Annotated in this window: 44 protein-coding genes and 1 pseudogene (2 of these 45 running past the window's edge); 32 read left to right on the forward strand and 13 right to left on the reverse strand. The window is 61.5% G+C overall.

Features of this window, described 5'->3' with window-relative positions; translation table 11 throughout:
* From FIV39_RS05560 to FIV39_RS33855, 3 genes and pseudogenes are all read right to left on the reverse strand, one after another.
* Positions 1-1,336, reverse strand: partial view of a potassium/proton antiporter gene (locus tag FIV39_RS05560; RefSeq protein WP_146371485.1) — the 5' portion only. Its footprint begins 407 nt before the window's first position; only the first 1,336 of its 1,743 coding nucleotides appear in the window; it begins with the start codon at positions 1,334-1,336; its stop codon lies beyond the left edge, outside the window.
* 233 nt (positions 1,337-1,569) lie between these two features.
* Positions 1,570-2,442: a methyl-accepting chemotaxis protein gene (locus tag FIV39_RS33850; protein ID WP_371914633.1), complete on the reverse strand. Its 873-nt coding sequence runs from the start codon at positions 2,440-2,442 to the stop codon at positions 1,570-1,572.
* A 30-nt stretch (positions 2,443-2,472) separates the two neighbouring features.
* A pseudogene (locus tag FIV39_RS33855) lies at positions 2,473-3,225 on the reverse strand (MCP four helix bundle domain-containing protein); the annotation flags it as partial.
* Positions 3,226-3,472: 247 nt separating this feature from the next.
* On the opposite strand from FIV39_RS33855, the gene FIV39_RS05570 reads away from it, so the two are divergent.
* Positions 3,473-3,703, forward strand: coding sequence for a hypothetical protein (locus FIV39_RS05570; protein WP_090400929.1), 231 nt, complete (start codon positions 3,473-3,475; stop codon positions 3,701-3,703).
* Entirely contained in the window at positions 3,700-3,990 is a 291-nt protein-coding gene (locus FIV39_RS05575; RefSeq protein WP_017526490.1) for a cell division protein ZapA, read from the forward strand. The genes FIV39_RS05570 and FIV39_RS05575 overlap by 4 nt, the downstream gene beginning before the upstream one ends.
* Here FIV39_RS05575 and FIV39_RS05580 read toward each other — a convergent pair.
* Both FIV39_RS05580 and putA read right to left on the reverse strand, forming a co-directional pair.
* Entirely contained in the window at positions 3,987-5,789 is a 1,803-nt protein-coding gene (locus FIV39_RS05580) for an acyl-CoA dehydrogenase (protein WP_090400928.1), read from the reverse strand. The genes FIV39_RS05575 and FIV39_RS05580 overlap by 4 nt on opposite strands.
* A gap of 215 nt (positions 5,790-6,004) precedes the next feature.
* On the reverse strand, positions 6,005-9,958 hold the full coding sequence (gene putA / locus FIV39_RS05585) for a trifunctional transcriptional regulator/proline dehydrogenase/L-glutamate gamma-semialdehyde dehydrogenase (RefSeq protein ID WP_090400927.1): 3,954 nt from the start codon (positions 9,956-9,958) through the stop codon (positions 6,005-6,007).
* 461 nt (positions 9,959-10,419) lie between these two features.
* Here putA and putP point away from each other — a divergent pair, with 461 nt between their 5' ends.
* The 3 genes from putP (at position 10,420) to FIV39_RS05600 (ending at position 14,864) form a co-directional block, all read left to right on the forward strand.
* On the forward strand, positions 10,420-11,904 hold the full coding sequence (gene putP, locus FIV39_RS05590; RefSeq protein WP_090400926.1) for a sodium/proline symporter PutP: 1,485 nt from the start codon (positions 10,420-10,422) through the stop codon (positions 11,902-11,904).
* Between the two features lie 203 nt (positions 11,905-12,107).
* Entirely contained in the window at positions 12,108-14,123 is a 2,016-nt protein-coding gene (locus FIV39_RS05595) for a type VI secretion system Vgr family protein (RefSeq protein WP_090400925.1), read from the forward strand.
* Between the two features lie 15 nt (positions 14,124-14,138).
* A complete protein-coding gene (locus FIV39_RS05600) occupies positions 14,139-14,864 on the forward strand; it encodes a DUF4123 domain-containing protein (RefSeq protein ID WP_090400924.1) in 726 nt (241 codons plus the stop codon).
* Here FIV39_RS05600 and FIV39_RS05605 read toward each other — a convergent pair.
* Positions 14,850-16,127 carry an O-acetylhomoserine aminocarboxypropyltransferase/cysteine synthase family protein gene (locus FIV39_RS05605; protein WP_090400923.1) on the reverse strand — a complete coding sequence of 426 codons (1,278 nt, stop codon included), beginning with the start codon at positions 16,125-16,127 and terminating at the stop codon, positions 14,850-14,852. The two genes, FIV39_RS05600 and FIV39_RS05605, sit on opposite strands and share 15 nt — an antisense overlap.
* A gap of 175 nt (positions 16,128-16,302) precedes the next feature.
* On the opposite strand from FIV39_RS05605, the gene FIV39_RS05610 reads away from it, so the two are divergent.
* The gene (locus FIV39_RS05610) at positions 16,303-17,139 is read left to right on the forward strand and encodes a 23S rRNA (adenine(2030)-N(6))-methyltransferase RlmJ (RefSeq protein ID WP_090400922.1); all 837 of its coding nucleotides are present in this window, start codon (positions 16,303-16,305) and stop codon (positions 17,137-17,139) included.
* 90 nt (positions 17,140-17,229) lie between these two features.
* Here FIV39_RS05610 and msrA read toward each other — a convergent pair whose 3' ends face one another.
* The 4 genes from msrA to aceE all read right to left on the reverse strand — a co-directional run bounded on the left by msrA (position 17,230) and on the right by aceE (position 25,252).
* Positions 17,230-17,877 carry a peptide-methionine (S)-S-oxide reductase MsrA gene (msrA, locus tag FIV39_RS05615; RefSeq protein WP_090400921.1) on the reverse strand — a complete coding sequence of 216 codons (648 nt, stop codon included), beginning with the start codon at positions 17,875-17,877 and terminating at the stop codon, positions 17,230-17,232.
* Between the two features lie 72 nt (positions 17,878-17,949).
* A complete protein-coding gene (locus tag FIV39_RS05620) occupies positions 17,950-20,643 on the reverse strand; it encodes a putative bifunctional diguanylate cyclase/phosphodiesterase (protein ID WP_090400920.1) in 2,694 nt (897 codons plus the stop codon).
* Positions 20,644-20,948: 305 nt separating this feature from the next.
* A complete protein-coding gene (gene aceF / locus FIV39_RS05625; protein WP_090400919.1) occupies positions 20,949-22,595 on the reverse strand; it encodes a dihydrolipoyllysine-residue acetyltransferase in 1,647 nt (548 codons plus the stop codon).
* Positions 22,596-22,606: 11 nt separating this feature from the next.
* Complete coding sequence (gene aceE / locus FIV39_RS05630) at positions 22,607-25,252, reverse strand: pyruvate dehydrogenase (acetyl-transferring), homodimeric type (RefSeq protein WP_090400918.1); 2,646 nt, start codon at positions 25,250-25,252, stop codon at positions 22,607-22,609.
* Positions 25,253-25,635: 383 nt separating this feature from the next.
* On the opposite strand from aceE, the gene glnE reads away from it, so the two are divergent.
* From glnE to FIV39_RS05690, 12 genes are all read left to right on the forward strand, one after another.
* Entirely contained in the window at positions 25,636-28,575 is a 2,940-nt protein-coding gene (gene glnE, locus FIV39_RS05635) for a bifunctional [glutamate--ammonia ligase]-adenylyl-L-tyrosine phosphorylase/[glutamate--ammonia-ligase] adenylyltransferase (protein ID WP_090400917.1), read from the forward strand.
* Between the two features lie 54 nt (positions 28,576-28,629).
* On the forward strand, positions 28,630-29,664 hold the full coding sequence (gene waaF, locus FIV39_RS05640) for a lipopolysaccharide heptosyltransferase II (protein WP_090400916.1): 1,035 nt from the start codon (positions 28,630-28,632) through the stop codon (positions 29,662-29,664).
* Between the two features lies 1 nt (position 29,665).
* A complete protein-coding gene (gene waaC / locus FIV39_RS05645; protein WP_090400915.1) occupies positions 29,666-30,727 on the forward strand; it encodes a lipopolysaccharide heptosyltransferase I in 1,062 nt (353 codons plus the stop codon).
* Positions 30,727-31,851 (forward strand): glycosyltransferase family 4 protein, encoded by a 1,125-nt coding sequence (locus FIV39_RS05650; RefSeq protein ID WP_090400914.1) that lies wholly within the window; start codon positions 30,727-30,729, stop codon positions 31,849-31,851. The genes waaC and FIV39_RS05650 overlap by 1 nt, the downstream gene beginning before the upstream one ends.
* A complete protein-coding gene (gene rfaP / locus FIV39_RS05655) occupies positions 31,848-32,654 on the forward strand; it encodes a lipopolysaccharide core heptose(I) kinase RfaP (RefSeq protein ID WP_090400913.1) in 807 nt (268 codons plus the stop codon). The genes FIV39_RS05650 and rfaP overlap by 4 nt, the downstream gene beginning before the upstream one ends.
* Positions 32,654-33,388: a lipopolysaccharide kinase InaA family protein gene (locus FIV39_RS05660; protein ID WP_090400912.1), complete on the forward strand. Its 735-nt coding sequence runs from the start codon at positions 32,654-32,656 to the stop codon at positions 33,386-33,388. The genes rfaP and FIV39_RS05660 overlap by 1 nt, the downstream gene beginning before the upstream one ends.
* Complete coding sequence (locus tag FIV39_RS05665; RefSeq protein WP_090400911.1) at positions 33,385-34,137, forward strand: lipopolysaccharide kinase InaA family protein; 753 nt, start codon at positions 33,385-33,387, stop codon at positions 34,135-34,137. The genes FIV39_RS05660 and FIV39_RS05665 overlap by 4 nt, the downstream gene beginning before the upstream one ends.
* On the forward strand, positions 34,137-35,579 hold the full coding sequence (locus tag FIV39_RS05670) for a lipopolysaccharide kinase InaA family protein (RefSeq protein ID WP_090400910.1): 1,443 nt from the start codon (positions 34,137-34,139) through the stop codon (positions 35,577-35,579). Before FIV39_RS05665 ends, FIV39_RS05670 begins: the two co-directional genes overlap by 1 nt.
* 190 nt (positions 35,580-35,769) lie before the next feature.
* Complete coding sequence (locus FIV39_RS05675) at positions 35,770-36,756, forward strand: sugar ABC transporter substrate-binding protein (RefSeq protein ID WP_090400909.1); 987 nt, start codon at positions 35,770-35,772, stop codon at positions 36,754-36,756.
* Positions 36,756-38,279: a sugar ABC transporter ATP-binding protein gene (locus tag FIV39_RS05680; RefSeq protein WP_090400908.1), complete on the forward strand. Its 1,524-nt coding sequence runs from the start codon at positions 36,756-36,758 to the stop codon at positions 38,277-38,279. The genes FIV39_RS05675 and FIV39_RS05680 overlap by 1 nt, the downstream gene beginning before the upstream one ends.
* Positions 38,272-39,222 (forward strand): ABC transporter permease, encoded by a 951-nt coding sequence (locus tag FIV39_RS05685; RefSeq protein WP_090400907.1) that lies wholly within the window; start codon positions 38,272-38,274, stop codon positions 39,220-39,222. Before FIV39_RS05680 ends, FIV39_RS05685 begins: the two co-directional genes overlap by 8 nt.
* Positions 39,219-40,145 (forward strand): ABC transporter permease, encoded by a 927-nt coding sequence (locus tag FIV39_RS05690; RefSeq protein WP_090400906.1) that lies wholly within the window; start codon positions 39,219-39,221, stop codon positions 40,143-40,145. The genes FIV39_RS05685 and FIV39_RS05690 overlap by 4 nt, the downstream gene beginning before the upstream one ends.
* A 6-nt stretch (positions 40,146-40,151) precedes the next feature.
* Here the strand turns inward: FIV39_RS05690 and FIV39_RS33265 are convergent, their stop codons facing one another.
* Both FIV39_RS33265 and FIV39_RS33270 read right to left on the reverse strand, forming a co-directional pair.
* Entirely contained in the window at positions 40,152-40,988 is an 837-nt protein-coding gene (locus tag FIV39_RS33265) for a hypothetical protein (protein WP_261384504.1), read from the reverse strand.
* 55 nt (positions 40,989-41,043) lie between these two features.
* Entirely contained in the window at positions 41,044-41,538 is a 495-nt protein-coding gene (locus FIV39_RS33270) for a hypothetical protein (protein WP_261384505.1), read from the reverse strand.
* Between the two features lie 256 nt (positions 41,539-41,794).
* On the opposite strand from FIV39_RS33270, the gene FIV39_RS05700 reads away from it, so the two are divergent.
* The 8 genes from FIV39_RS05700 (at position 41,795) to FIV39_RS05735 (ending at position 50,346) form a co-directional block, all read left to right on the forward strand.
* A complete protein-coding gene (locus tag FIV39_RS05700) occupies positions 41,795-42,130 on the forward strand; it encodes a YceK/YidQ family lipoprotein (protein WP_090400904.1) in 336 nt (111 codons plus the stop codon).
* 132 nt (positions 42,131-42,262) lie between these two features.
* The gene (locus tag FIV39_RS05705; RefSeq protein ID WP_146371487.1) at positions 42,263-44,020 is read left to right on the forward strand and encodes a carbamoyltransferase family protein; all 1,758 of its coding nucleotides are present in this window, start codon (positions 42,263-42,265) and stop codon (positions 44,018-44,020) included.
* A complete protein-coding gene (locus FIV39_RS05710) occupies positions 44,004-45,134 on the forward strand; it encodes a glycosyltransferase (RefSeq protein ID WP_090400903.1) in 1,131 nt (376 codons plus the stop codon). Before FIV39_RS05705 ends, FIV39_RS05710 begins: the two co-directional genes overlap by 17 nt.
* On the forward strand, positions 45,134-46,030 hold the full coding sequence (locus FIV39_RS05715) for an antimicrobial resistance protein Mig-14 (protein WP_090400902.1): 897 nt from the start codon (positions 45,134-45,136) through the stop codon (positions 46,028-46,030). The genes FIV39_RS05710 and FIV39_RS05715 overlap by 1 nt, the downstream gene beginning before the upstream one ends.
* Positions 46,027-47,424, forward strand: a complete 1,398-nt coding sequence (locus tag FIV39_RS05720; RefSeq protein ID WP_090400901.1) for a PIG-L deacetylase family protein — start codon at positions 46,027-46,029, stop codon at positions 47,422-47,424. The genes FIV39_RS05715 and FIV39_RS05720 overlap by 4 nt, the downstream gene beginning before the upstream one ends.
* A gap of 11 nt (positions 47,425-47,435) precedes the next feature.
* A complete protein-coding gene (locus tag FIV39_RS05725; protein WP_090400900.1) occupies positions 47,436-48,392 on the forward strand; it encodes a glycosyltransferase family protein in 957 nt (318 codons plus the stop codon).
* A 51-nt stretch (positions 48,393-48,443) separates the two neighbouring features.
* The gene (locus FIV39_RS05730) at positions 48,444-49,208 is read left to right on the forward strand and encodes a hypothetical protein (protein WP_090400899.1); all 765 of its coding nucleotides are present in this window, start codon (positions 48,444-48,446) and stop codon (positions 49,206-49,208) included.
* Positions 49,209-49,248: 40 nt separating this feature from the next.
* A complete protein-coding gene (locus FIV39_RS05735; protein WP_090400898.1) occupies positions 49,249-50,346 on the forward strand; it encodes a glycosyltransferase in 1,098 nt (365 codons plus the stop codon).
* On the opposite strand, the gene FIV39_RS05740 is transcribed toward FIV39_RS05735, so the two are convergent.
* A complete protein-coding gene (locus tag FIV39_RS05740) occupies positions 50,335-50,901 on the reverse strand; it encodes a BUD32 family EKC/KEOPS complex subunit (protein WP_186731505.1) in 567 nt (188 codons plus the stop codon). The genes FIV39_RS05735 and FIV39_RS05740 overlap by 12 nt on opposite strands.
* Positions 50,902-51,049: 148 nt before the next feature.
* Here FIV39_RS05740 and FIV39_RS05745 point away from each other — a divergent pair, with 148 nt between their 5' ends.
* The 6 genes from FIV39_RS05745 to FIV39_RS05770 all read left to right on the forward strand — a co-directional run.
* Complete coding sequence (locus tag FIV39_RS05745; RefSeq protein WP_090400896.1) at positions 51,050-52,228, forward strand: O-antigen ligase family protein; 1,179 nt, start codon at positions 51,050-51,052, stop codon at positions 52,226-52,228.
* Positions 52,229-52,237: 9 nt separating this feature from the next.
* A complete protein-coding gene (msbA, locus tag FIV39_RS05750; protein WP_090400895.1) occupies positions 52,238-54,046 on the forward strand; it encodes a lipid A export permease/ATP-binding protein MsbA in 1,809 nt (602 codons plus the stop codon).
* A gap of 153 nt (positions 54,047-54,199) precedes the next feature.
* On the forward strand, positions 54,200-54,904 hold the full coding sequence (locus tag FIV39_RS05755; protein ID WP_090400894.1) for a sulfotransferase family 2 domain-containing protein: 705 nt from the start codon (positions 54,200-54,202) through the stop codon (positions 54,902-54,904).
* Positions 54,897-55,505, forward strand: a complete 609-nt coding sequence (gene cysC, locus FIV39_RS05760) for an adenylyl-sulfate kinase (RefSeq protein ID WP_090400893.1) — start codon at positions 54,897-54,899, stop codon at positions 55,503-55,505. Before FIV39_RS05755 ends, cysC begins: the two co-directional genes overlap by 8 nt.
* A 103-nt stretch (positions 55,506-55,608) precedes the next feature.
* The gene (gene hldE / locus FIV39_RS05765; protein ID WP_090400892.1) at positions 55,609-57,033 is read left to right on the forward strand and encodes a bifunctional D-glycero-beta-D-manno-heptose-7-phosphate kinase/D-glycero-beta-D-manno-heptose 1-phosphate adenylyltransferase HldE; all 1,425 of its coding nucleotides are present in this window, start codon (positions 55,609-55,611) and stop codon (positions 57,031-57,033) included.
* Positions 57,026-57,671: the 5' portion of an NAD-dependent epimerase/dehydratase family protein gene (locus FIV39_RS05770; RefSeq protein WP_090400891.1), read on the forward strand. Its footprint extends 290 nt past the window's final position; only the first 646 of its 936 coding nucleotides appear in the window; it begins with the start codon at positions 57,026-57,028; its stop codon lies beyond the right edge, outside the window. Before hldE ends, FIV39_RS05770 begins: the two co-directional genes overlap by 8 nt.

Raw genomic sequence — 57,671 nt, forward strand, 5'->3', positions numbered from 1 at the left:
ACAGGGCAGCGATGCGCGTGCCTTCGGGCATTTTCAGCTCACGCAGGGCCGCGCCGATGCACCATTTTTCTGCGCCGAGGCGGTAGACGAACAGCTCCCACTCGCTGGTGACGTGCACTTCCAGGGCCGCGCGGGAGATCGGCGCCGGGTCCGGCGGAACGGTCACTTTCAGCAGCTTGGCCACCCACGGCAGGCTTGTGCCCTGCACCAGCAGCGACACCAGCACGATAAAGAACGCCAGGTTGAAGTACAGCTGAGCATGGGGCAGGCCCGCCATCAGCGGGAACACCGCCAGGATGATGGGGACCGCGCCACGCAGGCCGACCCAGGCGATAAAGGCCTTTTCGCGGCCATGGAACGCCTTGAACGGCAGCAAGCCGACCATCACCGACAGCGGCCGCGCAAACAGGATCATCCACAGCGCCAGGCCCAGGGCCGGCAGGGCAATCGGCAGCAAGTCATGGGGCGTGACCAGCAGGCCCAGCACCAGGAACATACCGATCTGGGCCAGCCAGGCCATACCGTCGAGCATATGCAAAATGCCATGACGGCTACGCACCGGGCGATTGCCGATCACCAGGCCGCACAGGTACATGGCGAGGAAGCCGCTGCCATGCAGGGCGTTGGTCAGGGCGAACACGAACAGGCCGCCGGCGATCACCAGGATCGGGTACAGGCCGGTGGCCAGGTTGATGCGGTTGACCATCTGCAGCATCAACCAGCCGCCGCCGAGACCGACGATGCCACCGATGCCGAACTCGCGCACCAGGTGGGTCAGCAGGCTCCAGTGCAGGCCGGTCTGGCCGCTGGCGAGCATGTCGATCAGGGTGACGGTGAGGAACACCGCCATCGGGTCGTTGCTGCCGGATTCGATTTCCAGGCTGGCGGTGACCCGCTCGTTCAGGCCCTTGCCGCCCAGCAGCGAGAACACCGCTGCGGCGTCGGTGGAGCCGACAATCGCGCCGATCAGCAAGCCTTGAATAATATTGAGGTCAAACAACCAGGCCGCCGCCATGCCCGTAAGGCCGGTGGTAATCAACACCCCCACCGTGGCCAGGGACAACGCCGGCCACAGTGCGACGCGGAAACTCGCCACCCGCGTGCGCAAACCGCCGTCAAGCAGGATCACTGCCAGCGCGAGGTTGCCCACCAGGTAGGCGGTCGGGTAGTTATCGAAGATGATGCCGCCGCCATCGACGCCGGCGACCATGCCCACGGCCAGGATGATCACCAGGATCGGGATACCCAGGCGCGAGGAAAGAGAACTCACCAGAATGCTCGCACTCACCAGCAACGCGCCGATCAAGAACAGGCTGTTGATGGTCGTCGCATTCAAAGGCAGTACTCCATGAGCAAATAAGACGGGGCGCAAACTGACCATGCAGTCTGCGTGCCAGGGATTCTAACCTGTTGAATTGCTGTGCTGTCAAAAAGCTTTTAACGCCGGGCGCAGATCTGAATGTGGGAGGGGGCTTGCCCCCGATGGCGGTATTTCAGTCAGCTTATCTGTAACTGACCCACCGCTATCGGGGGCAAGCCCCCTCCCACATTTCAAGCCAGTGCAGGCAGTTAGAGGCGGAAGCGGCCAACCATCCCATTCAAATCCACCGCCAGGCGCGACAACTCACTGCTCGCCGCACTGGTCTGGCTGGCGCCGGTAGCCGACTGCACCGACAGATCACGAATGTTCACCAGGTTGCGATCCACTTCCCGCGCCACCTGCGCCTGTTCTTCCGCCGCGCTGGCGATCACCAGGTTGCGCTCGTTGATCTCGACAATCGCCGTGTTGATGGTATCCAGCGACATCCCTGCGCCTTTGGCGATGTTCAGCGTCGATTCCGCGCGCTCGGTGCTGTTACGCATCGAATCCACCGCGTGCTCGGTGCCGGCCTGGATACTGCCGATCATCCGCTCGATCTCGCTGGTGGACTGCTGGGTACGATGGGCCAATGCCCGCACTTCATCGGCAACCACCGCAAACCCGCGACCGGCTTCACCGGCGCGTGCCGCTTCAATCGCCGCGTTCAGGGCCAGCAGGTTGGTCTGGTCGGCCAGGCCGCGAATCACGTCCAGCACTTTGCCAATATCGCGCGATTCATTCGCCAGCTCGCCAATCAGCGTGGCGGTGGCCTGCACGTCGCCGCTCATGCGCTCGATGGCGCTGACGGTTTCCTGTACCAGGTCACGGCCGTCGCCGGCAGAGGTGGTGGCGTTGCGTGAGGCTTCGGAGGTGCTGACCGCGTTGCGCGCGACTTCTTCGACGGCGCTGGTCATCTCGTTGACGGCGGTGGCCGCTTGTTCGATTTCGTTGTTTTGCCGGGTCAGGCCGCGGGCGCTTTCGTCGGTGACGGCGTTCAACTCCTCGGCGGCGGAGGCCAGTTGAGTGGCGGAGCCGGCGATGCGTTGCAGGGTGTCGCGCAGCTTGTCCTGCATCTTGGCCATGGCCGCCAACAGGCGTCCGGCTTCGTCGTTGCCGTCGATCCTGATCGGCCGCGTCAGGTTGCCTTCGGCGACTTCTTCCGCCGCTTCGAGCGCTTGGGAAATCGGCAGGGTGATGCTGCGGGTCAGCAGCCAGGCGAACAACATCGTCAGCGCGGTGGCGATTACCAGCAAGCCAATCACCCAGTCAAAGGCCATGTTGTACTGGTCTTCGGCCTGTTGATTGGTGGCCAGGGCGGCCTTGTTGTTGTAGTCCAGCAGGCGGTTGAGCACCACGTTGACCTGCTCGGAGTTGTTCAACAGTTCTGTGTTGAGAAGGGTGCGCAGCTCATCGATCTGGTTGGCGCGCGACAGGCTCTTCATACGCGCTTCAATCTGCTGGTACTGGGTAAGCAGGCGCATGTATTCGTCGTAGATCGAGCGTTCTTCGCCGCTGTCGATCAGTTTTTCGTAAATGCCCTGGGCTGCGCGGATCTGCTGGTTGCGCAGTTCGAAGGCTTCGAGGGTCTTTTGCTGTACGTCTGGCTCGCGGTTGGTCAGCAAGCGGTACGACAGCACGCGCAGGCGCAGGGTCAGCTGGGTGAACTCATCGAGGGCGCGAATGCTTGGCACGCTGGACAGGGTAATGTCTTGGGTGGCGCCACGGATCTTGCTCATCTGGTTCAGGGCGAACACGCCTAGAAACAACATCAGCGCGCCAATAAGCGCGAAGCCGAGGAAAGCCCTCGGAGCGATATTCATATTACGAAGTGACATGCTTGAATCCTGGGGCGGAGCGCGATCCATGCGGTCATAAGACGGGGTGTGCCTCTCTATCGGTCGTACGACTAAAGTCTAGAGGGGGCTGTGCGTTTTTGTCGCATCTGACGAGGGGTTGCGCGGATTCAGGAACCAGATGAGGGAAATGCAGTCACTAAGGCTCGAAAGTGCGGCCCGGCCCTTAAAAATCGGGCTGCGCGCCGGGGATAACCCTGGCATCCGAGGTGAATTTTCTTTATCGTCACCGCCCTTTGAAAAAGCCCGAGAAATCAAAATGTTAGAAGCATCCCTCAGCCAACTGGAACAACTGGTCAGTGACCTGGTACAGCAGAATCAAGACCTGTTGGGCGCCAATGAGTCCCTCAAGGCCGAACTGGCCACCGCCAAGGATGAGAACGACAGCCTGCAATTGAACCTGATGGAACAGGAAGAAAAGCACGCCGCCACCGCCGCGCGTATCCAGGCGTTGGTTGAGCGTGTGAGCCCAGGGCCTGTCAGCGCATGAATGAAGGGATAAAGGTCGTTTCGATTCTCGGAGAGGATTACTCGATCAAGGCGCCAGCCGGGGAAGACAAGACCCTGATGCACGCCGTGACCATGCTCAAGGCCTCCCTGGCCACCACCAAGAAAAAGTACCCGACCCTGATCGGTGACAAATTACTGGTGCTGGCGGCGCTGAACCTGTGCGCCGAGCAGATCGAAATGCAGCAGGCCCACCAACAGGAACTCGACCGTTACCAAGAGCAAGTCAGCGCCACGGTCGAGGTGATTTCCAAGGCGATCCAGCCTTAGAACCACTCATCCTGCATCCCCAGGCACGTATCATCCCGTGCCTCCAGAATCGCCAGTTCATGATGGCAGCCCGGTACTTCCCAGGTCAGGAAGTAACGGGCGGCCTGGAGCTTGCCTTTATAAAAGGCGGCATCGGCCACATTGCCCTTGGCCAGCCCTTCCTCGGCGCGAATCGCCTGTTCCAGCCAGCGCCAGCCGATCACCGTATGCCCGAACACCTTCAGGTACAGCGCCGAGTTCGCCAGGCTGCTGTTGACCTTGCCCTGGGCGAGATCCGTCAGCAGGCCAATGGTCACGCTTTGCAGGCGGGTGACCAAGTGTTCCAGCGGTTCTCTTAGTGCCGTCAGGCCTGGATATTCCTGTGCCCGCGCACCCGTGTCGGCGATCAGCCGAATCAGTTGCTTGAGGCCAGCACCGCCGTTCTGCGCCAGCTTGCGCCCCAGCAAGTCCAGGGACTGGATGCCATGGGTGCCTTCGTGGATCGGGTTCAGGCGGTTGTCACGGTAGTACTGCTCCACCGGGTATTCGCGGGTGTAGCCGTGGCCGCCGAGAATCTGGATCGCCAGTTCGTTGGCCTTGAGGCAAAACTCCGACGGCCAGGATTTGACGATGGGCGTGAGCAGGTCCAGCAGTTCGTGGGCCTGTTTGCGCTCGGTCTCGGTTTCCAGCGTCGTGGTGTCATCGAACAGGCGCGCAGCGTACAGGCCCAGGTCGAAGGCGCCTTCCACATAGGCTTTCTGGGTCAGCAGCATGCGCTTGATGTCGGCGTGCTGGATGATCGAGACCGGCGCGGTGCTTGGGTCTTTGCTGTCGGGCAGGCGGCCTTGCGGGCGTTCGCGAGCGTATTCCAGGGAATACAGGTAGCCGGCGTAGCCGAGCATCACCGCACCCATGCCGACCCCGATGCGCGCCTCGTTCATCATCTGGAACATGCAGCTCAGGCCCTGGTGCGGCTTGCCCACCAGATAGCCGACGCAGTTACCGTTATCGCCGAAATTCAGCGCCGTGGACGTGGTGCCACGCCAGCCCATCTTGTGAAACAGCCCGGCCAGCAGCACATCGTTGCGCGCACCCAGGCTGCCGTCATCGTTGACCAGGAATTTGGGCACGATAAACAGCGAAATACCCTTCACCCCGGCCGGTGCGTCCGGCAGCTTGGCCAGCACCATGTGCACGATGTTTTCCGACAGTGGGTGGTCGCCGCCGGAAATGAAGATCTTGTTGCCCTTGAGCCGATAACTGCCGTCAGCTGCAGGCTCGGCGCGTGTACGAATATCCGACAGGGATGAGCCGGCATGGGGCTCGGTCAGCGCCATGGTGCCGAAGAAGCGACCTTCGATCATCGGTTGCAGAAAGCGCTGTTTTTGCTCCTCGGTGCCGAAGCTTTCGATCAGGTTGGCGGCGCCCATGGTCAGGAACGGGTAGGACGTCGAGGCCGCGTTGGCGGATTGGAAGTGAGCGAAGCAGGCCTGGGACAGCAAGGTCGGCAGTTGCATGCCACCGGCTTCGAAGCTGCGGGCGGCGTTGAGGAAACCGGCTTCCAGGAACGCATCCACGGCCGGTTTCACTTCCGGAATCAGGATGGCTGCGCCGTTTTCGTAGCGCGGTTCGTTTTCGTCGTTCTTGCGGTTGTGTGGCGCGAAGTACTTCTCGGCAATGTTGCGGGCCGTGCTGATGGCCGCATCGAAGGTTTCGCGATTGTGCTCGGCAAACCGCTCGCGCTGGGTCAGGCCCTCGGCATCGAGGACTTCGTACAGCTCGAAAGCCAGATTGCGGGAACTGAGCAGCGTCTCGGACATGGCGGCTTACCTTTGGGGGAATTGGCCTGAGTCTAAGTGTGCGAATAAAGACTGGATAGCAAGATTGATCTGGGTGATGAAGAGGCAGAACGCGGGGAGGGGAATTGAAATGCGATCAAATGTGGGAGGGGGCTTGCCCGCGATAGCGGTGTGTCAGTCACCCGAGACAGTGACGGATCTACCGCTATCGGGAGCAAGCCCCCTCCCACAGTCAGTTAGCCGATGGTCATCAGGCTGGCGTTACCGCCGGCTGCAGCGGTGTTAACGCTCAACGCACGCTCGATCACCAGGCGCTCCAGCGCAATGGTGGTCTCGCCTTGCGACAAACCATGCACCCCGACAATCGCCCCGCCACGCTGCGCCACTTGCTGGCACACCGCACGCAGTTGGTCGGAATCACCGTGATGCAGGACCGCGTCAAACACCACCTCATCCTTGGTCCAATCGGCCACGCGCTTGATCTTCGCCTGAATCTCCTTCGGCAAGCGTGGGAATACGGCCTTGGTCAGGTCGGTTTCCGGCCATACCGCCGAACCGCCGACTGCCAATACCGCCGCCAGTTGAGTCAACAGATCGCCTTCCACTTCCGCCAGGCACAGGACGTGCTCGCGAGGCAGGATGGCGTAGCTGTTGCGCTCGCCGGTCGGGCCAGCCAACTGACGGGTGATACCGCTTTGCGATTGCGCGGCGAACTGGCTGCACAGAGCACTCAGCTCGCTGAACTTATTACTGTCGGCCCAGGTTTTCAGGGCGGTCAGCGGTTGGCTCATGGCATCGCGCAGACGTACATCCGGTGCCGCCAGTTTGTCGCCACGTACGAAGGATTGCTCGATCGCATCAGTAGGACGGGTCGACAGCAAGCGGTACAGGTACAGCGGACCACCGGCTTTCGGGCCTGTGCCCGACAGGCCCTCGCCGCCGAACGGCTGCACGCCGACCACGGCACCGACAATGTTGCGGTTGACGTAGACGTTACCGGCATTGACGTTGTCGATCACCTTGGCGATGGTCTCGTCGATGCGGGTGTGCACGCCCAGGGTCAGGCCGTAGCCGGAGGCGTTGATCTGGCCGATGAGCTGGTCGATCTCTTTGCGCTTGTAGCGCACCACGTGCAGTACCGGGCCGAAGATTTCGCGTTGCAGTTCGTCGAAGCTTTCCAGTTCGATCAGGGTGGGCATCACGAAGGTGCCACGCTTGATTTCTTCACCGTCGGCAATCGCCACCTGGTACACATTGCGGCCTTTGTCGCGCATGGCCTGGATGTGTTTCTCGATGCCGGCCTTGGCTTCGGCGTCGATCACCGGGCCGATGTCCACCGACAGGCGTTCCGGGTTGCCCAGTCGGCATTCAGCCATGGCGCCCTTGAGCATTTCGATCACACGGTCTGCAGAATCTTCCTGCAGGCACAGGACGCGCAGGGCCGAGCAACGTTGACCGGCGCTGTCGAAGGCCGAGGACACCACGTCAATGACCACTTGCTCGGTGAGAGCCGAGGAATCGACGATCATCGCGTTCTGGCCACCGGTTTCGGCGATCAGCGGGATCGGACGGCCCTGGGCATCCAGGCGGCCGGCGACATTGCGTTGCAGCAAGCGCGCGACTTCGGTGGAGCCGGTGAACATCACGCCCTTGACGCGATCATCACCCACCAGGCGGGCACCGACGCTTTCACCCTGGCCCGGCAGCAATTGCAGCACGCCTTCCGGAATACCGGCTTCGAGCAGGATGCGCACGGCTTGTGCGGCCACCAGCGGGGTTTGTTCGGCAGGTTTGGCCAAGACCGGGTTACCGGCGGCCAGTGCGGCAGCCACTTGCCCACTGAAAATCGCCAGCGGGAAGTTCCACGGGCTGATGCACACCACTGGGCCCAATGGGCGGTGGGCGTCATTGGTGAAGTCGTTGCGGGCCTGCACTGCGTAGTAGCGCAGGAAGTCCACGGCCTCACGCACTTCGGCGATGGCGTTGGCGAAGGTCTTGCCGGCTTCGCGAGCCAGCAGGCCCATCAGTGGCTGGATCTCGCCTTCCATCAGGTCGGCGGCACGTTCCAGAATCGCGGCGCGTTCGGCGGGCGGGGTGGCCTGCCAGATCGGGCCGGCGCTGATGGCACACTGGATCGCGTTGTCGACGTCTTCGACGGTGGCTTCTTGCACGTGACCGACCACATCACGCAGGTCGGACGGGTTCAATACCGGTGCCGCCGCTTGATCGCTGGCGGCGCAACCGAGCATCGGCGCGGCCTTCCAGTTGTTGTGCGCGGTGGCCAGCAGGGCGCAGGACAGCGATGCCAGGCGGTGTTCGTTGGCCAAGTCGATACCGGCCGAGTTGGCGCGGTCGCTGCCGTACAGGTCACGCGGCAGCGGGATACGCGGGTGTGGCAGGCCGAAGCCGCCTTCCAGCGTAGCCATCTGCTCGATGCTGGCCACTGGATCGGCCACCAGCTCCTGGATCGAAATGGACTGGTCGGCGATGCGGTTGACGAACGAAGTGTTGGCGCCGTTTTCCAGCAGGCGACGTACCAGGTAGGCCAGCAGTGTTTCGTGAGTGCCGACCGGTGCGTACACGCGGCACGGACGGTTCAGCTTGCCTTCGGAAACTTTGCCTACTACTTGCTCGTACAGCGGCTCACCCATGCCATGCAGGCATTGGAACTCGTACTGGCCGGGGTAATAGTTCTGACCGGCGATATGGTAAATGGCGGACAGGGTGTGGGCGTTGTGCGTAGCGAATTGCGGGTAGATGACTTCCGGTACCGACAGCAGCTTGCGTGCACAGGCAATGTAGGAAACGTCGGTATACACCTTGCGGGTATACACCGGGTAGCCTTCCAGGCCTTCGACCTGGGCGCGCTTGATTTCGCTGTCCCAGTACGCGCCTTTTACCAGGCGGATCATCAGGCGATGGCGGCTGCGGCGTGCCAGGTCGATGACGTAGTCGATCACATACGGGCAACGCTTCTGGTAAGCCTGGATCACGAAGCCAATGCCGTTCCAACCGGTCAATTGCGGTTCGAAGCACAGGCGTTCGAGCAGGTCCAGCGACAGCTCCAGGCGGTCGGCTTCCTCGGCGTCGATGTTCAGGCCGATGTCGTATTGCTTGGCCAACAGGGTCAGGGACAGCAGGCGCGGGTACAGCTCATCCATCACACGTTCGTACTGCGCACGGCTGTAACGCGGGTGCAGTGCCGACAGCTTGATGGAGATGCCCGGGCCTTCATAAATCCCACGGCCGTGGGAGGCTTTGCCGATGGAGTGAATGGCTTGTTCGTACGAGGCCAGGTACTTCTGCGCGTCGTGTTCGGTGAGTGCGGCTTCACCGAGCATGTCGTAGGAATAGCGGAAACCCTTGGCTTCGAATTTGCTCGCATTGGCCAGGGCTTCGGCGATGGTTTCGCCGGTCACGAACTGCTCACCCATCAGGCGCATGGCCATGTCGACGCCCTTGCGGATCATCGGCTCGCCGCTTTTACCGATGATGCGGCTCAGGGACGAGGTGAGGCCGGCTTCGTTATGGGTGGCGACCAGTTTGCCGGTCAGCAGCAGGCCCCAGGTGGCGGCGTTGACGAACAGCGACGGGCTGTTACCCAGGTGCGGATGCCAGTTGCCGGTGCTGATCTTGTCGCGGATCAGCGCGTCGCGGGTGCCTTTGTCCGGGATGCGCAGCAGCGCTTCGGCCAGGCACATCAGGGCCACGCCTTCCTGGGACGACAGGGAGAATTCTTGCAGCAGGCCCTGGACAATACCGGCGCGGCCGCCGGCACTCTTCTGATTGCGCAGTTTTTCGGCAATCGAAGCGGCGAGCTTGTTGGTGGCTTCGGCCATTTGCACCGGCAGGCGGGCCTGCTCGATCAGCATCGGCACCACTTCCGGCTCGGGGCGACGGTAAGCGGCGGTGATCGACGCGCGCAGTACGGATTGCGGCAGGATGCTCTCGGCGAACTCAAGGAAGCACTGGTGGGCGTGGTCGGTCTGGACTTCGCCTGCGTCTTCAGCGTCCTTGCTGCTCAAGCCATTGAGCTCGGTCAGGGTTGCACCACCCTCGAGTTTCTCCAGGTAATTGAAAATCGCCTGCTTGATCAGCCAGTGCGGCGTGCGATCAATGGAGGTCGCGGCCGCCTTGAGGCGTTCGCGGGTCGGGTCGTCGAGTTTGACCCCAAGGGTGGTCGTAGCCATTTTCTTATCCTCATGGGTGCCACTACCGAGTGGCATCAGCTGGCGGCAAGATTAGCTTTGCTCAGGGAGAGGTGCAACCGGGTGCAACCCATTTTATGCATGATTTTTTCGACGCTTGATCGGAAAAAAATTGGCCTTCGACAGAATCCGCTTCGGCTTGGTGCATTTGCTTCTGAGATCGGCTGTTCTTGCTCCGAAAAGGAGCAAAAACCCGGTATTTTCTGTGTTTTACACCTAGGTGCAACTTATTCCCCAGAAACTGGTTGCACCTTATTTGCTTTGTTGAATAGCATTCGCGCCCAAGGTGCAACCGACTTTAGGGTTTGGTTCATCGGCTGGCGGCTTTCCTGGGGAAACGTCAGTCATAAATGCGCGGCACGCAGCTACGTTTACTCACTGACCAGTGGGTGGCCGTCTGACAGACCGCCGCTACATAAAAACAAAGCCAGGGCGTCACTCATATGAGCGTTAGTAATCCAACCCTGATCACGTTCGTGATCTACATCGCAGCAATGGTATTGATCGGCCTGATGGCTTATCGCTCCACCAACAACCTTTCCGATTACATCCTGGGCGGTCGCAGCCTCGGTAGCGTGGTGACGGCCTTGTCCGCCGGTGCTTCCGACATGAGCGGCTGGTTGTTGATGGGCTTGCCGGGCGCAATCTACATGTCCGGCCTGTCGGAAAGCTGGATCGCCATCGGCCTGATCGTCGGTGCCTACCTCAACTGGCTGTTCGTGGCCGGTCGCCTGCGGGTACAGACCGAGCACAACGGCGACGCCCTGACCCTGCCGGACTATTTCTCCAGCCGTTTCGAAGATAAAAGCGGCCTGCTGCGGATCATCTCGGCGGTAGTGATCCTGGTGTTCTTCACCATCTACTGCGCTTCCGGCATCGTCGCCGGTGCCCGCCTGTTCGAAAGCACCTTCGGCATGTCCTACGAGACCGCGCTGTGGGCGGGTGCTGCAGCGACCATTGCCTACACCTTTATTGGTGGTTTCCTGGCGGTCAGTTGGACCGATACCGTGCAAGCCACGTTGATGATCTTCGCGTTGATCCTTACGCCGATCATCGTCCTGCTGGCGACCGGTGGTGTGGACACCACCTTCCTGGCGATTGAAGCCAAGGACCCGACCAACTTCGACATGCTGAAAAACACCACCTTCATTGGTGTTATCTCGTTGATGGGCTGGGGCCTGGGCTACTTCGGCCAACCGCACATCCTCGCGCGCTTCATGGCGGCGGATTCGGTGAAGTCGATCGCCAAGGCGCGTCGCATCTCCATGACCTGGATGATCCTCTGCCTGGCCGGTACCGTGGCGGTGGGCTTCTTCGGCATCGCTTACTTCTCGGCACATCCTGAAGTGGCAGGCCCGGTAACGGAAAACCCTGAGCGCGTGTTCATCGAACTGGCAAAAATCCTGTTCAACCCATGGATTGCCGGTGTCCTGCTGTCGGCCATTCTGGCGGCCGTGATGAGTACCTTGAGCTGCCAACTGCTGGTGTGCTCCAGCGCCCTGACCGAAGACTTCTACAAAGCGTTCCTGCGCAAGAATGCTTCCCAGCTTGAACTGGTCTGGATCGGCCGCGCCATGGTGCTGCTGGTGGCCTTGATCGCCATCGCCATGGCTGCCAACCCGAACAACCGCGTCCTGGGTCTGGTGAGCTACGCCTGGGCCGGTTTCGGCGCTGCGTTCGGCCCTGTGGTGCTGATCTCGGTGATCTGGAAAAACATGACCCGCAACGGCGCACTGGCCGGCATCCTGGTCGGCGCGATCACCGTGATCGTGTGGAAGCACTTCGAACTGCTGGGCCTGTACGAAATCATCCCAGGCTTCATCTTCGCCAGCCTGGCGATCTACTTCGTGAGCAAGCTGGGCGCACCGACCGCCGGTATGGTCGAGCGCTTTGATGCGGCGGAAAAAGACTACAACCTCAACAAGTGATTCGCCGGGCGCTGAGCGCTCGATGAATTAAAAGAAGGCCCGCGTCCTACGGATGGCGGGCCTTTTTTTGCGTGCGATTTGAGCTGGATTGAGTAGGACTCCTACGCACGAGCGTAGGGTTTTACTGATTTGTTTGGGCTGTGCTCAGCAGGGAGAAGCGGTGGTGCAGAATCTTCCGCCCACTCCTCGCAGAGAAACATCGGATGTTCGCTCCTGCCAATCAAAGTGCTTTTACCCTCACCCTTGACGGTGCGCCGAGTGAACTCAAGGTGTTCGAGTTCCAGGGCAGCGAAGCCATCAGCCAACCGTATCGCTTTGATCTTGAACTGGTCAGCGAACAGCCTGACCTGGATCTGGAAAACCTGCTGCATCGCCAGGTGTACCTGGGTTTCGACGACCATGGTCATGGCGTCCACGGCCTGGTTTATCGGGTGGCGCAGGGCGACTCCGGGCGGCGCCTGACGCGTTATCAACTCAGTCTTGTGCCGCAGCTTGCGTATTTGCAGCACAGCAGTCACCAGCGGATCTTCCAGCACAAGACGGTGCCGCAGATCATTGCGCAGGTGCTGGCGGAGCAGCGGGTCCATGCCGACCAATTCGAATTTCACCTCAGTGGTGCTTATCCTGAGCGCGAGTATTGCGTGCAGTTTGGCGAGAGCGACCTGGCCTTCATTCAGCGGCTGTGTGCCGAGCAGGGCATTCACTATCACTTCCAGCACTCGCCCGAGAGCCACCTGCTGGTATTTGGCGACGACCAGACGGTTTTCGCCCAATCCGATCAACCTACGCCCTACATGCCGGGCTCCGGGATGGTGGCGGATACGCCGGCCATCAAGCGGTTTGCGGTGCGGTTGGAAACCCGCACCACAGCAGTCAGCCTGCGTGACTACGACTTTCTTAAGCCGAGCCTGGTGCTGGAGAGTGGCGCAGTCGGCGAACAGCTTCCACGGTTTGAAGAGCAGGCCTACCCCGGTTATTTTTCCGATCGCCCCTACGGCAAGTACCTCGCGCAACGTGGCTTGGAACGGCACCGTAGCGACTATCGAATAGCCAGCGGTAACGGCGATGACCTCGCATTGACCAGCGGCCGGTTCCTCACATTGACCGGGCACCCGCGGGACGAATGGAATGACTTGTGGCTGGTGACGCAAGTCACCCACGAAGGCAGGCAACCCCAGGTTTTGGAGGAGGCCGTAACCGAGGTTGCCGGTGGAGATTTTCTTCAGGGTTATCGCAATGAATTTGTGGCGGCTCCGTGGGATGTGATCTTCCGCCCGCCCTCGCCTGAGCAGTCGCGGCCGACCTTGTCGGGTTATCAAAACGCCGTGGTCACCGGCCCCGTCGACAGTGAAATCCATTGCGACGAATACGGCCGGGTCAAGGTGCAACTGGCCTGGGATCGCGTTGGCGAGCATAACGATCATTCCAGTTGCTGGCTGCGGGTGGCCAGCGGTTGGGCCCATGACCGTTATGGTTCGGTACTTATCCCGCGAGTGGGCATGGAGGTGCTGGTGGGGTTCGTCAATGGGGATATGGACATGCCGTTGGTGATGGGCTGCCTGCCCAACGCGGCGACGCCGGTTCCCCTCGACCTGCCGGCAGACAAAACCCGTAGCATCTTCCGTAGCCAAAGCAGCCCCGGTGGGGGTGGCTACAACGAACTGCGCATCGAAGACCGCAAGGGCGCCGAGGAAATCTACCTGCGCGCCCAGCGGGATTGGACCCAACATGTGCTGCATGACCAGCAGGTGCAGATCGACAATCAACGCCGCATCCGGGTGGGCGGTGAATCGCACCATGAACTGCACGGCGAAGAGCAGCGCATCACCCATGGCAATCGTTTGACGGAACTCAAGCAGGACGATCATCTGGTGGTCGGTGGTTCGCAGCAGATGCGTGCCGGGCGGACCATCCAGATTGGCGCCGGGCAGAAGGTCGTCATAGATGCGGGCGCGAGCGTGACAATTCAGGCCGCTGGGCAGTCGATTACGCTCTCGGCAGGCGGGATTTTCAGCAGCGCGCCGATTCAGCTGGGAGGCGCCTCTGCTCCGGCGGCTTCGCCATTGATGCCTGGGGTGAAGGCGGCATTGCTGGCGGTTATTCCCGCACCCCTAAGCCGTATACAGGTCGCCAGCCTGAAACGAAACGCGCCGTTTTGCGAAGAGTGCCAACGCTGCAGTGCCGGGCAGTGCGGTGTCTCCCCGCCCATTCAACCTTAAAAGGAATTTATCCTGATGTCTCAACCCTTGACCCCCGATGACTGGCTTGCACAATGCCCTCTACTCCCCAACGAGCGGCTCTACGTGGTGCTGAGCAGCGCCAGTGACGCGAAACCGCTGGCTGCCTGGCAAGCCTCGGCAACCGGCATGCTGCCTCAAGCAATCTGGGCAGGCACGGCCTATGCCGAGTGGGGTGAGGTGATGCCCCACGCAGGCATCGTCGAACCCGACAGTGCCTTCCTCGATTGGATTGCAACCACTGAAGCGACGGATTGGGGTTGGCTGGCGGTTTCGTCCAGTCCGTTGGAAGTGGTAGTGGCTCATCTGCAAAGCCTGACCAAGATACTGCTTCCGGATGAGCGGAGCGTATTCCTGCGCTTCTGGGACGGCGCTCAATTCCTGCCGATTGTGCAGAAACTGGGCGATGAAATCGGCGCGGTGTTGCCGGTGTTCCAGCGGTATCTGATCAATGGCCAGTCGCTGGGCGTTGCGACGGCGTCGGTAACGGCGGCCAAAGCCAGTCCCTGGTGGCGAGTGCCTGAATCGTTATTGGAACACCTGGCCGCGCAGTCGCCACAGACCCTGATCGACAACCTGCTGCAGTGGCTTGAAGAGCAGCGCCCCGACCTGTATGCCGCTTTCACGCCAGCGACCTTGCAGCACAAGGTCGCCTACTTCGTGCGCAGTGCGGACATCAGCGCTGAAGCGCTGGCTGATTACCTGGGCTCAGAGTTGAGTTGAGGCCAGTGCCTGTTGCAGGTCGTCGACCAGGTCTTCAATTGCTTCGATGCCCACCGACAGGCGAATCATCTCCGGCTTCACGCCGGCCTTGGCCTGTTCCTGCTCGTTCATTTGTCGGTGAGTGGTGGAGGCCGGGTGGCAGGCCAGGGACTTGGCGTCGCCGATGTTGACCAGGCGCTTGAAGATTTGCAGCGCGTCGTAGAAGCGTACACCGGCTTCATAACCGCCCTTCAAACCGAAGGACAGGATCGCCGACGGTTTGCCCTGCATGTATTTCTGCGCCAATGCGTGGTGCGGGTGGTCCGGCAGGCCGGCGTAGCTCACCCATTCAACCTCGGCATGGCCTTGCAGGAATTGCGCGATTTTCAGGGCGTTTTCGGTGTGACGCTCCATGCGCAAGGCCAGCGTCTCCAGGCCTTGCAGCAGCAAGAAGGCATTCATCGGTGCCAATGCTGCGCCAGTGTTGCGCAGCGGCACGGTACGGGCACGAGCGATGAAGGCGGCGGGGCCGAATTTTTCGGTATAGATCACGCCGTGATAGGCCGGCTCGGGCTGGTTGAGACCGGGGAATTTATCTGCGTATTTCGTCCACGGGAACGTGCCGCTGTCGACAATTACACCGCCCAGGGAGTTGCCATGGCCGCCGACGTATTTGGTCACCGAGTGCACTACGATGTCGGCGCCGAACTGGATCGGCTTGCACAGGATCGGCGTGGCCACGGTGTTGTCCACCATCAGCGGCACGCCACGGGCATGGGCGACGTTAGCCAGGGCTTCGATGTCGATGATATTACCCGCCGGGTTGCCGATGCTTTCGCAGTACACCAGCTTGGTGTCGTCGTCGATCAGTTCGGCAATGGCTGCGGCGGAGTCGTCCCGGGCGAAACGCACGTCCACGCCAAAGCTCGGCAGCAGGTGGGCGAACAGCGTGTAGGTGCCGCCGTAGAGCTGCGGGGTGGTGACGATATTGTCGCCCGCACGGGTCAGCGTCTGGATTGCATAGTGGATCGCCGCGCTGCCGGCCGAGACGGCCAGCGCCGCAATACCGCCTTCAAGGGCCGCGATACGCTGCTCCAGCACATCGTTGGTGGGGTTCATGATACGCGTGTAGATATTGCCGGGCACGTCCAGGTTGAACAGGTCGGCGCCGTGCTGGGCGTTATCGAATTCGAAGGCGACGTTCTGGTAGATCGGCACCGCTACGGCCTTGGTGGTGGGGTCCGACTTGAAACCGTGGTGCAGCGCGATGGTGGCGTCTTTCATGATTGTTATTGACCTCCATGGAGTAGTGGATCGCCACAATAAATCCGCCTCGCCGTCGGCATTTAGATTTTTTTCAACCGGCTGCCTGCCTTTGCGACATAAGCACCGCCCGGCATGCGGCCCTGCACCTTTGCGCCCGTAGAAGGTAAACTTCGCCCCCTGCGCAGGAGCAACCATGAATTATCGTCACGCCTTTCACGCCGGCAACCACGCCGATGTCTTCAAACACCTGACCTTGACTCGCCTCATCGCCCTGATGTCGCGCAAGGAGCAGCCGTTCGCCTACCTCGACACTCACGCCGGGATTGGTCTGTACGACCTGCAAGGTGATCAGGCCAATCGCACGGGTGAGTACCTGGAAGGTATCGCGCGCTTGTGGGGCGCCGACGATCTACCGCCGCTGAGCGCCGATTACATGCGTGTGCTGCATGAGATGAACCCGGATGGCCAGTTGCGCTACTACCCAGGCTCGCCGGAGCTTGCGCGCCGCCTGACGCGCCCCCAGGACCGCGTGTTGCTCAATGAAAAGCATCCGGAAGACGGCGTACTGCTCAAGGACAACATGAAGGGCGATCGTCGGGTCAAGGTTCATTTGGGTGAAGGCTGGCATGTGCCGCGCGCGCTGTTACCGGTGCCGGAAAAACGTGCGCTGATGCTGATTGATCCGCCGTTTGAAAAGCTCGACGAAATGCAGCGCTGCGCCGCCTCCCTCAAGGAAGCCGTCAGCCGTATGCGCCAGACTGTCGCGGCGATCTGGTACCCGGTGAAGGACCAACGCATGCTGCGCCGCTTCTACCAGGACCTGGCCGGCACCGGTGCGCCGAAGTTGCTGCGGGTGGAGTTGCTGGTGCATCCGCTGGACACGCCCAACACCCTGACCGGCTCGGGCCTGGCGATTGCCAACCCGCCGTGGGGCCTGGAAGAGGAATTGCGTGAGCTGCTGCCGTGGCTGTCCAGGAAACTTGGCCAGACCCAGGGTGGGTGGCAGATGGATTGGCTCATAGCTGAGTAGTTGTAAGTTGCAAGCTTCAAGCCTCAAGCTGCAAGTGAGAGCAGAAAACACCACTTGCAGCTTGCAGCTTGAAACTTGCAGCTCCGATCTTCAGATCGGGCAAGTCACGCCGGTGCCGCCGATCCCGCAGTAGCCCTGCGGGTTCTTCGCCAGGTACTGCTGGTGATACGCCTCGGCGAAGTACACCGTCGGCGCTTCTTCGATTTCCGTGGTGATGGTGCCCAGGCTGGCTTTGGACAGTTCGGCTTGATAGGCCTCGGCACTGGCCTGCGCCGCCGCCAATTGCTCAGGCGTGGTCGCATAGATCACCGAGCGGTACTGGGTGCCGATGTCGTTGCCCTGGCGCATGCCTTGGGTCGGGTTGTGCAGTTCCCAGAACATCTTCAGCAGGTCTTCGTATTTCACCTTGGCCTGGTCATACACCACCAGCACCACTTCGCTGTGGCCGGTCAGGCCCGAGCAGACTTCTTCATAAGTCGGGTTCGGCGTGAAACCGCCGGCGTAGCCGACCACGGTGCTGACCACGCCATCGCGCTGCCAGAACTTGCGCTCGGCGCCCCAGAAACAACCCAGGCCGAAGATCGCGAAGCCGACGTCGTCGACGAACGGGCCCAGCAGCGGGTTGCCGTTGACGAAGTGCGTCTGCGGCAGGTTCATCGGGGTTTCACGGCCAGGCAAAGCTTGTTCTGCAGTAGGAAGCACGTTTTTGTTCACCAGAATTTCCGAGCGCAAGACCATGAGCAGTCCTCTCGTCAGGTTGAGTTAGCGGTAAATTTCAGACAGCCAGTGTGCCCGAGTGTTACAGCGCTGTCAGGCGATTGGCCCGCGCGGGTAGCGTTTAAGCTTCTCGAGCAGCTCTGCACCGGGGATCGGCCTGTCGAACAGGTAGCCCTGGCCAACGTCGCAGCGGTGTCGACGCAGGAACGCCAGTTGCTCGGCGGTCTCGATGCCTTCGGCAACCACCTTGAGCTTGAGGTTGTGGGCCATGGCGATCACGGCCGAGGTGATTTCCATGTCGTCCTGGTTGTCCGGGATTTCGTGGATAAAGCTGCGGTCGATCTTGATGATGTCGATGGGGAATTTTTTCAGGTAGCTGAGCGACGAGTAACCGGTGCCGAAGTCGTCCATGGCCAGGGTCAGGCCAAAGCTCTTCAATTGGTCCAGTTGCAGGCGTGTGTCTTCCGTGGCCTCCAGCAGCAGGCCTTCCGTTAACTCAAGCTCCAGCAGGTTGGCCGGCAGCTGTTCTTCCTTGAGGATCGTGGCGATCGAGGCTACCAGGTCCGGGTCGGAGAACTGTTTGGGTGACAGGTTGATTGCCACTTGCAGGTTACCCATGCCGTTGGCGCTCAGTTGCTTGCTCATGCGGCAGGCCTGGCGCGCGATCCATTTGCCGATTGGGATGATCAGCCCGGTTTCTTCGGCCACGCTGATGAACTGATCGGGGCGGATCATGCCCTTCTCCGGATGGTTCCAGCGCAGCAGCGCTTCCATGCCCAGCAAGCGGCCGCTGCGCAGGCATAGCTTGGGCTGATAGAACACATCGAGTTCGTTCTGGGTCAGGGCACGACGCAGGTTGTTCTCCACGAACAGCTTGTAGCTGGCCTCGGCGTTCAAGGCTTCGGTGAACACCTGTACCTGGTGTTTGCCGTTGGCCTTGGCCTTGTGCAGCGCCAGGCCGGCGTTGCGCATCAGGGTCTGGGGATCACGCCCGTGCAACGGCGCGCAGGCCAGGCCTACGGAGCCGGTGACGCTGATCAATTGGTTATCGACGAACATCGGTTTGTCGAGGGTCGTCAGCAGCTGGCTGGCAACCAGTTGGCCGCTTTCGAGGTCAGTGTCGTCCAGCAGCACCGCAAACTCGTTACTGGCAAAGCGCGCCAGGCTGCCGCTGGTACTCAGGCTGTTGCGCAGGCGGCGGGCCAGGCTGATCAGCAGCTTGTCGCCGGTCTGGTGGCCGAGGCTGTCGTTGATGCGCTTGAAGTTGTCGATGTCCACCAGCAACAGGCTGATCGGGCTGTCGCTGTCGCGCGCAAAGCGTTCATCCAGGTTGCGGATAAATGCCGGACGGTTGCCCAGGTTGGTCAGGTTATCGGTGTAGGCCAGGCGCTCGATACGCTGCTGGGCCAGCTTATTCTGGGTGATGTCTTCGTAGATGCCGATGTAGTGGGTCAGCTCACGGTTGTCGCCATACACCTTGGAAATCGACAGCTGGCCCCAGTAGGGCTCGAGGTTTTTGCGTCGGCTCTTGAACTCGCCCTGCCAGCTGTTGCTTTTGGCCAGGCTCGACGGTGCGTCGAACAGCAGTTCGCTGAGGTTTTCCAGGGCCGGCAGTTGAGCCAGGCGGTGGCCGTGGACTTCTTCGGCGCTGTATTGGGTGATCGCGGTAAAGCTTGGGTTGACGTACTCCACCACGCCGTCGCAGTTGACCAGCAGAAAGGCATTGGCGCTTTGCTCCACGGCACGCTGGAACAGGTGCAGGGCGCTGGTGGCGGTACGGCGGTTGTGGTTGTTGATCACTTGCGCGAATTGGTCGGCCAGTTCACCGGCAAAGGCAATCTCATCGGCCTGCCAGGCGCGGGCGCTGCCTCCTTGTTCCAGGCACAGCACGCCCACCACCTGGCCGTCGACACGGATACTCGCGTCGAGCATGGCGTGGACGTCCTTGGCGCGCAGGTTTTCGGCCATTTCCCGGGTGCGCGGGTCGCGCATCGCGTTGGTCGCGTCGATTGCCCGGCTGGTGTGCAGGGCTTCCAGGTAGTCCGGGAAGCAACTGGCATCGATGGGCTCAGGCAGGTGGTGTCGTTGGTCGTCGCGGTGGTAGGCCGAGATCGGCACCAGGCGCTGGCCTTCGAGGTTCCAGATGCTGGCGCAGTCGATCTGGTAGATGTCACAGGCGCTGCGGGTGATCAGCTCGGCCGCTTCCTGCAGCGAATTGTTGACGGTGTAGCGCTGGCGGGCCAATAACAGGATCAGCTCCTGCTGGGCACGCACCCGCTCCAGGTGCTGCAGTTGTTCCTGCTGGGCGCGCTGGTTGAGTTCCAGGGCGATCTGCAGGCGGCTGTTCTGGCTTTCCAGGTCCTCCGTCGGGGCGGGCAAGGCGATTTCGCTGAACAGGCCGTCGACCACCATCAGGTAGCCGCGCAGCAGATGGCGGTTGTGTTGTTTGTAGGCTTCGCCCATTTCCAGCAGGCTCAGGGGCCCATCGTTGGTGTGCAGGGTGTAGCGCACCAGGTAGTGAGGACTCTCGCTGAGTTGCTGTTGGATGGTGTCGTGCAGTTGATAGCGTGCCTGAGGCTCCATCAGGCTGGCGAAGGGGGTGCCGAGCAGCGCACACAGCTCGACCGCAGACAGGCCGAATTGGCGCTCGCAGTTAGGGTCGAGGTACAGAAGGGTCCAGCTTGCCTCATTAAGCCGCTCGAAACGCAGCATACCGAGGCGCGAAGGCACCGGTAATTGCGTCACTACCTCGGCCGCCATACGGGCGACATCGGGTTGGCTTTTCATGGGGGGGGACTCACTTCAAATAACGCGCACGGCGCCGGGCTCACGCCCTCTTTACTGTTGCCTGCGGCAAGGTTGCATCATGCGGCGCGGGCTGACAAGAGAGGATGAAGGCTAAGTGCTATAAGGGGGTTATCGGCCGGGTGGGGGAATTCTTCAGTCAGGATGACAGAAGGTGTACAACCCTGTTCTGTCTGTAGAGAAAAGCAAAAAAAAGCCCCGCCAAATTGACGGGGTTGAGGTACGAGCGTGGCGCTCGGAAATCGGTGTAACCAAGCCTCCCCGGTACTGGGGAGGCCTGTTCAGGTTTACAGCAAGATAGTGCGGATGTCGTTCAGCAGCTGGCTCAAACGCTGGGTGAAGCGTGCAGCGGCCGCGCCATTGATCACACGGTGATCGTAGGACAACGACAGTGGCAGCATCAGCTTCGGCTGGAACGCTTTACCGTCCCAGACTGGCTGGATGGTGGCCTTGGAAACACCCAGGATCGCCACTTCCGGCGCGTTGACGATTGGCGTGAAGCCCGTACCGCCAATGTGACCGAGGCTGGAGATGGTGAAGCAGGCGCCTTGCATGTCGTCTGCGGTGAGCTTCTTGTCGCGGGCCTTGGCAGCCAGCGCAGCCGCTTCGGCAGCGAGTTGCAGCAGGCTCTTCTGGTCGACGTTCTTGATGACCGGTACCAGCAGGCCATCTGGAGTGTCGACGGCAAAGCCAACGTGCACGTACTTCTTGCGAATGATCGCCTTGCCGCTTGGCGCCAGCGAACTGTTGAAGTCCGGCAGCTCCTTGAGCAGGTGCGCACAGGCCTTGAGCAGCAGTGGCAGCACGGTCAGTTTCACGCCGGCTTTCTCGGCCACGGCTTTCTGCGCAACGCGGAAAGCTTCGAGGTCGGTAATGTCGGCCTGGTCGAACTGGGTCACGTGCGGAATGTTCAGCCAGCTGCGATGCAGGCTCGACGCGCCGATTTGCATCAGGCGGGTCATCGGCACTTCTTCGGTCTCGCCGAAGCGGCTGAAGTCCACGACCGGGATCGGTGGAATGCCCGCGCCGCCAGTGGCAGTGCCAGCAGCCGGAGCTTCCTTGGCTTTCTGCATCATGGCCTTGACGTAGACCTGCACGTCCTCCTTCAGCACGCGACCGTGCGGGCCGGTGGCCGACACAGCGTTCAGCTCGACGCCGAATTCACGCGCCAGTTGGCGAACCGCCGGGCCTGCGTGAACCTTGGCACCGCTTGGCGCAGGTGCGGCAGCAACAGGGGCCGGAGTGGCCTCGGCTTTTGCGGCGGGTGCAGGGGCGGCAGCGGCAGCGGCCGGAGCCGCTTCAGCCTTGGCCGCCGGAGCAGCAGCCGGTGCAGGAGCAGCAACAGCAGGCGCAGCGCCTTGTACTTTCAGCTTGAGGATGAAGTCGCCAGTGCCGACTTCGTCTTCCAGCTTGACCGCGATGCTTTCCACTACGCCGGCAGCCGGCGATGGGATTTCCATGGAGGCCTTGTCGGACTCCAGGGTGATCAGCGACTGGTCGGCTTCGACGGTGTCGCCGACCTTGACCAGCAGCTCGATGATCTTGGCCTTGCCCGACGAACCGATGTCCGGAACATGAATGTCCTGGACGGTCGCTGCGGCCGGAGCAGCAGTCGGGGCTGCAGGAGCCTCGGCAGCTGCGGCAGGTTTTTCAGCAGCAGGCGCCGGTGCAGCAGCGGCAGCAGGAGCCGCATCAGCGGCACCTTCGATTTCCAGTTCCAGCAGTTCGTCGCCTTCTTTCAGGCGGTCGCCCAGCTTCACTTTCAGGCTCTTGACCACGCCGGCCTTGGGAGCAGGGATTTCCATGCTCGCCTTGTCCGATTCCAGGGTCAGGATGCTCTGGTCGGCTTCGACGGTGTCGCCGACCTTCACAAACAGCTCGATTACTTCACCTTCACCGCTGCCGATGTCAGGTACGCGAATGAGTTCGCTCACAAAAAGTCTCCTCAGCAGTCCAGTGGGTTGCGTTTTTCCGGGTTGATCCCGAACTTGACGATAGCGTCAGCTACCACCTTAGGTTCGATCTCACCACGGTCAGCCAAGGCTTCCAGGGCTGCCAACACCACGAAGTGACGGTCGACTTCGAAGAAGTGACGCAGCTTCTTGCGGCTGTCACTGCGGCCGAAACCGTCGGTGCCCAGGACTTTGAATTCCTTGGACGGGACCCACTGGCGAATTTGTTCAGCAAACAGTTTCATGTAGTCGGTAGAGGCAATGACTGGACCTTTACGGCCGGCCAGGCACTCTTCGACATAGCTCTGCGCAGGCTTCTGACCCGGGTGCAGGCGGTTGTTGCGCTCAACGGCCAGGCCGTCACGACGCAGCTCGTTGAAGCTGGTAACGCTCCACACGTCGGCGCCGACGTTGAACTCTTCACGCAGGATCTTCGCCGCTTCACGGACTTCACGCAGGATGGTGCCGGAGCCCATCAGCTGCACGTGGTGCGCCGCTTCCTTGGTGTCTTCTTCGAGCAGGTACATGCCCTTGATGATGCCTTCTTCCACGCCGGCCGGCATGGCTGGCTGCTGGTAGGACTCGTTCATCACGGTGATGTAGTAGAAAACGTCCTGCTGCTCTTCGGTCATCTTCCGCATGCCGTCCTGGATGATCACCGCCAGCTCATAGCCGTAGGTTGGATCAAAGGTGCGGCAGTTCGGGATGGTGGCAGCCAGGATGTGGCTGTGACCGTCTTCGTGTTGCAGGCCTTCGCCGTTCAGTGTGGTACGGCCGGCGGTACCGCCGATCAGGAAACCACGGGTACGGCTGTCGCCTGCTGCCCACGCCAGGTCGCCGATACGCTGGAAACCGAACATCGAGTAGAAGATGTAGAACGGCAGCATCGGCTGGTTGTGGCTGGAGTACGAAGTACCGGCAGCGATGAAGGAGCTCATGGCGCCCGCTTCGTTGATGCCTTCTTCGAGGATCTGGCCCTTCTTGTCTTCCTTGTAGAACATCACCTGGTCTTTATCGACTGGCTCGTAGAGCTGGCCGACGGAGGAGTAGATGCCCAACTGACGGAACATGCCTTCCATACCGAAGGTACGGGCTTCGTCCGGGATGATCGGGACGATGCGCGAACCGATTTCCTTGTCCTTGACCAGCTGCGCGAGGATCCGCACGAAGGCCATGGTGGTGGAGATTTCACGGTCGCCCGAGCCGTCCAGGATCGCCTTGAGGGTATCCAGCGGTGGTGTCGGGATGTTGAAGCTCTTGGCGCGGCGCTGTGGCACGAAACCGCCGAGTGCGCTACGACGCTCGCTCAGGTAGCGGGCTTCGGCGCTGTTCGGCTCAGGCTTGAAGAACGGCAGGTTCTCCAGGTCTTCGTCCTTGACCGGGATGTCGAAGCGGTCGCGGAACAGCTTCAGGCTTTCAACATCAACCTTCTTGGTGTTGTGCGCAGTGTTTTTCGCTTCGCCGGCACCGGTGCCATAACCCTTGATGGTCTTGGCCAGGATGACGGTGGGTTGTTCTTTGTGGTTGACCGCTTCGTGGTACGCCGCATAGACCTTGTACGGGTCGTGGCCGCCACGGTTGAGTTTCCAGATCTCGTCGTCGGACAGGTCGGCAACCATCGCCTTGAGTTCAGGCGTGTTGAAGAAGTGTTCACGCACGAACGCGCCGTCTTTGGCCTTGTAGTTCTGGTACTCGCCGTCGATGACTGCGTCCATGCGACGTTGCAGGATACCGTCGACGTCCTTGGCCAGCAGTGGGTCCCAGAAACGGCCCCAGATGACTTTGGTCACGTTCCATTGGGCACCACGGAACACGCCTTCGAGTTCCTGGATGATCTTGCCGTTGCCGCGAACCGGGCCGTCGAGGCGCTGCAGGTTGCAGTTGATGACGAAGATCAGGTTGTCCAGCTTCTCGCGGCCGGCCAGGGAGATGGCGCCCAGGGATTCCGGCTCGTCGCACTCGCCGTCGCCCAGGAAGCACCAGACTTTCTGCTTGCCTTCCGGGATGAAGCCACGGGCTTCCAGGTACTTCATGAAGCGTGCCTGGTAGATCGCCTGGATCGGGCCAAGGCCCATGGATACAGTCGGGAACTGCCAGAAATCAGGCATCAGCCAAGGGTGCGGGTACGACGACAGGCCGTTACCGTCCACTTCCTGGCGGAAGTTGTTCATGTGTTCTTCGCTGATGCGGCCTTCCATGAACGCACGGGCGTAGACACCTGGCGAGGTGTGGCCCTGGAAGTAGATCAGGTCGCCGCCGTGTTCTTCGGTCGGGGCCTGGAAGAAGTAGTTGAAGCCGATGTCATACAGGGTTGCGCTGGAAGCGAAGCTGGAGATGTGACCGCCCAGGTCAGAATCTTTCAAGTTCGTGCGCATTACCATCGCCATGGCGTTCCAACGTACCAGCGAGCGAATGCGGCGTTCCATGAACAGGTCGCCAGGCATGCGTGCTTCGTGGGTAACGGGGATGGTGTTGCGGTATGGCGTGGTGATGGCGTAGGGCAGTTGCGAGCCGCTGCGGGTCGCGAGTTCGCCCATACGGGTCATCAGGTAGTGAGCACGGTCTTCGCCTTCTTTGTCGAGAACCGATTCCAGGGCGTCCAGCCATTCCTGGGTTTCGACGGGATCGAGGTCTTGCATGGCTTGCTCCAGGGCGGAAAGGCTACCAGAATCGGTTGCCTGAAGTTTGCGACTGGCCTTGTGGGCAGACGACATAAATTCTTGGATGGCCGAAGTTTGCTTCGGCGTCCTGTAGTTTTACTACAAATCGTCGGCCATTTCAGCCTTTCGAATGTATATACGAGTAGTAAAACTACACAAGACTGAGCGGATTGCTCGGTCTGGCTGGTGAGCATAATCGTTATTGTTGATCTTTTGCGAACAAGAAAAGGTAGAAGTTTAATGTTGCCTGCCAAAAATTATATATTTTCAGCTATTTATAACCTTTGTTCGACAGTCCTTCATCGAGTGTGGTGCCTGCGCTCACAGCAGCAAGCCATTTACACGCCGACCAAGGATAGACCATGAGCCTTCCAACGCTGGCCGAACTGCCGGCCATTCTGTTGCCAAAAGCCCAGCGGGCCGAGCAGTCATTTCGTGACGCGGTGGCCGCGCTGGACGACGATCATGGCCTTTCTGCGTGGACGCCGCAACGGTGGGCCGACTTCGCCCGTGTGTGCGCCGCCAGTGATTTCGTCATTGAACAGAGTGTTCGTGACCCTTTGATGTTGCTCGAGTTGGCCGCCTGGGGCGAGCTGGACCGCGGCTTTGCGCCGGGCGAGCTGTGCGGGCAGATTGCCGGTGCCGTGCAACAGGCCGAAACAGAAGATGAGCTGGGCCGTGTGCTGCGCCGCCAACGTACGCGCCAGCAAGTGCGCATCATCTGGCGCGACCTGACCCGCCACGCCGACCTGGTGCAAACCTGCCGCGACCTCTCCGACATGGCCGACGCCAGCATCGACCAGGCCTACCAATGGTTGTACCAGCGCCACTGTGTGCAGTTCGGCACCCCGACCGGGCGGCGCAGCGGTGAGCCGCAGCACATGGTCATCCTCGGCATGGGCAAGCTCGGTGCGGTGGAGCTGAACCTGTCGTCGGATATCGACCTGATCTTCGCCTACCCCGAGGGCGGCGAAACCCTGGGCGTGAAGCGCTCCCTGGATAACCAGGAATTCTTTATTCGTCTTGGTCAAAAATTGATCAGGGCCCTTGATCCGATGACCGTCGACGGCTTTGTGTTTCGGGTGGACATGCGCCTGCGCCCTTACGGCTCGGCGGGTGCGCTGGTGCTCAGCTTCAACGCGCTGGAGCAGTACTACCAAGACCAGGGTCGCGACTGGGAGCGCTACGCCATGATCAAGGCGCGCGTGGTCGCCGGTGACCAGGTGGCCGGTGCGCAGTTACTCGATATGCTGCGACCGTTCGTGTACCGCCGCTACCTGGACTTTTCCGCCATCGAAGCGCTGCGCACCATGAAGCAGCTGATCCAGCAGGAAGTGCGGCGTAAAGGCATGGCCGACAATATCAAGCTGGGCTCGGGCGGCATCCGCGAAGTGGAATTTATCGCCCAGGCGTTCCAGCTGATCCATGGCGGCCGCGACCTCAGCCTGCAACAACGGCCGCTGCTCAACGTGCTCGGCACCCTGGAAGGCCAGGGCTACCTGCCGCCGGCGGTGATCGCCGAATTGCGCAATGGCTATGAGTTCCTGCGTTACACCGAACATGCGATCCAGGCGATTGCCGACCGCCAGACCCAAATGCTTCCGGACAGCCCTGAAGACCAGGCGCGCATTGCCTTTATGCTCGGCTTTGTCGACTGGGCGGCGTTCCATGAGCGCCTGATGTATTGGCGTGGTCGCGTGGACTGGCACTTCCGCCAGGTGATTGCGGATCCTGATGAAGAAGAAGGTGCGGAAAGCGAGTTGGTCGTAGGCGGGGAATGGTTGCCGTTGTGGGAAGAGTCCCAGGACGAAGAGGCCGCCTGCCGTCAATTGGCCGAAGGCGGCTTTACTGATGCAACCAAGGCCCTCAAAGCCTTGGCCGGTCTGCGCAACAGCCCGCAATTGCGCGCCATGCAGCGCCTGGGGCGCGAACGCTTGGATGCATTTATTCCGCGCCTGCTGGCCCAGGCCGTCGAGCACGCCAACCCGGACCTGGTGCTGGAGCGCGTACTGCCATTGGTGGAGGCCGTCGCGCGGCGTTCGGCTTATCTGGTGCTGCTGACGGAAAACCCCGACGCCCTGCGCCGCCTGCTGACCTTGTGCGCCGCCAGCCCATGGATCGCCGAACAGATCACGCGCTTCCCGCTGCTGCTGGATGAACTGCTCAACGAAGGTCGCCTGTTCAAGCCACCGCTGGCGCCGGAACTCGCCGCCGAGTTGCGCGAGCGCCTCACACGCATCCCCGAGGATGACCTGGAGCAGCAGATGGAAGCCCTGCGGCACTTCAAGCTGGCCCACCGCCTGCGCGTGGCCGCTTCGGAAATCGCCGGCAGCCTGCCGTTGATGAAAGTCAGCGACTACCTGACCTGGCTCGCCGAAGCCATCCTCGAACAAGTGCTGGCCCTGGCCTGGCGCCAAACGGTCGCACGGCACGGCTCGCCGCAGCGGCTGGACGGCACGTTGTGCGATCCTGGGTTCATCATTGTCGGTTATGGGAAAGTCGGCGGCATCGAACTGGGGCATGGTTCGGACCTGGACCTGGTGTTTATCCACGATGGCGACCCGCAGGCCGAGACCGACGGTGCCAAGCCGATCGACGGCGCGCAGTTCTTCACGCGCCTGGGCCAGCGGATCATTCACCTGCTGACCACCCAGACCAACTCCGGCCAGCTTTATGAAGTGGATATGCGCCTGCGACCTTCCGGCGCATCCGGGTTGTTGGTCAGTTCCCTCGGGGCGTTTGACCGCTATCAACAAAATGAAGCATGGACCTGGGAGCATCAGGCCCTGATCCGCGCGCGGGTGCTGGTGGGCAGCCAGGATGTGGGCCAGGCATTCGAGCAGGTACGGGCTAAAGTGCTAGGGCGTGAGCGCGACTTGGCGAAGTTGCGCCAGGAGGTCAGCGAGATGCGCGCCAAGATGCGTGACAACCTGGGTACCAAGGCCACGGCGGCCGGCACCGGCGCCAATGCCTTCGACGCCACGGCGCTGTTCGACCTCAAGCAGGACGCCGGAGGTATCGTCGATATTGAATTTATGGTGCAATACGCGGCTTTGGCGTGGTCTGCGCAACATCCATCGTTGCTGCGCTATACCGACAATATCCGCATTCTGGAAGGCCTCGAGCAGGTGGGGTTGATGCCCGCTGCCGATGCCCATCTGCTGCGTGAGGTGTATAAGGCCTACCGTTCCGCCGCGCATCGCCAGGCCTTGCAAAACGAGGCCGGTACGGTGCCCGGTGATCAGTTCGCTGACGAACGGCGCCAGGTGATGCGAATCTGGCAGGCGCTGGGGTTGAGTTGAAACACTATTAGGGCGGGGAGGCATAAGCCTCCCCGCATCGTTTGTGGAAACTACATGAATATTCTGATCGTTGGGCCCAGTTGGGTCGGTGACATGGTGATGGCGCAGACACTGTTCCAGAGCCTGCGCGTGCGCTATCCAGACTGCCAGATCGACGTGCTCGCCCCCGAGTGGAGCCGGCCGATCCTCGAGCGCATGCCCGAAGTGCGCAAGGCCTTGAGCTTTCCGCTCGGCCATGGCGCCCTGGAGCTTGCGACCCGCCGTCGCATCGGCAAATCCCTGGCCGGCCAGTACGACCAGGCGATCCTGCTGCCCAACTCGCTGAAGTCGGCGCTGGTGCCGTATTTTGCCGGGATCCCCAAGCGCACCGGCTGGCGCGGCGAATTTCGCTACGTTTTGCTCAACGACGTGCGCACGCTGGACAAGGCGCGCTACCCGCTGATGATCGAACGCTTCATGGCCCTGGCCTATGCGCCGGGCGCCGAGTTGCCCAAGCCGTACCCGCGCCCCAGCCTGCAGATCGACCCGGTGACCCGCGATGCGGCACTGGCCAAGTTCGGCCTGGCCCTTGATCGCCCGGTGTTGGCCCTGTGCCCCGGTGCGGAGTTTGGCGAGTCCAAGCGCTGGCCGTCGGACCACTACGCCAAAGTCGCCGAGATGAAGATTCGTGAAGGCTGGCAGGTGTGGTTGTTCGGCTCGAAAAACGATCACTCGGTGGGTGAGGACATTCGCCAACGCCTGATCCCGGGCCTGCGCGAAGAGGCGGTGAACCTCAGTGGCGACACGTCCCTGGCCGAGGCCATCGACTTGCTGTCCTGTGCTGACGCCGTGGTGTCCAACGACTCAGGCCTGATGCATGTGGCCGCTGCGCTGAACCGCCCGTTAGTGGCGGTGTACGGTTCCACCTCGCCGGGCTTCACCCCGCCGTTGGCCGATCAGGTCGAAGTGGTGCGCCTGGGGCTGGATTGCAGCCCGTGTTTTGATCGCACCTGCCGTTTCGGCCATTACAACTGCCTGCGCCAATTGCTGCCGCAGCCGGTAACCGATGCCTTGCAGCGGTTGCAGGGCGACGTGGTCGAGGTTCACTGAGTTGCGGGTACTGGTAATCAAGACCTCATCCCTGGGCGACGTGATCCATGCCTTGCCGGCGCTGACCGACGCAGCGCGCGCGATCCCCGGCATTCGTTTCGACTGGGTGGTGGAAGAAGGCTTCGCCGAAATCCCCACCTGGCACCCGGCCGTCGACAAGGTGATCCCGGTGGCGATCCGCCGCTGGCGCAAGAACCTCTGGCAAACCGTCAAGAGCGGCGAGTGGCGGCGCTTCAAGCAGCAAGTCCAGTCGACCAAATACGACCTGGTGATCGATGCCCAGGGCCTGTTCAAAAGCGCCTGGCTGACCCGCTACGTGCGTGCTCCGGTGGCCGGTTTCGACAAACACTCGGCCCGTGAGCCGATTGCGGCGCGCTTTTACTCGCGGCGCCTGGCCGTGGCCCGTGGGCAACATGCGGTGGAGCGTTTGCGCCAACTGTTCGCCGTGGCCCTCGGCTATGACTTGCCCAAAGGCTTGGGCGACTACGGCCTCAGCACCGAAAAGCTGCTCGGCCTGCCACCGAAGAAACCTTTTGTATTGCTGCTGCACGGCACCACCTGGGACACCAAGCATTGGCCCGAAGCCTACTGGCGCGAGTTGGCCGAACGCATGGGCCGCCTGGGCGTGGACGTGAAGTTGCCCTGGGGCAACGCCGCCGAAAAGGCTCGGGCGGAGCGCCTGGCCCAAGGCCTGAACAACGCCGAAGTGCTGCCCAAGCTGAACCTGGCCGGCGTCGCCCGTGTATTGGCCGGCGCCCGCGCCTGTGTGGCGGTGGACACCGGACTGGGGCATTTGGCGGCGGCGCTGGATGTGCCGACCATCTCCCTGTTCGGCCCCACCAACCCCGGCCTGACCGGCGCCTACGGCAAAGGCCAGATTCACTTGGCCAGCGACTTTCCGTGTGCGCCGTGCTTGCAAAAACAATGTACTTATCAACCGACGGCCGACGACCTGCGTCGGTTCGACATCAAGCGCGAGTCGCCCCTGTGCTTCACGCGCCTGAACCCTGAGCGTGTGGCAACCCGGCTGAGCACGTTGTTACTGGCTGAGGAGCTGCACTGATGCAACTGGCTTTTGTTCTGTACAAATATTTCCCCTTCGGCGGCCTGCAGCGCGACTTCATGCGCATCGCCCTGGAATGCCAGCAGCGCGGCCATCAGATTCGTGTCTACACGCTGATCTGGGAGGGTGACATCCCGCCCGGTTTCGAAGTGCTGGTGGCGCCGGTCAAGGCGTTCTTCAACCATCGGCGCAATGAGAAACTCAGCGCCTGGATGGAGGCCGACCTGGCCAAGCGCCCGGTGGACCGCCTGATCGGCTTCAACAAGATGCCCGGCCTGGACGTGTACTACGCCGCCGACGGCTGCTTTGAAGACAAGGCGCAAAACCTGCGCCATTCGCTGTACCGCAGTTTTGGCCGCTATCGCCACTTTGCCGAGTACGAGCGCGCGGTGTTTGCCAAGGACGCCAAGACCGAAGTCTTGATGATTTCCGAAGTGCAGCAGCCGCTGTTCATCAAGCATTACGACACGCCGCTGGAGCGCTTCCACCTGCTGCCACCGGGCATTGCCCAGGACCGCCGCGCGCCGTCGAATGCGGCCGAGATTCGTGAAGGCTTCCGCAAGGAATTCAACTTGGGCGATGACGACCTGTTGCTGGTGCAAATCGGTTCCGGTTTCAAGACCAAGGGCGTCGACCGTAGCCTCAAGGCCGTCGCCGCGTTGCCGGCTGAGCTGAAAAAACGCACGCGCCTGTTTGTAATCGGCCAGGACGACCCCAAGGTATTCCAACTGCAAAGCGCCACCCTTGGGTTGGGCGATAACGTGCAGTTCCTCAAGGGGCGCAGCGATATTCCGCGTTTCCTGCTGGGCGCCGACCTGTTGATCCACCCCGCGTACAACGAAAACACCGGCACCGTGTTGCTCGAAGCCCTGGTGGCCGGGTTGCCGGTGCTGGTCTCGGCGGTGTGTGGTTATGCCCATTACATCGCCGAAGCCGACAGCGGACTGGTGCTGGACGAGCCGTTTGAACAGGCTCAGTTGAACCAGTACCTGGCGCAGATGTTGACCGATTCTGCACAGCGCGCGGCCTGGGGCCGCAATGGGTTGGCCTTCGCCGAGACGGCCGACCTCTACAGCATGCCGCAGCACGCTGCGGATGTGATTCTGGCGGAGCCAAAACGATGAAGTTGATTCTTGCCGAACCGTTCAAGACGTTATGGGCCGGGCGTGACGCCTTCGCCGAAGTCGAGAAACTGCAAGGCCAGGTATTCCGTGAACTGGCGGCGCGTCGCACGCTGCGCACCGAGGTGGATGGCCGCCCGTATTTCGTGAAAATCCACCGCGGCATCGGCTGGGCGGAAATCTTCAAGAACCTGATCACCGCCAAGCTGCCGGTGCTCGGCGCCGGCCTGGAATGGGATGCCATTCACCGCTTGCAGGAGATCGGCGTACCGACCATGACCGGCGTGGCCTTCGGCGAAAAGGGCAGCAACCCGGCGGACCAGCACTCGTTCATCATCACCGAAGAACTGGCGCCGACCGTCAGCCTTGAAGACCTCACCGTCAACTGGGTCGCCGAACCGCCCGCACCTGCATTGCGCCATGCGCTCACGGCCGAACTGGCGCGCATGGTCGGCGACATGCACCGGGGCGGCGTGAATCACCGCGACTGCTACCTGTGCCACTTCCTGCTGGACACGTCCAAACCGATCGACGCACGCAACATCAAACTCTCGGTGATCGACCTGCATCGGGCGCAAATGCGTGCCCATCTGCCGCTGCGCTGGCGCGACAAGGACCTGTCCGCGCTGTATTACTCGGCGCTGGAAATCGGCCTGACCCGGCGCGATAAACTGCGCTTCCTCAAGGGCTATTTCCGTCAGCCGCTGCGTCAGATCCTGGCCGAACAATCGGCGTCCCTGAGCCTGATGCAACGCAAGGCCGACAAGCTGTACGCCCGCAAGCAACGTTACGGGGATGCGATCTGATGGCGGGTTGGAACCTGGAACCTGCCTACGCCGCCCTGGCGGATGATTTTGGAAGCCTCGAAGCAGTGTTTGCCCTGCAAGGTGAACGCCTGACCCGCGACCCGTTGTCGGAAGTGATCCGGGTGGAGCGTGACGGGGTCAACTATTACGTCAAGCGCTACACCGGCGCCGGCAAGGGCCTGCGGCGTTACCTGGGCAAGCCGCGGGTCAAGTCCGAATGGCAGAACCTCAAGCGCTTCGCCAAGTGGGGCATTCCTACTGCCGACGTGGTGGCCTGGGGCCTGGAGCGTAGCGGCCTGGCCTACGATCGTGGCGCAATGATCACCCGCGAGTTGCCGAGGACCGAAGACCTCTCGGTACTGGCCGAGCGTAAAGATGCGCGCCTGTGCGACCCAAAGTGGGTCAGCGCGGTCAGCCGCCAGCTCGCCGAATACACGCGCACCATGCACGATCATCGCTTTACCCATAACGACTTGAAGTGGCGCAACCTGCTGATCGACGACCAGGCCACCCTGTACCTGATCGATTGCCCCAACGGCGATTTCTGGCGCGGTTTCTGGCTCAAGTACCGTATTACCAAGGACCTGGCCTGCCTGGACAAGGTGGCCAAGTATCACTTGTCGGCCACCCAGCGCCTGCGCTTCTACATGCAGTACCGTCAGTGTCGGCACCTGAGTGAATCGGACAAACGGCGGATTCGCCACGTAGTGAAGTTTTTCGAGGGACGTGAATGAGTGATTTCCTGGCGGCTGAAGATCGCGCCCTGCTGGAGCGCCACGGCCTTGCGACCTTCGACGCCCTGTGGGCCAAGCAACTGGACGCGGTGGACGAGCCGAACACCAGCCGTGTCGGCTGGAGCAGCGTGTTTCGCCTGGAGCTCGACGGCCACGGTTATTACCTCAAGCGCCAGAGCAACTACCTCACGCGCAGCTTGCACCGGCCGTTGGGCGAGCCAAGCTTTTCCCGCGAGTTCCGCAACATCAGCCGTTACCGCACGCTCGGGATCCCGGCGTTGCAGGCGGCGTTCTACGGCGAGCGCAAAGTCGCCGGTGAACACCGCGCGATGCTGCTGACCCGTGCCCTGGACGGCTGGAATGACCTGGATTCGCTGCTGGAGCAGTGGGCGCAACTGAGCGATGCCCAGCACCGTGCGATCCTGCTGGCCTGCGGCCTGTTGGCGCGCCGGTTGCACAGTGTCGGCCAGGTGCATGGCTGTTTTTATCCCAAGCATATTTTCCTGCAGGCCACCGGTGACGGCTACGCCGCGCAGTTGATCGACCTGGAGAAAACCCGCCCGCTGCTGTTCGGCTGGCGTGACCGGGTCAAGGACCTGGAGCCGTTGTTGCGCCGTGCGCCGCAGTGGTCGGACGCACAGGTGCGTCAACTGCTGGCGGCTTACCTCGATGAGCCGGAAGACAGCGCACTCGTCGCCACCTGGCTGCAACGCCTGACGAAGCGGCGTAGCCACAAGGAGAACCGTTGATGCGTTTGTCCGAGTTGAAGAACGCCGGCCGCACGCCGAGCCTGCCCCTCAGCATCGACCTGGCGGATGCCGCCGGCCCTGGCCAACTGCAACTGCTGAGCCTGTTGCGGGTGTTGCCGGGCGAGCGTTACGTGGGCGCGGCGGTATGGCGCGGGCGTCCGGTGCTGGCCAAATTATTAGTGGGCGGCAAGGCCGCGCGGCATTTCCAGCGTGAACTCAGCGGTGTACGCCTGCTGGCCGAGCAAGGCCTCACCACCCCGTTGTTGCTCGCCGATGGCTTGCAGGAAGGCGAGGGCGGCTGGCTGCTGTTCGAGTTTATCGAAGGTGCCGAGAGCCTGGCCGATGCCTGGCAGGCCGTCGAAGCCCTGCCGCCGCTGGCCGACGAGCAAACTGCTGTGCTGGCCGAGGCGCTGGGTGCGATTGCCCAAATGCACAGCAAAGGGTTGTGGCAGGAAGACCTGCACCTGGACAACCTGCTGCGCCAGGACGGCAAGCTGTACTTGATCGATGGCGCCGGCATTCGCGTCGAAGAGGCCGGCAAGCCACTGTCGCGCAACCGCGTGCTGGAAAACCTCGGGGTGTTTTTCGCCCAGTTGCCGAAAAACCTCGAGCCGTTTACCGAAGAACTGCTGGTGTACTACCTGCTGGGCAACGGCGAGCACGCTTTGCCCCTGGAAGCCCTGGAAAAGCAGGTGCGCAAGGTCAGCGCCTGGCGCCTGAAGGATTTTTTGAACAAGGTGGGTCGCGACTGCACGCTGTTCAGCGTGGTGCGTGGCGCCTTTGCCTTGCGCGCGATTCGTCGTGAAGAAGAGTCCGCGATGCTGCCGGTGCTGGCGCGGGTGGATGCGTTGCTCGACCAGGGCCACCTGTATAAGACCGGTGGTGCAGCCAGTGTGGCCAAGGTCGACGTGGACGGCCGGCCGCTGGTGATCAAGCGCTACAACATCAAGGGCTTTGCCCATTGGCTCAAGCGCTTCTGGCGCCCGAGCCGCGCCTGGCATTCCTGGCGCGAAGGCAATCGCCTGGCCTTCCTCGGCATCGCCACGCCCAAGCCGCTGGCTGTACTGGAAAAGCGCTTTTTTTGGCTGCGCAGCCGCGCTTACCTGGTCACCGAATACTTGCCGGGCCCGGACATCATCGAGCGTTTCGCGCCCTATATCGAACACGGTGACGCGCCGGAAGATGAACTGCTGGCGCTGGACCATTTGTTTGCCGAGCTGATTCGCGAGCGCATCAGCCATGGCGATTTCAAAGGCCATAACCTGTTCTGGGATAAGGATCGTTGGTCGCTGATCGACCTCGACGCGATGTGCCAACACAGCTCCGCCGCCAGCTTCGCCCCGGCGTATGCCAGGGACCGTGCGCGGTTTATGCGAAATTGGCCTGAGAGTAGTGCGTTGTATCAGGTGATTGATCAGCGTTTGCCGAAGCAACCGACTTGATCGTTCCCACGCAGGGTGCACGATCAAGAGCTGTTGCCTGAGCAACAGTTATCGGACAGTTGTTGGCCCAGAACGACAGCCCGCCTTAACCCGAAAACGTTATCCCCTTGATTTTATGTAATAAAAATCCTGGCACGGGCTCTGCAATACCTTCTGGTGAACCCTTTCACCGGTCGCAGCGGAGCCCTGTATGCCTTCCAGCTTTTCCTCGTTTTCCCGTTTGATCTGCCTTGGCGCCGCTCTGTTGTTGGGTCATGCCGTCAATGCCCTGGCCGCCGAGGGCGATGATGCCGTGCCGTCCCTGGCCGGCAAGCGCATTGCGGTGAGCATGACCGGCACCAGTCACTATTTCGATATCAAGGCGTTCCAGGCCCAGGTCGATGAGATCAAGCGCCTGGGCGGCACGCCGATCACCCTCGATGCCGGGCGTAACGACAAGAACCTGGTGACCCAGCTGCAAACCGTGGTCACCCAGAAACCCGACGCCGTGATCCAGACCCTCGGCACCCTCAGCGTGATCGACCCCTGGCTCAAGCGCATCAGCAAGGCCGGCATCCCGCTGTTCACCATCGATGCGCCGTCGCAATACAGCCTCAACAACACCACCTCCGACAACGTCGCCACCGGCAAGGCGTTGGCCGATCAATTGATCAAGGACGCCGGCGGCAAAGGCAAGATCCTGGTGTTCAACGGTTTCTACGGCGTGCCGGTGTGTGCGATCCGTTATGACCAGTTGAAGCTGGCGCTCAAGGACCATCCCCAGCTGGAAATCATCCAGCCAGAGCTGCGCGATGTGATCCCAAATACTGTGCAGGACGCTTATTCCCAAGTGTCGGCGCTGCTCAACAAATACCCGGCGGGCAGCGTCTCGGCGATCTGGTCGGCATGGGATATTCCGCAGTTGGGCGCGAGCAAGGCGCTGATCGATGCCAAGCGCACCGAGATCAAGACTTACGGCGTCGATGGCACGCCGGAAGTGCTGGCGCTGCTCGGCCAGGCGAATTCGCCGGTGGGGGCGGTGGTGGCTCAGCAACCGGCGTTGATCGGCAAGACCGCCGTGCAGAACGTGGCGCGCTACCTGGCCGGGCAACGTGACCTGCCCAAGGAAACCCATGTGGCCACGCTGCTGACCACTGCCGGCAACCTGGCGCAGGTTCAGCAACTGCGGGGTGACTGATGGCGGCATTGCACCTGCAACACCTGCATAAACGCTTTGGCGCCACCCTGGCGCTGGATGGCGCGAGCCTTAAGGTCGAGCGCGGCAGCATCCACGGCCTGGTCGGGGAGAACGGTGCGGGCAAGTCGACCTTGATCAAGATCCTGGCCGGCATCCACAAGGCGGACGCGGGGCAGGTGAGTATCGACGGTCAGTCCTACGCCGCGTTGTCACCGCGCCAGGTGGATGCGCTGGGTGTGCAGTTTATCCATCAGGAGCGCCTGTTGCCCGCCAGTTTTACCGTGGGCGAGGCGCTGTTTTTCGGGCACGAATTGCGGCGCGGGCCCTTTGTGGATCGACGCCGGCAGCAACGTGAAGCCACGCGCTTGCTGGCGGAATATTTTGATCTGCAATTGCCCGCCGGCGCGTTGGTGAGTGAACTCAGCAGTGCCGAACGCCAGGTGCTGCAAATCACTCGGGCGCTGATTCGTCAGCCCAAGATCCTGGTGTTCGACGAGCCCAGCGTGGCGCTGGTCAAGCGCGAAGTCGACCAGTTGCTGCGCATCGTCAAACGCCTGCGCGACCAGGGGTTATCCATCCTGTACATCTCCCATTATCTGCAGGAAGTCGACAGCCTCTGCGATGAAGTCACGGTGCTGCGCAATGGCCGGGACGTGGCGGTGGTGCAGCCACGGCATACGTCCAGTGCCGAGATTGCGCGGCTGATGGTTAACCGCGAAGTGCAGGAGATGTACCCCAAGGCCAAGGTTGCACTGGGGGCGCCGTTGTTGCAGGTGCGCGGGTTGAGCCTGGCGCGGCGCTATCGGCAGATCGACCTGGACGTGCGGCGCGGAGAAATCGTCGGCCTGACCGGGCTGGTCGGCTCGGGAGCCAAGGAATTGTTCAAGACACTCTTCGGTGTCGAGCGTGCCGACAGCGGCAGTGTGCATCTGGACGGGCGTTTACTGCGCCTGCGTTCGCCGGGCCAGGCGATTGCCGAGGGCATTGCGCTGGTGCCGGAAGAGCGGCGCAGCCAGGGGATTTCGCCAGTGCTTTCGGTGCTGGAAAACCTCACGCTGGCCGGGCTCGGGAGGTTCAGCCGCTGGGGCTTGTTAAGCCGCCGCAAGGAGCAGGTGGAAAGCCTGCGCTTGATCGATGAACTGGCGATCAAGACGCCTGGGCCCCAAGCGGCCGTCAGCCAGCTCAGTGGCGGCAACCAGCAGAAGGTCGCCCTGGGAAAATGGCTGAGCCGCCGCTCGGCGGTGTACCTGCTGGACGAGCCCTGTGTGGGGGTGGATGTGGGGGCCAAGGTGGAGATCTACCGCTTGATCGGGCGCTTGGTGGAAGAGGGCGCGGCGGTGCTGGTGTTGTCTTCGGATTTGCCGGAGTTGTTGGGGATCAGTGACCGAATCCTGGTGCTGCATCGCGGTGAGATTGCCGGTGAGTTCCGGGCGGGCGAGGCCGACAGCGACCGGTTGCTGGCGTGTGCCACCGGCGCGGTGCCGGCCGCCGCTGCGCAGGCGCGGGAGGTCGAGCATGCTTGAAGTAATACTGCGCCGAGGTTCGGTGGGGGTGTTTGTGGCGATCCTGCTGGGGTTTGCCGTGGCTGCGCCGAACTTTTTGTCAGTGGGCAATCTGGCCAATGTGTTCAGCCAGTCGGCGATTCTCGGCGTGCTGGCCTTCGGGCTCACCTGCGTGATTATCGGCGGCGGCTCGAACGTAGTGGCCGGAGGACTGGATTTGTCGCTGGCGGCCAACCTGGGGTTGTGCGCGGCGGTGTTCAGCCGTCTCAATAATGCTGGCCTGGATCTCTGGTTGACGGTGCTGCTGACCCTGGGCTGCGGCCTGGCGGTTGGCTTGCTCAATGGGCTGGCCGTGGTGGTGCTGCGTTTGCCGCCGTTGCTGGCGACCCTGGCGAGCATGAACGTGCTGGCCGGGCTGGAGTTGGTGCTGACGGAAAATACGGTGGTCTCCACGGACTCGCCGTTACTGGACCTGCTCAGTGGTGGCGCCTGGTTGGGCGTACCGGCCCTGGCCTGGGTGTTGCTGCTTACGGCGGCGGGGCTGACGATGCTGATCCAGCATTCGGCCTATGGGCTGCGCCTGCATGCGGTGGGCGAATATCCCCAGGCGGCCGAAGCGGCTGGCATTGGCGTGCCCGTCTACGTGCTGTCGAGCTATGTGCTGTCCGGTCTGTGCGCCGCCGTAGCTGCGTTGTGTTCGGCTGCGTTCTTCAGCGGCAGTACCACCGGCTCCGGCGATATGCTGCTGTCGGTGGTAGCGATCGCCTTCCTCGGAGTGGTGTTTTCCCGCAGGCTGGTGGCGAGCATTCCGGGGACTTTGCTGGCGGCGCTGTTGATCGGTTTTTTGATCAATGGTTTTCAGCTGCTTAACCTCTCCAGCTTCTGGGTCAATGGTGTGCAGGGCGTGTTGATCTTGCTGGTCGTGGCGGCGTCCAGTGCATTGAGTCGAGGGGCGACGGCATGAACGCACGCGCATTATTACCGCTGACATTGCCACTGGTGTTCACGCTGATTGTCGTGGTGTTTGCGCTGCAAGCGCCGGGTTTCCTCAGTGCAGGCAACCTGCAAAGCCTGGTGTTGAACAACTTCGTGCTGCTGGCGATTGTCGCCATCGGCATGACCTATTCGGTAGCGGCCGGTGGTATCGACCTGTCGGTGGGCACGGCGCTGGACTTCGCCAGTTTCAGCTTTGTGATTCTGCTCAACGGCGGTCATGGCTGGGCGGTGGCGGCCGCGGGTGCGCTGGCGGCGGCGCTGCTGGTGGGGTTGGTCAATGCCGGTCTGATTGCCGGGCTGCGGATCAGCCCGTTCCTGGCCACCCTGGGCACCTTGTTTATCGGCACCAGCGCCCAGCAACTGCTTTCGGACGGCGGCCAGCCTATCTATATCGGCCAAGGCTTGAAGCCTGAGGTCACGGGGCTGACACCGCTGCTGATCGTATTGGGGCTGGCGCTGTTCTACGGCCTGGCCCTGGCGCGCGGGCGCCTGGGCCGCGAGTTGCTGGCCCAGGGCACGCAGCCGCTGCTGGCGTATTACTCGGGGTTGTCGGTGCGGCGCATCGTCAGCGTCGTGGCCCTGGCTACCGCCCTGGCCTGTGGGGTGGCGGGCGTGTTGCTCAGCTCGACAGTCAGCGCCTATGTGCCGCTGTCGGGTAACGCGTTTTTGCTCAATGCGATTGGCGCGGTATTTATCGGCACCACCTTGAGTCGGCAGGGTCGGGCGAATATTCCGGGGACGCTGCTGGGCGTGTTGTTTATCAACGTGATCGCCAACGGCCTGTTGCTGATCGGCTGGAATTTCTACTGGCAGCAGGTGGCGACTGGGGTGCTGATCTTTATCGTGTTGAGCTTCAGTTTTGCCAGCCGGCGAATGTTGGAGCGCAACTAGCCGGCGCTATTCAGCCTTTACCAGGGTGGTGCGGGTTTTATAGTCACCGTTGACCACACTCTGGCGGGTGAAGAAGTACCCGTAATCTTGCAAGTACATCTCGGTGCTGGTGGCGTTGTACCTCTCGCCAATCACCGTGCAATTCAGTTCCGTGGCGTTGCCGCTCAGGGCCGCGTTGATTTTGCTGGCCGAGAGTTCACGCGCCACCAAGCAGGTATAGGTGCGCCCGAGTACCCGGTCGTCTTCGGCGGTATCGCGGTTGAGGTCTTTGAAGCTGAACCCTAGCGTTGCACCGACCGGCATCTGTTTCCAGTCGCCGCTGAAACTCAGTTGTTGAACGTGGCTGGCGGCTGAGCGGGACAGCCCCTGCCATTCAAATTGAGACTGGTAGGTCAGGCTGAAAAGGCCTCGGAAGGATGTGGTGACAGAGGTTGAGTAATCGGAGACGTTGCGGATGTGTAACTGGCCGCTATCATCGCTCGGCTCGATAAACAGGTCGTGCAGCAGGGTGGTCGAGCTTTCGCTCTTTTCCACCAGATGGCGCAAGGACTTGGCGGGAGTGGGCATGCCCAGTGCGTTGATTGCGCTCACCACGTCTGCCGATAGTGGCGTGGGGGTCAGTATTTCCCGGGCCTTGGTGCGGGCGGTCGCAACCGGCAGCTGTTCGAGCGATGGTGCGCAGGCCGCCTTGAGCAGGGCCTGGGTATTGGCTTCGGCCGAGCTGAAGGGCGCGTCCTGAGGCGCGGTTTCGATATTGCCGAAAGTGACCACGTTGTTCTGATTCAGGCCGAACGTTGCCAGGGGGCGGTAGGTCTGGCGGCTGCAATCGGTCTGCAAAAGCATGCGTGTTTGGGCGTAGTGCACCTTCTTGAGTTTGTTGGTGAGGATGAATGGCTCATCAACGGCCCCCCCAGAACTTCACGCTATCACCCGTGCGCTTTACGCTGGCGCGGTCGATCAGCAACTGCCGTTGAGTCCCTGTGCCGCTGATAACCCGCCAGTCTGCGCGTGGCGTGTGGGCGCAGGCGTCGATAAATCCGGTGTTCTGCTTGAGATTGGCGATCACGACTGGCGTCAGGTCACGCATCACGGTAAAGCGCGTGGGCTGGCCGTTGGCGGCCAAGGTACCTGGGGATTCCAGGAACAGCAGGCTGGCTTCCGGTGAGGCGCACGATGCGCGGACCTGTGCGATGTCCGGCACGCTGGAGCCTTTGCGCGGTGTTACCTGAACCTGGTAGCTGAGTTTGTCGCCATCGCGCAGGATCGAATCGGCCAGTGGGGGTTGCTTGAGCACTTCGCCAAACGCCGGCTCGGCCTTGGCCCCGCCCCTCATGGCTTGAAGGCTGCAACCACTGAGCAAGCCGAGGCCGATGACAACCACGATGCGTTTCATGGGGGTTCCTTGCGGATAAAGGGTTTCATGATGATCAACGGTTTTCGGCTGAACCCTGTGCTTCTTGAGGGCGGCGTACTGGTTAGAACTGGTACGCCGCGCCGGCGCCGGCATAGCCTCTTGTTCTGCCGAGTTCCTTGCAGCAGGTCGGAACAGGAAGCTTCCTACGCTAATCATCGACCCAGGATGCCTGAGTCGCGGGTTTCGTGGTGCTAGGTTTTCGGTCCCTGCATTAACTGAAGAAAGAAGAATAAATATGCGCAACCTTATCGTGCGGCTGCTGGTGTTGGTGGGAATGTCTTTGAGTATGGGCGGTTGCGGTACGGTGACCACGGTTTTGCGTGGTGATGGCGTCACCGTGAGGGAACTTAAGGAGAAGAAAACCTATTGCCAGACTGTCCCGCGTGTCTACAGCGGCGTGGCTTATGACCTGTGTGTCCTGCATGGGCCGCCGAATTCCGCAGGTGGGTTTTCGTTGAACGGGATTCCCTGGGCCGTCCTGGATGTGCCGGTCTCCGGTGTGCTCGATACGCTTATCTTGCCCTACACGGTCTACCTGCAAAGTGTTGACGGCAGTGTTGAGCTTCGCTAACCCGTCCAGCTAACAGCTTCCCATCACTTTTAAGCTATAATCCCGCCCTTTAGCTGTTTCCTGCCCAGGCGGGAAGCACACTTTTTTCAGGCGCAACCCGCCTGCATGCAGACTAAAAGAGGCTAGACCCCTGTGGCATTGACGATTCTTGGCCTGTCCGGCGCCCTTAGCCATGATCCTTCCGCAGCCTTGTATATCGACGGCAAGCTGATCGCGGCCGCCGAAGAAGAGCGCTTCGTACGCGACAAACATGCAAAGAACCGCATGCCCTACGAGTCGGCGAAGTTCTGCCTGGAACAGGCCGGCATCAAGCCTTCCGACGTTGATGTGGTGGCGATCCCGTTCGCCCCGATCAGCCTGTTCGGCGAGGCGCGCTGGCACTACGCCAAGCGTTACTGGTACGCCCCGGACCGCGCACTCGACGCGATCCTGATGGGCAACCGTCGCTACAAGCGCTATCGCAACAAGATCGTCTGGTGCCTGGAGCAACTGGGCTTCGATCCGAAGAAAATCAAGATCGAACCGGTTGAGCACCACCTGGCCCACGCTTCCAGCGCCTACCACTGCTCCGGCTTCCAGGAGAAGACTGCGATCCTCGGGATCGACGGCAAGGGTGAGTACGCCACCACGTTCTTCGGCTACGGCGAGAACGGCAAGATCCACAAGATCAAGGAATTCTACGATCCGGACTCCCTCGGCGGCCTGTACGGCGCGATCACCGAGTTCCTCGGTTTCGAGATGCTCGACGGCGAGTTCAAGGTCATGGGCATGGCGCCGTACGGCGACGCCAGCAAGTACGACTTCTCGCGCCTGGCCTCGTTTGAAAATGGCGAACTGGTGATCAACACCGACTACGCCAACGTCATCGGCCTGCGCCGTTATAAAGAGAAGGGCAAGGGCTTCTACTTCTCGCCGAAACTGATCGAGTGGCTGGGTCCCAAGCGCGAAGGCGACATCGCTGACGAGCCTTACATCCACTACGCCGCCAGCATGCAGGCGCTGTTTGAAAAGCTGGCCTTGCAGATGATCGACCATTACCTGGGCGACATCCTCAAGGACACCGGCAAGCTGGCCTTCGCCGGCGGCTGTGCGCTGAACGTCAAGCTGAACCAGAAGATCATTGCCCGTGACGACGTGAAAGAGCTGTTCGTGCAGCCGGCGTCCGGCGATGCCGGCACCGCTGTCGGTGCCGCCGCTTACGTTTCCCACGCCCGTGGTGTACCGGTAGAGAAGATGGAACACGTCTACCTCGGCCCGTCCTACAGCAACGAAGACGTGATCGCCGCGTGCGCCAAGCACGAGAGCAAGCCGAACTGGCGCAAGATCGAGAACATGCCTGCGCGCATCGCCAAGATCATGGTCGACGGCAACCCGGTGGCCTGGTTCCAGGGCCGCATGGAGTTTGGCCCGCGCGCCCTGGGCGGTCGTTCGATCATCGGTTGCCCAAGCGCGACCGGCGTGGCTGACCGCATCAACCATCAGATCAAGTTCCGCGAGCGCTGGAGGCCTTTCTGCCCGTCGATGCTCGACACCGTGGCCCCGCAGATGATCAAGGTCGATCACCCGGCGCCGTTCATGACCTTCACCTTTGAAGTGTCGGAAGAGTGGAAGACCCGCGTGCCGGAAGTGGTCCATGAAGATGGCACCTCCCGCGCCCAGGTGCTCAAGCGCGAATACAACCCGCGCTACTACGACATGATGAAAGAGCTGGAAGTACTGACCGGCAACGGCGTGTCCCTGAACACCTCGCTCAACCGTCGTGGCGAAGCGATGATCTGCTCGCCGACCGACGCGCTGAACATGTTCTTCGGCTCCGACCTGCAGCACCTGATCATGGAAGACATCCTGGTCGTCAAAGACGGCGTGGACCCTTATGACGCGCTCGGCTGAACGCCACGTCCTGCAGTTCTGCCATGGCTATGACGGGCCGTTCCTGGACTGCGCGCGGCAGTACGCCAGTTTGTTCGCAGGCTCCGGCTACAAGGTGACCACGGTGTTTCTCACCGGGGTCGCCGACCCGCAAGTGGCCGCCGGTTGTGCATCCGATGAAGTGTTGTTCATGGAATTCAGCTCCAAGGCCATTCGTGGCCTGAAGCTGGGGGCCATCCGTGAACTGCGCAAGATCGCCGCGTCGCGCAACTTCAGATTTTGTATCGCCCACCGTTTCAAGCCGATCTACATCGCCTTGCTCGGCACACGGCTGCCGGTGATTGGCGTGCACCACGCCTTTGGTGATTACCAGCGCCGCAGCCGCAAGCTGTTTGCCGGGATCTTTCGCAGGCGCTTGAGCCTGTTGGGGGTTTCCGACGCTGTGCGTGATGACATGCGCCACTGCCTGCCGACCTGGCCGGCGGCACGCATCCAGACGTTGTACAACCGCATCGACGTTGACGCCTTGCAGGCCACTCAGGTGCCTGTGCAGGAGGCACGCGATGCGTTGGGGCTGTCGCCGGACGAATGGGTGGTCGGCAATGTCGGCCGCCTGCACCCGGACAAAGACCAAGCCACGTTGCTCAAGGGCTTTGCCTTGGCGCTGGCGCACTTGCCGGTGGAGAGCCGCCTGGCCATCCTCGGCAGCGGGCGCCTGGAACAAGACCTCAAGGAACTCGCGCGGGAGCTGGGCATTGCCGACAAGGTACTGTTCCTCGGCCAGGTGCCGGATGCGCGTCGGTACTTCCGGGCATTCGATGTGTTTGCCCTGAGCTCCGATCACGAACCCTTTGGCATGGTGCTGCTGGAAGCCATGGCGGCCGGCGTACCGTTGCTGGCTACGGCCTGTGGCGGCGCGAAGGAAGTGGTCGAGGGCGTGGGTATCCTGTTTCCCTTCGGCGATGCCGAACACCTTGCCCAGGGGCTGCGGCACCTGGCAGCGATGGATCAACACCAGCAACGGCAGTGCGCCGAGATGATGCTGGAGCGCCTGCGCGAGCGTTTCTCGGATCAGGCGGTACGCGATACCTTCTGGCAATTGCCGCACGTTATTGAACTGACCGCGGGGGCTTGATGCTCAATCGATTCCAAGGCTGGCGCGAGCGCGGCTGGTCCGTCGTCGACGCGCCGGTCTACAGCGATGCCTGGCAACGTTTTGGCGGCAGTGTCGCGACCCACCCACAAGTGATCGAACGTTTGGCCGGGCTGGCCGACATCCCGGTGCGTTACCTGGCCTGGGCACCGGATGGCGAGCTTCAGGCGTGCATTGCGACCTGGGGGCGCGACCTGGCCTTGTCCAAGGACGTGCTCAAGCAGCGCGGCAAAAAAGGCCTGTTCGACCTGGGTAACGCCGAGTTGATCCTGCCCGCCGCGCCTCAAGCCCAGGCGCCCTTGCGGCACCGCGCACGTTACTTGTCGGCCCTGAATGAAGGCCGTTTCAGCGGCCTCAAGCCCCAGGCCGAACAATTGGCCATGGCCCGCACCCCGGAAGAACTGTCGAAGAAGTTCCGCTACAACCAGCGCCGCGAGCTGCGTTTGCTCGAAGAGGCCGGAGGTGTGGTGCGGCCGGTGAGCGAGTTTTCCAGCGAGGAACTGGCCGCGATCTACTGCGATCTGTTCCTGCGTCGCTGGGGCTTTGTCGCCACGGGCGCCGAACGTATGGCCGAGGTGATCGAGCTGTTGCGCGAATGGCTGATCGGCTCGGTGATTTTCCTCAATGACGCGCCCATCGCTATCCAGTTGGTGTATCGGGTCGAGTCGCCGGAGTGGATCAGCGTGGAGTACGTCAATGGCGGCGTCGACCCTGAAACCCGTGCGTTCAGTCCGGGCAGCGTCCTGAGCTTCCTCAATACCCAGAGCGCCTGGGAACAGGCGCGTGAAGTCGGCAAGCCGCTGCGGTTCTCCTTCGGGCGCGCCGACCGCGAGTACAAGGACCGTTGGTGCAACCCTGTGCCGGTGCTGACCGTATGAGCCGCAAACAGCAATTGCTCAAGCGTCATCGGCGCAATAAACGGGTCGGCCTGCTGATTGGCCTGCTGTTGCTGGTGGTGATTGGTATCTGGGGGGCCTGGTGGTTGCCGCTGGTGCTTGGTGTGCTGGCCTGGGTCGCCCATGAGGCATGGTTCGCCGACCATCTGTTTTATGCGCCCAACGAAGACTACCAATACCGTTTTTCGGCGGATGCCGAGGTGGCTCGAGTCCGCTTCGAAGGTAACCGGCTGCGGGTGGATTCGCCGCTGCAAGCCGAGGCGACGCTGGTGTTGGCTATCCAGGTCAAGAGCGGTTGGCTGGGGCGTTTTCTCGACCCTGTGGTTGAGATTTCGGCTGGCGACAACACGGACCGGCAGGCCTTCGAGCGTGGGGTGAACGGTGTCCGTTATCTGAACCTCAGTGGCTGGGCCCCGGCCCTGATGTCTGGTGAGCTGCGTTTGCGCGGGCGCTTTTGCGCCGTGCAGGGCGCCCCTCGGCTGTGGGCCTGGGGCACGCCGGACTATTCGACACAGCGGGTCATGGTCATCGCGCCTCATGCCGACGATGCCGAATTAGCTGCCTTCGGCCTTTACAGTCAGGCCGACAAGCCGTGGATCGTGACCCTCACCGCCGGTGAAATCGAAGCCGAGCACTATCAGCACATGGGCTTGGATCCGGTCGAGGCCTCGCGGATCAAAGGGCGCCTGCGCGCCTGGGACAGCATTGCGGTGCCGCTTTGGGCCGGTGTGCCACAGGCGCACTGCGTACAGCTGGGTTACTTCTGCCTGCAATTGCCGGCGATGCGCGCTACACCGGATCAGCCTGTGGCTTCGCGCGAAGCTGAGCTGTCGGACATTCGCCTGTTTCGCCAATTCAACCCTTTCCCGCTGCCGGCGGATGCCGATGGTCTGCCGACCTGGCAGAACCTGCTCGCCGATCTGCGTCAGTTACTGCTGACCGCGCGCCCTGAAGTGATCGTCTTGCCGCATCCGGTCCTGGATCCCCATCCGGACCACATCTGCGCGCAGCAGGCGGTGATCGAGGCCTTGCAAGGCTTGGAATGGCAGCCGAGCACCGTGCTCGGTTACGCCAACCACCTGCATGACAACGACCGCTGGCCCATGGGTGACGCGGGCGCCGGTATTGCCCTGCCGCCGCTGTTCGATGACTCGTTGGAACTGTGGCCGTGCAGCCTGCCGCTGTCGCAGGCCCTGCAGCGCGACAAAGCCATGGCGCTGGGCATGATGCATGACTTGCAACCTTCACCGCCGTTCAAGCGCCGTGTGCGGCGCTGGCTGCAGCGGGCCTTGGCGGGTCGGGCGCGGTCGCCTTATGGTGAGAACGAGTTTTTCCGCAAGGCCGTGCGACGGCATGAGTTGTTCTGGCGTTTGTGAAAGGAAAGGTCATGAAAGTTTTGTTTCTGGTACAGAAAGAACAGCGCGCGATTCTGGATCGCCTGTACGAAGGCATCGCCGAGCACTGCGAGTGTGATACCCGCTGGCTGAGCAGCGCTGATCAGCGCAACCTGCGCGGGTACTTCAAGCGCGAAGTCGACGTGACCCGTTATGACCGCATCGTGTTCTTCCTGCGGTTCAAGCAGGAAATTCGCCAGGCCGGGTTTATCCGCACGATCCCGAACCTGGTGATCCTCGAGCACGATGCCTACCAGAATTACATTCCATGCAAATACACCGGCAAGTTCAGCGCGCATTACCGCCGCTTGCCGTGGGCGCGGGTGATCAGCTCGGGCCATATGGTGACCGAGCGCCTGCGTGCGGAAGGCTTTGATGCGGTGTTCGTGCCCAAGGGCTACGATCAGGCACTGTTACGGACCCAGGGGCTCGAGCGCGACATTGAGCTGGCATTTGTCGGCAGCACCAACAGCGTGGCCTACAGTGGTCGCAAGGCGTTGCTCGATGAGTTGGCCCGCGTTGAGCCGTTGGTGGTCACGCGTACCAAGTCGGGTGAGGAATACTGCGCTACCCTCAACCGGATTCGTTTTTTCGTCAGTGCCGATGTGGGCATGGGCGAGTACATGATCAAGAACTTCGAGGCCATGGCCTGTGGTTGCGTGCTGCTGGCGTTTGACCAAGGCGCTGCGGAGAACGAAGCCCTTGGCTTCAAGGACATGGTCAATGTGGTGTTCTACAAAGACATTCCCCAGTTGCAGGAAAAGCTCGCCTTATTGCGATCAAATCCGCAGCTGGCGGCAGAAATTGCGCAAAACGGGCAGGACCTCGCCGTCAGCCAGTTCAGCTTTGCGCGCATCGGCCAGCGCATTGTCGAGGTACTCAAGCCGCCGCTGCGGCCCCGAGCGCCGTTGAGTTTGCTGGAAAGGTTGCGCTTGAAACTGGGCGTTTGATATATGCCGGCTGGCCCTGAATAGTGGCTATATGATATTATCGAGGCTCGAATGCAATTTTCCGCTCAAAGCGACATAACGCTCGTCGTGACCAGTTGCGGTCGCTTCGATTTGTTGAAGCGCACGCTCGCGAGCTTCGATCTGTTCAATACAGCGCAGATCCGCGAAGTCTTCATTACCGAAGACGCTGGCGATGACGCGGTACGCCTGGCGATTCCTGAGCACTGGCTCAGTCATTGCACGTTCTTGATCAACCGCCCGAAGCTGGGGCAATTGGCATCCATCGATTTGGCCTACGGGTCGGTCAAGACCCCGTACATATTCCATTGCGAAGATGACTGGGCGTTTTATCGACCCGGTTTTGTCGAGGATTCGAAGACGGTGCTGGAGCAGCGTCCCGATATTCTCCAAGTCTGGTTGCGCAATTACGTTTATGACTTGCAGATACACAGCCCCTATATCCATCTAGGGCCGCGCGAGGTGATTGGCGGGGTGCCTTGTTATCCTTTGCTATCCGATAAGCCTGAGTGGCAAGGGTTCTCGTTGAACCCGGGCCTGCGGCGTATCAAAGAGTACTGGTTATGTGCGCCCTATGCCGGGTTCGAGGGCGAGAAGGGGCTTTCCAGGCGTTACGCGCAGTTGAACATGGCCGCCGTTACCCTGGAAGGTGATGCGGTCTTGCACACCGGTTTCGGTTTGCATGTGGCGACGGCGGAAGAGCGCTTGACCAAGGCACGGCGCAAGCGGCGAGAGCGGATCAAGCTGGTACTCATGCTGATCCTGGGGGTCGGCATCGGCTGGTTGATTCACCCGTAAATACGACGAGCCACACCAACGCCGCAATAAGGTTTTTTCGATGAGTATTCTCAACATCATGTGGGCTGGTGGCTCTGCATTTGCTTCGGTGCAGAAGGTTCATCAGCAAATCTTGTCCCATGTCGACAGCGACGTACCGGTGCACACCTGGTTGCTTCAGGGCAGTGCGGTCGGTAGCGATGGCCTGGTCGAACGGGCCGTCGAGTGGAACCTCTCATCTGCCAGGCTCAAGGGGCGGCACCTGTGGAAGTGCCTGATGCCCTGGATGCGCGCGCGCTTCAAGAAGGCCCTGCCTGAGGACGTGCAGGTTGTGCTGCTTGATGGCATCGGTGTCGCGCGGGTGCTTTTGCCGATGCTCAAACACCTGCCGCAGGTGCGCGCCGTGGTGATTTTTCATGGTGTCACGCGCTTGCGCAAAGCTGATCAGAAGCTCTTCGAGCAGCTCCCAGCGTCGCAACTGACGCTGGCGGCCGTGTCGCAAACCCTCGCCAGCTCCCTTGAGCGTTACCTGCAACGGCCCGTGGCGGTGTTGCGCAGTGCCTTCGACCCTGCTGTTTTTCGTGCCGCAGCGCTTTCCCGTGAGCAGGCTCGATCGCGCCTGGGACTGCCGTTGGACGGCTCGCCGGCAGTGGGTGCGGTAGGTCGACTGGTAGACGGCAAGGGGTTTGGCTGTTTGCTGGAGGCCTTCGCCAGTGCGACGGCCGATCAGCCGCATGCACGCCTGGTGATCATCGGCGAGGGGCCTGCGCGGCCCAGACTTGAGGCGCATATCGAGGCGCTTGGCTTGCGCGAGAAGGTGTCCCTGCCGGGGCATCTTCCGGAGGCGGCGACTCTATATCGGGCGTTTGACTGGGTCGCCATTCCGTCGACGGAAGAGGGCTTGGGGTTGATCCTGCAAGAGGCGGTGATGGCCGGCGTGCCCGTACTGACCAGCGAGCTGGCGGTGTTTCGCGAACAGCTGGGTGATGCCGGCTGGTACGCGCCCGCAGACAGCGCCGCGTCCTGGAGCCAGCTGCTGACGCGCGCGTTCGTGAGTTCCGGCGAACAGGTTGTCGAGGCTCAGTCGCGGGCGTTGGCGCCGGAGCAAGCCTGGAACGATTTCACTGAAACCACCCGGCGGCTGTTCTCATGCCGCTAGCAGCGCTTGCTCCAGTGCCTGCATTGGAAAGCGTTCGTTCAGCTTCTCGCGCGCAATATAGCGCGCGAAGTGTTGCAGGTTGCGCCTTGCCAGTTCCGGGTTCAAAGGCGCGCGCAGGAAGCGCATGTCGGCCACGTCGATCAGGCCCATTTCATTGTCCGGTGTCACGACAATATTGCCCAGGTGCAACGAACGGAAGTAGATACCCGCGCCATGCAGGCGGCGAATAAGGGCTACCAGCGGGCCGAGGTTCGTGTGCCAGTCAAAACCTTCACGGTTGGAAATCTGGCGCAGCGTTTCGCCCGGCAAAGGACGGTAGAGTACGGCGGTCATGCCGGGCGCCGTCAGTTGAAAGAACGCGAGCACGGTCATGGTCGGGATGCCGCGCTGTTGCAACTGCGCCACATTGTCGATGAAGCGCTTGGAGTACGGGCGAAACAGCGCGGACGAAAGCAGGCGCTTGCGGCGAAACAGTTTGAGGATATTCCCGTCGGTCAGCAGGTAGACTTTGGGGCCATAGCTGTCCTGTTCCAGGATTTTGGCACCTTCAATCATCGCGGTTAAATCGGCTTGGGAAAGCCTTGAACATTGCATTGTCGGAAAGCCTTGTGGGAGTCGCGGGCACAGTGATCGGTAATAATGCCGAAAGTTTTGGGTTTTAACCATGCCGGGTTGGCGGGTTGAACGTATTCAGGAGCGGGTGATGCAAGCAAGTCGTTGGGCGCAGGTATGGATGATTTTCGGGTTACTTTGGTTTTTGTTGGCTATTGCCTTCGCGCCAACCAACAAGATTTATCAACAGGGTTTGACACTGTTCCTGTGGTTGCCGGCCATGGTGTTTGCCTGGTCGGCGCGTGAGCGTCTCATGGAAGTCTGGCGCGAACAGCGCTGGATTTGCCTGATGGTTGGGTTGCTGGCAGCTTGGGGGGCGATCAGCCTGTCGTGGACCAATGCCCAGGACCCTTCGCGCGAAGCCAAGCGTCTGCTGTACATCGGCGTGTTCCTGTTGTTTTTCCCCGTACTCGCCTGTGGCCGGACCGAGCAGGTGATCCGTGTGATGCAATGGGGCGGTTTCGGCCTGGCCCTGTCTTCGCTCCTGGCGATCATCAAATTCTATGGCTTTGAGCATAACGCCTGGTATGCGCGCCTCGAAGGCTTGGGCCAGTTGAGTCATCCGATCCTGGGCGCCTATGTGATTGGCCTGGCGGCCGTCTGGTTGTTGCACTGGCTGCCGCGTGGTCGCTGGATGCAGGTGGCATGGGCAGTGTCCATCGCATTGCTTGGGCTGTTCGTGGTGCTGAGTCAAAGCCGCGGCGCCGCATTGGCATTGCTGCTGACGGTTGTAGCCATGCCGGCCTGGTGCCGTGACCGCCGTACTGCCGTCATCGCTATTGGGGCGGTCGTGGCTGCGCTGGCTGTGTTCTTTGCCATGCAATCGCTGATGTTGTCGCGGGGTGTTTCTTACCGACCACAGATATTCATGGCAGCCATGCAGATGATTGCTGAGCGCCCGTGGACCGGCCTGGGCCTGGGCGGGGATTACAAGGTCTTTGCCGACAACCTCTATTTCGATCACGCCCACAACCTGTTCTCCCACGTGGCGATCGAATTGGGCCTGCCGGGCCTGCTGCTATGGTGCGGCCTGTGGTTCGGTGTGCTGTGGCAAGCCTGGAAGGCCCGCGACACCCTCTACGGCAAGGGCATCATCGGCATGTGGGTGTTTTCGTTCCTGGCCATGCAGTTCGACGCCGCCAGCCTGACCGGCACGCCGCGGGCCGAGTGGTTTATCTCCTGGCTGCCGATTGCGCTGGCCAGTGTTTTGGTCTGGGCTCGGGCCAAACCCGACGCGTGTGATAAAGTTCGCGTCCTACCCAATCAGTGAGCTCGACACATGAGTGACGCACCGCCCAAAGCGGACCAGGAATCCAGCCTGAAAATTTATTTCCGGCTGCTGGGCTATGTGAAACCGTACCTCGGCATGTTCCTGCTGAGTATCGTGGGCTTCGTGATCTTTGCTTCGACCCAGCCAATGCTCGCCGGGATTCTCAAGTATTTCGTCGATGGCTTGAGCAACCCCGATGTGGTGTTCCTGCCCAAGATCCCGTTGTTCAAGGACCTGAAGCTGCTGATGGCCGTGCCGCTGCTGATCATCCTGATCGCCGCGTGGCAGGGGCTGGGGTCTTTCCTGGGCAACTACTACCTGGCCAAGGTTTCCCTGGGGTTGGTGCATGACCTGCGGGTCCAGCTGTTCAACAAGCTGTTGGTGTTGCCTAACCGCTATTTTGATACCCACAACTCCGGGCACCTGATTTCCCGTATCACCTTCAACGTGACCATGGTCACCGGTGCTGCCACGGACGCAATCAAGGTCGTGATTCGCGAAGGCCTGACGGTGGTGTTCCTGTTCGGCTACCTGCTGTGGATGAACTGGAAGCTGACCTTGGTAATGCTGGCAATCCTGCCGCTGATCGCAATCATGGTCGGCAGCACCAGCAAGAAATTCCGCAAGCAGAGCAAGAAGATCCAGGTTGCAATGGGCGACGTGACCCACGTCGCCTCCGAGACCATCCAGGGCTACCGCGTGGTGCGCAGCTTCGGTGGCGAAGGCTACGAGGAGCGTCGCTTTGCCGCCGCCAGCCAGGGCAACACCGACAAGCAGCTGCGCATGAACAAGACCGGTGCGGTCTATACGCCGATGCTGCAACTGGTGATCTACACGGCCATGGCCGCGTTGATGTTCCTGGTGCTGCTGTTGCGCGGTGAAGCCACGGCGGGTGACCTGGTGGCCTACATTACCGCGGCGGGCCTGCTGCCCAAGCCGATTCGCCAGCTGTCGGAAGTCAGCTCGACGATCCAGAAAGGCGTGGCCGGTGCCGAGAGCATCTTCGAGCAACTGGATGAAGAACCTGAAGTCGACCTGGGCACTGTGGAGCGCGATCGCGTCAGCGGTCGCCTCGACGTGCGCAACCTGAGCTTCACCTACCCCGGCGCGGAGCGTGAGGTGCTCAAGAACATCAGCTTCAGCGCAGCGCCTGGGCAGATGATCGCCCTGGTCGGGCGTTCGGGCAGCGGCAAGTCGACCCTGGCCAGCCTGATCCCGCGTTTCTACCATCACGAAACCGGGGAAATCCTGCTGGACGAGGTCGAGATCGAGGACTATCGCTTGCGTAACCTGCGTCGGCATGTGGCCCAGGTGACCCAGCATGTGACCTTGTTCAACGACACCGTGGCCAACAACATCGCCTACGGTGACCTGGCCGATGCGCCGCGTGCCGACATCGAGAAAGCCGCCGCCGACGCCTACGCCATGGACTTCATTGCGGAACTGCCAAAAGGCCTGGACACCGAAGTCGGTGAAAACGGCGTGTTGCTTTCCGGTGGTCAACGCCAGCGTCTGGCGATTGCCCGGGCCCTGCTGAAAAATGCCCCGCTGCTGATTCTGGATGAGGCGACTTCGGCGCTGGATACCGAATCCGAGCGGCACATCCAGGCTGCACTGGACAAGGTCATGAAGGGCCGCACCACCCTGGTGATTGCGCACCGCTTGTCCACCATCGAGAAAGCCGACCTGATTCTGGTGATGGACCACGGTGAAATTGTCGAACGTGGTACGCATGTCGAACTGCTGGCCAAGGGCGGTTATTACTCGCGCCTGCACGCCATGGGGCTGGACGAGCCGGCGACGGCGAACATCACCTGACAAGCCGGGGCACGCAATGCGCCCCGGTGTTTGTATCAGGCCCGTTACAGGGCTTGACCAAAGCCAAATAATCCACCGCCTATCGTTTGTTATGTTGGCCTTCTCGATTCGAATGACGAACGAGAGGGCTAACCTTCTTGCGTGGGTATTGGAATGTTGCAACGTCTGTTGTGGAAACTGCTTCCCAAACACCAGAGGGTGTTTCTGCTGGGGCGTTTGTCGGTGGTGGATCGCCAGGCGGTGAACAAATCCCTGTCTGGGGTGGCAACGCTTAACCCGGCCTTCGAGCGACACCAATGCGTGTTTATCCATGTGCCCAAATGCGCCGGCAGCAGTGTGTGCTCGGCACTTCTCGAGGGGCGCTGGCCGGGGCATTTGCCGTATTACTGGTATGAGCAGCAATTTCCCCAACACTGCGAGCGCAGCTTCAAGTTTGCCTTCGTACGTGACCCGCTGGAGCGCGCCTACTCGGCCTACACCTACTTGCGCGGCAACCCTATGGGCGCTCGCGACCTGCAAGCCCAGGCGCTGGTTTCCAGCTTCCGTGACTTCGACCATTTCATTGCCGGCTGGCTGCACCCGGACAACCTGCGACGCCAATTGCACTTTGCTCCGCAGACCGACTTCCTGGTCGATCACATGGGCCAAATGGCCATGGACTTCCTCGGGCGCCAGGAGTCTTTGCAGCAAGACTTCCAGCACCTGTGTGAACGCCTCGGCGTGGACTCATCCCTGCCACATCTGAATGTTTCACTGGGGCGTCGCAACGAGCCGGTCAGGGACTTTTGCAACTCGCGTACGCGGCGCCTGGTCAGGCGTGCCTATCAACGTGATTACGAGGTGTTGGGTTATGAGTAGCCAGTTGCTTGCCGGCGGTTGCGCTGCCGTCCGTCCCTTTGGCCTATCGTTGTCGGCGGCGGCACGGGCGGCGCTCAAGCACCAGCAGCCGTGCTGCCTATGGCTGACGGGGCTGTCCGGGTCCGGCAAGTCGACCCTGGCCAATGCCTTGGAAGTACATCTCAACGAGCAGGGGCGGCACACCTTCGTGCTTGATGGCGATAATTTGCGTACGGGCCTGTGCAATGACCTGGGCATGAGCGATACGGCGCGCAAAGAAAATATCCGGCGTATCGGCGAAGTGGCGCGGCTGATGGTGGACGCAGGATTGATTGTGATTGTTTCGGCGATCTCGCCATTCAGCGTCGATCGGGCGACCGCCAGGGCACTGTTCGGACCGGGACAATTCTTTGAGGTTTATATCAGCACACCCTTTGACGTGTGTGCCCGGCGTGACCCCAAGGGTTTGTACCGCGCGGCGCTGGATGGGCGCATCAAGGCTTTCACCGGGTTGGACAGCCCCTATGAGGCGCCGCTTGCGGCCGACTGCGAGATCAATACCGATGAGGTCGAGCTGGCTGCCGCCGTGGAGCAGATCCTGGCGGTTTTGTTTAAAAAGTGATCAGTTTATGTGCCTGATGCATCGCGGATAAAGCTCTCGAACTAGGCGGCGCTCACCCTGTGCTAATATCGCGCCCCTGTTCATTTTGTATGTGGGTTGCTCCATGAAGTTGTCCATGCCGCGATTCGATCAAGCCCCTGTCTTGGTGGTCGGCGATGTCATGCTCGACCGTTACTGGCATGGCGGTACCTCACGGATTTCCCCTGAGGCGCCGGTACCGGTAGTCAAGGTCGAGCAAATCGAAGACCGTCCAGGTGGCGCTGCCAACGTTGCCCTCAATATTGCCGCACTCGGCGCCCCGGCCTCCCTGGTTGGGGTGACCGGTGACGACGAAGCCGCCGACAGCCTGGCCAACAGCCTGCGCGGTGCCGGCGTACGCGCGCAGTTCCAGCGCATTGCCCACCAGCCGACCATCGTCAAGCTGCGGGTAATGAGCCGTCACCAGCAATTGCTGCGTATCGATTTCGAAGAACCTTTCGCCACCGACGCCCTGGCCCTCAGTGGCCAGGTCGACGCGCTGCTTGAAGGTATCAAGGTGCTGGTGTTGTCCGACTACGGCAAAGGCGCCCTGAAGAACCACCAGGAGCTGATCCAGGCCGCCAAGGCGCGAAACATCCCGGTACTGGCCGATCCCAAGGGCAAGGACTTCTCGATTTATCGAGGCGCCAGCCTGATCACGCCGAACCTCAGCGAGTTCGAAGCCATCGTCGGCGGTTGCGCCGATGAGCACGAACTGGTGAGCAAAGGCGCGGCACTCATGGCCGACCTTGACCTGGGCGCCTTGCTGGTGACCCGTGGCGAGCACGGCATGACCCTGCTGCGTCCCGGTCACCCGGCGATGCACCTGCCGGCGCGTGCCCGTGAAGTGTTCGACGTCACCGGCGCCGGTGACACCGTGATTTCCACCCTGGCTGCCTCCATTGCGGCCGGCGAAGAACTGCCCCACGCCGTGGCCCTGGCCAACCTGGCGGCGGGCATTGTGGTCGGCAAGCTGGGCACGGCCGCGATCAGCGCGCCTGAACTGCGTCGCGCGATCCAGCGCTCCGAAGGTTCGGAACGTGGTGTCCTGAGCATCGAGCAATTGCTGCTGGCGATTGACGATGCCCGTGCCCACAACGAAAGCATTGTGTTCACCAATGGCTGTTTCGACATCCTGCACGCCGGCCATGTGACCTACCTGGAGCAGGCTCGCGCCCAAGGTGATCGCCTGATCGTCGCGGTCAACGATGACGCTTCGGTCAGCCGCCTGAAAGGCCCGGGCCGTCCGATCAACAGTGTCGACCGGCGCATGGCGGTACTGGCGGGGTTGGGCGCGGTGGACTGGGTGATCAGCTTCCCTGAAGCGACCCCGGAGAACCTGCTGGCCCAGGTCAAGCCGGACGTGCTGGTCAAGGGCGGCGACTACTCCGTCGACCAGGTGGTCGGTGCCGATATCGTCAGCGCCTACGGCGGTAAGGTCAAAGTGCTGGGCCTGGTTGAGAACAGCTCGACCACCGCCATTGTCGAGAAGATCCGCAACAATGAGTAAGGCTGATCCGTTGGTCCTGATCACCGGTGGCGCGGGCTTTATTGGCTCGCACCTGGTCGATGCACTGCTTGCCAAGGGCTACGCAGTGCGTGTGCTGGATAACCTGTCCACAGGCAAGCGCAGCAACCTGCCGCTGGACAACCCGCGCGTCGAGCTGCTCGAGGGCGATGTCGCCGATGCGGGTCTGGTGGCGCGTGCCGCTGTCGGCGCGACGGCGGTGGTGCACCTGGCAGCGGTGGCTTCCGTGCAGGCTTCGGTGGATGACCCGGTCAGTACGCACCAGAGCAATTTCGTCGGCACCCTGAATGTCTGCGAAGCCATGCGCAAGGCCGGTGTGAAGCGTGTGGTATTCGCCTCCAGTGCGGCGGTGTATGGCAACAACGGCGAGGGCGCTTCGATTGACGAAGAGACCACCAAGGCGCCGTTGACGCCCTATGCGTCCGACAAGTTGGCCGGCGAGCATTACTTCGACTTCTACCGTCGCCAACATGGCCTGGAACCGGTGATTTTCCGCTTCTTCAATATCTTCGGCCCGCGCCAGGATCCGTCATCGCCGTATTCCGGTGTGATCAGTATCTTCTGCGAGCGTGCACAACAGGGTAGGCCGATTGCCGTATTCGGCGATGGCGAGCAGACCC

Origin of the sequence: Pseudomonas grimontii, from assembly GCF_007858185.1 — a bacterium.
GTDB classification, from domain to species: Bacteria; Pseudomonadota; Gammaproteobacteria; order Pseudomonadales; family Pseudomonadaceae; genus Aquipseudomonas; species Aquipseudomonas grimontii.

What these genes read in the sequence shown, in the direction of transcription:
- FIV39_RS33850 (WP_371914633.1), bottom strand. Translation starts at nt 2,442, where the DNA reads ATGGCCAAGATGCAGGACAAGCTGCGCGACACCCTGCAACGCATCGCC.
- FIV39_RS05570 (WP_090400929.1), top strand. Translation starts at nt 3,473, where the DNA reads ATGTTAGAAGCATCCCTCAGCCAACTGGAACAACTGGTCAGTGACCTG.
- FIV39_RS05575 (WP_017526490.1), top strand. Translation starts at nt 3,700, where the DNA reads ATGAATGAAGGGATAAAGGTCGTTTCGATTCTCGGAGAGGATTACTCG.
- FIV39_RS05580 (WP_090400928.1), bottom strand. Translation starts at nt 5,789, where the DNA reads ATGTCCGAGACGCTGCTCAGTTCCCGCAATCTGGCTTTCGAGCTGTAC.
- putA (WP_090400927.1), bottom strand. Translation starts at nt 9,958, where the DNA reads ATGGCTACGACCACCCTTGGGGTCAAACTCGACGACCCGACCCGCGAA.
- putP (WP_090400926.1), top strand. Translation starts at nt 10,420, where the DNA reads ATGAGCGTTAGTAATCCAACCCTGATCACGTTCGTGATCTACATCGCA.
- FIV39_RS05595 (WP_090400925.1), top strand. Translation starts at nt 12,108, where the DNA reads ATGTTCGCTCCTGCCAATCAAAGTGCTTTTACCCTCACCCTTGACGGT.
- FIV39_RS05600 (WP_090400924.1), top strand. Translation starts at nt 14,139, where the DNA reads ATGTCTCAACCCTTGACCCCCGATGACTGGCTTGCACAATGCCCTCTA.
- FIV39_RS05605 (WP_090400923.1), bottom strand. Translation starts at nt 16,127, where the DNA reads ATGAAAGACGCCACCATCGCGCTGCACCACGGTTTCAAGTCGGACCCC.
- FIV39_RS05610 (WP_090400922.1), top strand. Translation starts at nt 16,303, where the DNA reads ATGAATTATCGTCACGCCTTTCACGCCGGCAACCACGCCGATGTCTTC.
- msrA (WP_090400921.1), bottom strand. Translation starts at nt 17,877, where the DNA reads ATGGTCTTGCGCTCGGAAATTCTGGTGAACAAAAACGTGCTTCCTACT.
- FIV39_RS05620 (WP_090400920.1), bottom strand. Translation starts at nt 20,643, where the DNA reads ATGAAAAGCCAACCCGATGTCGCCCGTATGGCGGCCGAGGTAGTGACG.
- aceE (WP_090400918.1), bottom strand. Translation starts at nt 25,252, where the DNA reads ATGCAAGACCTCGATCCCGTCGAAACCCAGGAATGGCTGGACGCCCTG.
- glnE (WP_090400917.1), top strand. Translation starts at nt 25,636, where the DNA reads ATGAGCCTTCCAACGCTGGCCGAACTGCCGGCCATTCTGTTGCCAAAA.
- waaF (WP_090400916.1), top strand. Translation starts at nt 28,630, where the DNA reads ATGAATATTCTGATCGTTGGGCCCAGTTGGGTCGGTGACATGGTGATG.
- FIV39_RS05650 (WP_090400914.1), top strand. Translation starts at nt 30,727, where the DNA reads ATGCAACTGGCTTTTGTTCTGTACAAATATTTCCCCTTCGGCGGCCTG.
- rfaP (WP_090400913.1), top strand. Translation starts at nt 31,848, where the DNA reads ATGAAGTTGATTCTTGCCGAACCGTTCAAGACGTTATGGGCCGGGCGT.
- FIV39_RS05660 (WP_090400912.1), top strand. Translation starts at nt 32,654, where the DNA reads ATGGCGGGTTGGAACCTGGAACCTGCCTACGCCGCCCTGGCGGATGAT.
- FIV39_RS05665 (WP_090400911.1), top strand. Translation starts at nt 33,385, where the DNA reads ATGAGTGATTTCCTGGCGGCTGAAGATCGCGCCCTGCTGGAGCGCCAC.
- FIV39_RS05670 (WP_090400910.1), top strand. Translation starts at nt 34,137, where the DNA reads ATGCGTTTGTCCGAGTTGAAGAACGCCGGCCGCACGCCGAGCCTGCCC.
- FIV39_RS05675 (WP_090400909.1), top strand. Translation starts at nt 35,770, where the DNA reads ATGCCTTCCAGCTTTTCCTCGTTTTCCCGTTTGATCTGCCTTGGCGCC.
- FIV39_RS05680 (WP_090400908.1), top strand. Translation starts at nt 36,756, where the DNA reads ATGGCGGCATTGCACCTGCAACACCTGCATAAACGCTTTGGCGCCACC.
- FIV39_RS05685 (WP_090400907.1), top strand. Translation starts at nt 38,272, where the DNA reads ATGCTTGAAGTAATACTGCGCCGAGGTTCGGTGGGGGTGTTTGTGGCG.
- FIV39_RS05690 (WP_090400906.1), top strand. Translation starts at nt 39,219, where the DNA reads ATGAACGCACGCGCATTATTACCGCTGACATTGCCACTGGTGTTCACG.
- FIV39_RS33265 (WP_261384504.1), bottom strand. Translation starts at nt 40,988, where the DNA reads ATGCTTTTGCAGACCGATTGCAGCCGCCAGACCTACCGCCCCCTGGCA.
- FIV39_RS33270 (WP_261384505.1), bottom strand. Translation starts at nt 41,538, where the DNA reads ATGAAACGCATCGTGGTTGTCATCGGCCTCGGCTTGCTCAGTGGTTGC.
- FIV39_RS05700 (WP_090400904.1), top strand. Translation starts at nt 41,795, where the DNA reads ATGCGCAACCTTATCGTGCGGCTGCTGGTGTTGGTGGGAATGTCTTTG.
- FIV39_RS05710 (WP_090400903.1), top strand. Translation starts at nt 44,004, where the DNA reads ATGACGCGCTCGGCTGAACGCCACGTCCTGCAGTTCTGCCATGGCTAT.
- FIV39_RS05715 (WP_090400902.1), top strand. Translation starts at nt 45,134, where the DNA reads ATGCTCAATCGATTCCAAGGCTGGCGCGAGCGCGGCTGGTCCGTCGTC.
- FIV39_RS05720 (WP_090400901.1), top strand. Translation starts at nt 46,027, where the DNA reads ATGAGCCGCAAACAGCAATTGCTCAAGCGTCATCGGCGCAATAAACGG.
- FIV39_RS05725 (WP_090400900.1), top strand. Translation starts at nt 47,436, where the DNA reads ATGAAAGTTTTGTTTCTGGTACAGAAAGAACAGCGCGCGATTCTGGAT.
- FIV39_RS05730 (WP_090400899.1), top strand. Translation starts at nt 48,444, where the DNA reads ATGCAATTTTCCGCTCAAAGCGACATAACGCTCGTCGTGACCAGTTGC.
- FIV39_RS05735 (WP_090400898.1), top strand. Translation starts at nt 49,249, where the DNA reads ATGAGTATTCTCAACATCATGTGGGCTGGTGGCTCTGCATTTGCTTCG.
- FIV39_RS05740 (WP_186731505.1), bottom strand. Translation starts at nt 50,901, where the DNA reads ATGATTGAAGGTGCCAAAATCCTGGAACAGGACAGCTATGGCCCCAAA.
- FIV39_RS05745 (WP_090400896.1), top strand. Translation starts at nt 51,050, where the DNA reads ATGCAAGCAAGTCGTTGGGCGCAGGTATGGATGATTTTCGGGTTACTT.
- msbA (WP_090400895.1), top strand. Translation starts at nt 52,238, where the DNA reads ATGAGTGACGCACCGCCCAAAGCGGACCAGGAATCCAGCCTGAAAATT.
- FIV39_RS05755 (WP_090400894.1), top strand. Translation starts at nt 54,200, where the DNA reads ATGTTGCAACGTCTGTTGTGGAAACTGCTTCCCAAACACCAGAGGGTG.
- cysC (WP_090400893.1), top strand. Translation starts at nt 54,897, where the DNA reads ATGAGTAGCCAGTTGCTTGCCGGCGGTTGCGCTGCCGTCCGTCCCTTT.
- hldE (WP_090400892.1), top strand. Translation starts at nt 55,609, where the DNA reads ATGAAGTTGTCCATGCCGCGATTCGATCAAGCCCCTGTCTTGGTGGTC.